A 57,671-nucleotide genomic window follows, 5' to 3' on the forward strand; every position below is an offset into this window, starting at 1 on the left:
TTTGATTCCGCTAAGCACTGCTCAAATAAGATGACATCAATGTTCATTTTTTCACTAAACCTCATCGCTTTTGTCCCACAGCCTCTTTTTCTTATTATCATTTGTGTCTGGAACAGGATCAAATCCACCTGGGTGGAATGGGTGACATTTTAACACTCGTTTAACCGATAAATATAATCCTTTAATAACACCAAAACGTTCAAAAGCAGTAAGGCTATAGTGTGAACAACTTGGATGAAATCGACAAGTCGGTCCAAGCATTGGTGAAATGAACTTTTGATACAATTTAATCGGCCAAGTAAATAAAAACTTCATGATTAAACACTCTGTTCATCACGTTTATCATATGAGATTGACGCAACAGCATCATGGAGATGAATTGATTCTTCATTAATACATTTTACAAAGAAACGTTCAACTTCATCAATTTCATATAGATCACTTGCTACTAAACGAACCATGTCTTCAACAAAACGTGGATTTTCATATGCTTGTTCTGTTACCATTTTTTCATCAGGGCGTTTCAATACAGGGTGAATTCGTGCACTTGCATTCGATTCAGCCGCTTCTAGTAAGATAAACTTCCAATCAAGCTTGTCTTCATCAAAGTCTTCATTTATCAATACTTCCATCTCAATATTACCTCTTTGGTTATGAGCACTATATTCACTTATTTCTTTTGAACAAGGGCATAACGTCGTAATTTTACCTTTAACACCTACGCGAATATCATAACCTTCGTCTTGATCATAATGAACTTTAATCCAAGCATCAGCGTGGTTTAAGCCAGCTTTCTCAGAATAAGGTGCCTTTCGTTCGAAAAACCATGGGAAAGATACAGTTACTTCGGCATCTTTTTGTTCTAAACGTTGACGTAATTCATATACGAATGACTTTAATGTTTTCAAGCTAAGTACAAGGCCGTTTTCATAATAAGTTTGTAACTGTTCGGTAAAACGACTCATATTCGTACCTTTAGAATCTTGTGAAATCGATGATGCAAAGTAAAAAGTACCGATTGTCGTTTGTGTTTCTGGTGTTAAAGAACTGTTAACAATCACAGGGTGTTTAACATTTGAAATCCCAACAGCATCTAGTTCGAACAAGAAATCTTTTCTAGTATTTTGTAAGTCTTTCATTTGTTCTTTTTCAATTGGCTTTGTTTTTGGACCAGGTTCAACTGTCCCAAATAATTTATGTCTTTCCTGTTTATCAGGAAGTTGTTTTTTTACTGTTTCGTTCATACCGAGGACTCCTTTCAAATCTAAAGGGAAGAACAATAGCTACATTTAAATTATACATTATTACATTAAAGCAGTTCAATTTATTAGACTTATTCTAAATAAGGTACAATTGTAACATCAGACGAATAAGTTTGCATATGTTCTGCTATTTCATCAAATAAACCTTGAGCATCTTCTAAACCATACTGATCTGCTTCTACAAGAGGGACGACTTGAACATTTGTCATGAGATCCCCATGGTCTTCGTGATCATTGTATGTTGGCATGATCTTAGCATTTCTTACATTTAGTGATGTTTCATTTGGACTAATTTCTTTAACCAATTCAACTTGTGATATAGCACCTAATTGACGATCTAATCCTCTTTGGCCAGACAAAAAGTTACCTAACGAATAAATAACAAATTGATCTTGTTCATTCGATGAGATCCAATCAATCGGTTGTAATACATGTGGGTGATGGCCAAGAATAACATCTGCACCTTCGCTTGTTAACAATTGGGATAAATAAATTTGTTCTTCGTTTGGTAAAGGCTCATATTCATCTCCAAAATGCATACTTACGACAACGAAATCAACTTCATCACGTATGCTTTGTAAATCATCCGTCATTTGCTGGACATCAATTAAATTAACTAAATAGTCTTGATCATCAGGAATCGGAATACCATTTGTGCCGTAAGTATAAGCTAGAAAACCAACAGAAATTCCGTTGCGATGAAGAATTCGTTTTGTATTAGCATCCTCGTGACTTTGATAGCCTCCAACATATTCAATACCAATTTCGTTCAGGTAATCTGTTGCATTATATACTGCTTCAGCACCTCGGTCGATTGTATGGTTATTTGCAATGGAGACAATATCTACTCCAGCGAATTTTAACGCATCACCAACTTCGAAAGGGGAGTTGAACATTGGAAAACCTGAAAGTCCTAACTCTTCACCACCAAGAATTGTTTCTTGGTTCGCAAAAGTTAAATCAGCATTTTCTAAATAAGGTTTAACCGGTTCTAGCATCGGCTTAAAATCAAAGCCATCGTCTGTACGTGCACCGTCATAAACCCGATCATGAATTAATATATCACCAACGGCATTGAGTGTTAGACTTGTTCTCACGCTTTTATCGTTTAATTGCGATTTCTCAATTGGTTCTACTTCAGTTAGTTCAAAATCGTCAAACCCTAAAGTATTTGTAGCTGTCACAACAATAGCAAGTAAAAATGTAGATATTATAACAATAACTGCAACTCTTAGTTTCAACTAATCACCCTTAAGTTATCTATTAGAACCAAGTAATTTTCGGCTCTGTTTTATCTTTAATACGTTTAATATTATCTGTATGGCGATAAATGACAAACGCCGCTAAAAATATTGTAACAATGATTAAACCTAAATCTTGCATAATTAAAGTTGTAACGACTGCTGTAACACCTGTTAAGATTGATGCTAAAGAGACATACTTGAAAAGTTTTAAAAAGATAAAAAATGATAGGACTAAAATGACAAATAATAACGGGCTAACGCCTAATAATACACCACCAGAAGTAGCTACTGCTTTTCCACCTTTAAATTTAGCAAATAAAGGATATATATGACCAATTACTGCAAAAGCACCCACAATTAAAGGTTCAATGCCTGGAGCTAATAAAACGACGATTAAAACAGGAGCTGTTCCTTTTAATATATCTAAGATCGTAACAACTAAACCTGCTTTTGTACCTAATACACGAAAAGTATTAGTAGCACCTAAGTTTCCACTACCGTGTTCTCTTACATCAATTTTATAAAATAATTTGCCAATAATTAATGCAGATGGAAGCGAGCCAAATAAATAAGCAATGATTGCATAAATTATATATTCCATATGATTCCCCTTTTCTATAAATGAATATAGTTTATTTTATCAAATGTCTAGACAATTAAGAAGTTTATATTAGATATATGTTGAAAATTAAACCGACAATCTACATTCAAAGTTGAGAATTAACGTCAAACACGCTATTCTTATAATACGAGATTATTTAAACTTAGGAGAGATGTTATGCAAAATCCAACACAAGATACAATGAGAGAGTTACTAGAGAATGCTAAATCAATTGCAGTCGTTGGCCTATCTGACAAAGAAGATCGAACATCATTCCAAATCGCCAAAGCCATGCAACAAGAAGGGTACAAAATCATTCCAGTTAATCCAACTGTTGATGAAGTTTTAGGCGAAAAAAGTTATAATACGCTTGCAGAGGTTGAGGAGAGCATTGATATTATTAATGTTTTTAGACGTCCTGAACATTTAGTGGAAGTTGCTGAAGATGCACTAAATACAAATTGCAAAGTATTCTGGGCGCAGCAAGGGATTGTTAATGAAGAAGCAGATGAACTGTTGAAGGAAAACGAATTTACAGTCATAATGGATTCATGTATTAAAGTTGTCCATGCAGTAACAGTCGGAAAATAATTTCTACAAAATCTCTGCTAACAAGCAGGGATTTCTCTTGTCTTAACGAATTGTATTATTCAGACGAAGCATTTATAGAGAAAGGGGTCTATTATATTGACTCAATCAAACGAACTTTACAACGATGATTCCATACAAGTACTAGAAGGGCTAGACGCCGTTAGAAAAAGACCAGGAATGTATATTGGTAGCACAGACCATAGAGGCTTACACCACTTAGTCTTTGAGATCGTGGACAATTCAGTTGACGAAGCGTTAGCTGGTTTTGGGCAATCCATCAAAGTCACTATACATAAAGACAATTCCATTTCTGTTAGCGATGAAGGTAGAGGTATGCCTACAGGTATGCATAAAATGGGGAAACCAACACCTGAAGTCATTTTTACAATACTCCACGCGGGAGGTAAATTTGGACAAGGTGGTTATAAAACAAGTGGTGGTTTACACGGAGTTGGCGCATCAGTTGTGAATGCTCTTTCTGAATGGTTAACTGTAACGATTTATCGAGATGGCAAAAAACATGAGTTAAGGTTTGAAGGTGGTGGAAAACCGGTCACTGACTTGCAAGTTGTTGGTAACACACGAAAGACTGGTACAACAATTCACTTTAAACCTGATGAAGAAATGTTTTCTTCAACTCAGTATAACTTTGAGACTTTATCTGAACGTTTAAGAGAAGCAGCCTTTTTATTGAAAGGTATTGAACTTGTTTTAAAGGATGACCGTGAAGGTGTTGAAGAATCATATTTATACCCAGACGGTTTACAATCGTTTGTTGGCTATCTAAACGAAGAAAAAGACGAACTTCACCCTGTCGTTTCTTTCGAAGGAGAGTTTAAAGGGATCGAAGTTGACTTCGCTATGCAGTTCAACGACGGTTATTCAGAGAATATTTTATCTTTTGTTAACAACGTTAGAACACGTGATGGTGGAACACACGAATCAGGTGCTAAAACAGCGATTACACGTGCTTTTAACGAGTACGCGAGAAAAATGCAATTCTTAAAAGAGAAAGATAAAAATCTTGATGGTAACGACATTCGTGAAGGTCTAACAGCCATTATCTCAACACGCATTCCAGAACAATTGTTGCAGTTTGAGGGGCAAACTAAAAGTAAGCTCGGTACACCTGAAGCAAGAAGTGCTGTAGACAGTGTTGTCGCAGAAAAACTCGCTTATTTCCTTGAGGAGAACCCTGATGCATCAAAAATGTTAATTAAAAAAGCCGTTAGAGCACGTGATGCTAGAGAAGCAGCAAGGAAAGCAAGGGAAGAAGCACGAAATGGTAAAAAACGTAAACGTCGTGATTCTTTACTAAGCGGAAAGTTAACACCAGCACAATCAAAGAATGCATCTAAAAATGAGTTATTTCTAGTTGAGGGTGACTCAGCAGGTGGTTCTGCCAAGCAAGGACGCGATCGTCGCTTTCAAGCTGTTCTACCTTTAAGAGGTAAAGTAATCAATACTGAGAAAGCGAAAATTGATGATATCTTTAAAAACGAAGAGATCGCTACCATTATTCATACAATTAACGCTGGAGTAGGGCCAGACTTCAATATAGAGGATTCTCAATACGATAAGATTATCATTATGACGGACGCCGACACAGATGGTGCGCACATTCAAGTATTGTTATTAACTTTCTTTTACCGTTATATGAAACCGTTAATTGAGCAAGGGAAAATCTATATTGCTTTACCGCCGTTGTTCAAAGTTTCAAAAGGAAAAGGGAAAAGTTATAAAGAGGCTTATGCATGGGAAGAAAATGAGATGGATCAGTTGCTAAAAGAATTTAAAAATGGTTATACGATACAACGGTATAAAGGTTTGGGTGAAATGGATGCAGAACAGTTGTGGGAGACAACGATGGACCCTGAATCAAGAACTTTAATTAGAGTAACAATCGACGATGTCGCCAGAGCTGAAAGACGTGTTGCGACATTAATGGGAGATAAAGTAGAACCGAGACGTAAGTGGATCGAATCTAATGTTGCGTTCGGAATGGAAGAAGATGACACAATACTCGATAACGATAGATTGCTTAGCTAGGAGTGAATAAGTTTGGCTGAAGAAGCGAAGTATTTAGACTTGCCATTAGAAGAAGTAATAGGTGACCGTTTTGGTCGCTATAGTAAATATATTATTCAAGACCGTGCCTTACCTGATGTAAGGGACGGTTTGAAGCCGGTGCAACGACGCATTCTTTACGCGATGCATCAAGAGAGAAATACTCACGACAAACCATTTCGTAAATCGGCTAAAACAGTCGGTACCGTTATTGGTAACTACCATCCGCACGGTGACTCATCTGTTTATGAAGCGTTAGTCCGCATGAGCCAAGCTTGGAAGGTAAAAGAAGAGCTTGTACAAATGCACGGAAATAACGGTAGTATTGATGGAGACCCACCTGCTGCAATGCGTTATACAGAAGCAAGGTTATCTGGAATTTCTTCAGAGTTATTACGAGACATTGATAAGGACACAGTTGATTTCATCCCTAACTTCGATGACACTGATTATGAACCAACAGTTCTTCCAGCTAAATTTCCGAACCTACTAGTTAATGGGTCGACTGGTATATCTTCAGGTTACGCAACGGATATACCGCCGCATAATTTAGCTGAAGTAATTGATGCTGTCGTTTATAAAATCGAACACCCTAACGCTTCTTTAGATAAGTTGATGGAGAAACTGCCAGGGCCGGACTTTCCAACTGGCGGCATTATCCAAGGTGAAGATGGGATCCGTAAAGCTTATGAAACAGGTAAAGGGAAAATTATTCTTCGTGGCTTAGCCGAAATCGAACCACTTCGAGGAGGCAAAGAGCAAATTGTCATCACTGAATTGCCTTATGATGTCAACAAAGCGAATTTAGTTAAGAAAATGGATGAATTACGCCTTGAACGTAAAGTAGAGGGGATTTCTGAGGTTCGTGATGAGTCGGATCGAACAGGTTTAAGAATTGTCATAGAATTAAAGAAAGAAGTAGATAGTCAAGGTGTACTAAACTATATTTATAAAAATACTGATTTGCAAATTTCTTTCCATTTCAATATGGTAGCCATTTCCGATAAAACACCAACAATAATGACGTTACCAGGAATTTTAGATGCCTATCTTAACCACCAACGTGAAGTTGTTAAAAGGCAGTCAGAACATGACTTAAGAAAAGCAAAAGACCGTGCCCATATCGTTGAAGGTTTAATTTATGCCGTATCCATTTTAGACGATGTAATCGCCACGATCCGTAGCGCACAAGATAAGAAAGATGCCAAAAACAAGCTACAAGAGCAATATAACTTCACAGAAGCTCAAGCAGAAGCCATTGTCATGTTACAGCTATATCGCCTAACGAATACGGATGTTACGGAACTTGAAAAAGAAGCAGCACAGCTTCGTGAGCGAATTGCATACTTAGAAGAAATCTTAGGTAATGAAGCTAAACTATTAAATGTCATTAAACAAGATTTAAAACGTGTAAAAAAAGCTTATAAGAGTGACAGATTAACGAAAATAGAATCAGAAGTTGAAGACTTGAAGATTAACCTTGAGGTGATGGTGCCTTCTGAAGATATCGTCGTCTCAGTAACGAAAGACGGTTACATTAAACGGACAAGTTTACGTTCATTTAGTGCTTCTAACGTAGAGGACTTACAGAAGAAGGAGCAAGACTATTTACTCCATTTATATGAAGTCAATACAACTGACACCTTACTTCTCTTTACAAACAAAGGGAAATACTTATACCTTCCAATTCATGAGTTACCTGAGATTAGGTGGAAGGATATGGGGCAACATATTGCCAGTCTTGTTTCTGTCGGCAAAGATGAAAAAGTGATTAAAGCGATTCCAGTTCGAGACTTTGAACAAGAACAATATGTCATGTCGATTACGAAAAACGGTATGATTAAAAAATCGAACTTAGCTGACTATAAAGTACAACGTTATAACCGACCAATAGTCGGAATGAAGTTAAAAGGTGACGATGAAGTTGTAAATGTTCACATAACCGATGGACACCAAGAGGTCTTCTTAATATCTAATAGTGGTTATGGTTTGTGGTACCATGAATCAGAAGTTAACCCAATTGGTATTAAAGCGGGCGGAGTTAAATCGATGAACTTAAAAGACGAGGAATATATCGTCAACGGAGAAGTGTTTGCTGAATTATCAAATCCGAATTTATTTGTTGTAACACACCGTGGTGCTTGTAAACGGATGAATATTTCTCAATTTGAACAAGGAGCACGAGCCAAACGAGGTTTAGTAATGTTAAAAGAATTGAAACGAAACCCGCACCGAATTGCTGGATTCCATGTTGTTGGAGAAGATGAAACAGTCGTTTTAGAAACTGAAAAAGAAGAAACACATTCAGTATTACCATTTGAATTTAAAGAACAGTCACGACAAAATAATGGATCATTTGTTGTAGACAGTGATCATCAAGGTAAAGTAACGGATACTTATGTCGAAGCACAATACACCAAATATTTTCCTGATGATGAACAATAATGATTAACACCGAAGAGGGGCATAGAAGAAGCTCCTCTTCGTTTTTTATGTAATCATACTTCTAATAACGACAAATTCTGAAAATTTTGTTTGATACTTTTCTTAATTGTGTTAAAATATTGACAAAAGGTAGGAGTTTTATGTCACATTTAAAAGATAAGATTATTCAATCATCATTAGTTTTATTCTCCGAAAATGGTTTTCACGGTGTATCAGTTAAAGATATTGTAGAATATTGCGATACATCAAAAGGAGGCTTTTACCATTACTTTAACTCCAAAGACGAACTTCTTTATGTCATTCACGATTTGTTTATTTCATATGTATTAAATGAAGCCAATCGTGCTAAAAAAAGACAACAACGTCCCATGTATCAACTCCATGAAATTTTGCACTCATTCGTTCGTGTATTTGATTTATACAATGAACACATCTCAGTTTTCTATCAAGAGAATAAATATTTAAAAGCAGAATACGAGGAAAAAATAAAATCAAAACGCGACCAATTTAAACAAATCGTCATCGAAGTAATTGAGGAAGGACAGAAAAACGGTGAGATTCGTAAGGAATTACCGACGATTATTACTGGCATGTCTATACTCGGTATGGTGAACTGGACTTACAAATGGTATAAGCGAGACGGAGAGTTATCGATTGATGACATTGCAGAGGTTTACATAGACATCTTGTTTAAAGGTGTTTTAACTGACCAAGCGATCGAAGAATATCACCAGTCAACTTTGCACAACTAAATAGTTTATTTGTCACACGCTTTTAGTAAAGCTTTTTTATTTACTCCATCACAGACCAACCAGTCGGTCTAAAAATAAAAGGGGGAGTTTTAAATGAACTTCACACTAAGTGAAGAACAAGAAATGACAAGAAAGATGGTTAGAGATTTTGCAGAAGGGAAAATCCAACCACGTGCAGTTGACATCGATGTAAAGGCAGAATTTCCAGAAGATATTTTCAAAGAAATGGGTGAACTTGGCCTTTTAGGTATTCCTTACCCAGAAGAATATGGCGGTTCTGGCGGCGATACAGTCACTTACGCACTTGCAGTAGAAGAAATCGGTCGCGTTTGTGGGAGTACTGGCTTAAGCTACGCCGCTTCAGTATCCTTAGGTTCTTCACCGATCTATCAATTCGGAACTGAAGAACAGAAACAGGAGTTTTTAATTCCATTAGCACAAGGGAAAGCTTTAGGTTCATTCGGATTAACTGAACCGAACGCTGGTTCTGATGCAGGTGGCACTAAAACGACAGCTAAAACTGATGGGGATGACTTCATCATTAATGGTGAGAAATGTTTCATCACCAATGCATCTTATGCTAAACAAATTATTGTAACCGCTATCACTGGTAAAGACGATCGTGGTAAAAACATTATTTCTGCTATTGTTGTACCAACTGATACAAAAGGTGTGACGATTACAGATAACTACGACAAAATGGGAGTTCGTGGTTCTAATACAGCAGAAATCGTATTAGAAGATGTGAGAGTACCGAAAGCTAACTTAATTGGTGACCCAGATGCAGGTTTTAAACAATTTTTACAAACTCTAGATGGTGGAAGAATTTCAATTGGCGCATTAGGTGTTGGTATTGCTCAAGCATCACTTGACCGTGCTTTAGCTTATGCGAAAGAACGTAAGCAGTTTGGCCAGTCGATTTCGAACTTCCAAGCAATTCAGTTCAAATTAGCTGATATGGCAATGGAAGTAGAAATGTCACGTAACATAGTACTAAAGGCAGCTTGGTTAAAAGACCAAGGGAAAGTATTTACAAAAGAAGCTGCTATGGCGAAATTATACGCTACAGAAACAGCTTTTCGTTCAGCAAACCAAGCAATCCAAATACTTGGAGGCTATGGTTATATGCGTGAATACGAAGTGGAGCGTTACTTACGTGATGCTAAATTACTTGAAATTGGAGAGGGTACTTCTGAGATTCAAAGGTTAGTTATAGCTAGACAATTAGGATGTTAATTTAATAGAGGGGGACGTTTGTATGCCATTAATGAATTTAACTGTCGGTCAGTTGTTAGATGAAAAGGCAAAGAAACACCCAGAGCATGAGGCAGCTGTGTATCCTGAGAAAGGAATTCGTTGGACTTATGAACAGTTCAATGAAAATGTTAACGATGCAGCAAAGGGCTTGATGGCTTTAGGCATTGAAAAAGGGGACCACGTAGCAATTTGGTCTGACAATAAGCCTGAGTGGTTAACTAGTCAGTTTGCCACTGGAAAGATGGGGGCAGTTTTAGTCACTGTCAACACAAGCTATCAAGCAGCAGAACTCGAATATCTATTAAAACAATCAGATTCTAGTACACTAATTTTAGCCGAATCTTATAAAGGTACATCTTACATCGATATTTTGAAAGAATTATGCCCTGAACTTGAGCATTGTGAAAAAGGTGAACTTCAATCTGAACGTTTACCTCATTTAAAAAATGTTATCGTTCTGAGCGATCAAGAGTATAACGGTTGTTATTCATGGAATGACATGATCGAACTCGGTGTAAATAGAGTATCAGATCAACAACTACAAGAACGTTCTAATTCTTTAGACAGTCATGAAGTGATTAACATGCAATATACATCTGGGACGACAGGATTCCCTAAAGGGGTTATGCTGTCACACCACAACATTGTCAATAACGGTAAACAAATTGCAGAATGTATGCAATTCACTGAAGAAGACCGATTATGTATTCCAGTACCATTCTTCCATTGTTTCGGGTGTGTTTTAGGAACGATGGCTGCCGTATCTAAAGGGGCAACAATGGTCATTGTAGAACAATTCGACGCTGAAAAAGTGTTAGAAGCTGTCTCTCAAGAGAAATGTACAGCATTACATGGTGTGCCAACGATGTTTATAGCAGAATTGAATCACCCTAAGTTCGACCAATATGACTTGTCACATTTAAGAACTGGGATTATGGCAGGTTCAAACTGCCCAATCGAAGTGATGAAAGATGTAATGAACAAAATGGGCGCATCTGAAATTACGATTACTTACGGGCAAACAGAATCGTCACCGGCGATCACTCAAACGAAAACAGATGACCCAATCGATCGTCGTGTCAGCACAGTAGGAAAACGTCACCCAAATGTCGAAATAAAAGTAGTAGACCCATCAACGAATGAAGAAGTTGCCTCTAACGAACCTGGCGAACTTTGTACAAGAGGTTATCACGTGATGAAAGGTTACTACAACAACGAAGAAGAAACGAAAAACGCTATTGATGAAGACGGTTGGTTACACACAGGAGATATAGCCATTATTGATGACGAGGGTTATGTTCAAATTACTGGAAGAATTAAAGATATGGTCATTCGTGGTGGTGAAAACATTTATCCACGAGAAATTGAAGAATTTTTATACCAACACCCTGACATTTTAGACGTTCAAGTCGTTGGTGTACCTGATGCGAAATACGGTGAAGAACTAATGGCTTGGGTGATTGCTAAAGAGGACTCTACCTTAACTGAAGAGAACTTAAGAGAGTTTTGTAAAGGTAACATTGCCTATCACAAAATTCCGAAGTACATCCAGTTCACAAAAGAGTACCCAATGACCGCTAGTGGCAAAGTACAAAAGTATAAACTACGTCAAGAAGCAGAACAATTACTAGCAAAACATTAAAGGTAAAGGTGATAACATGCAACAGAATGAACAACTACCAGAAACTTATCAAATCGAAAGTCTTATTACAGATCATGAACAAGTAGTCGATGCAAAAGTGATTACAATACCTCACCCAGAAAAAGGGGAATTAATTGTAGCTTGGGTCATTGCTAATGACAGTGCATTAACTAAAGAAGAGATAGTTAAATATTGTGATCGCTCTAATGACATTAGTACACCTAACTACGTTTTGTTTACTGATGAATTCCCAACAACACCTAGCGGCAAGATCCAAAAAATAAGACTAAAAGAAAAGGCACTAGAATTAATAAATGAATAAGAGAGGTGCTTCAAATGTTCAACAAAGTCTTAATTGCTAACCGTGGGGAAATTGCTTCACGAGTTATTCGTACGTGTAAAAGCCTTGGTGTTAAAACAGTTGCTGTATACTCTGAGGCAGATCAAGAAGCCCCTTTTGTATCTGAAGCAGATGAAAGTTACTTAATTGGTGGACCTAAAGTTAATGAAAGCTATTTAAACATAGATGCAATTGTTAATGTCGCTAAAGAAACTAACTCAGAAGCGGTACATCCAGGTTACGGATTACTAAGTGAAAACACAGACTTTGCTAAAAGGCTTGAAGATGAAAACATTGTATTTATCGGGCCTGATTCTAATGCGATCAACCAAATGGGGAGTAAATTAACTGCACGTCAAACGATGGAAAAAGCAGGTGTTCCTATTATTCCAGGAACAAATGATCCAGTAGAGTCAGTCGAAGATGCTAAACAAATTGCAAGTGACATTGGTTATCCCGTAATGGTGAAGGCATCCCACGGCGGTGGCGGAATTGGTATGGAAATTGTTCATAATGATACGGAACTTGAAAAAGCATTCGAAAGCAACGCTCGTCGTGCAGAACAATTTTTCGGAAATGGAACGATGTTTATCGAAAAAGTAATAGAAGATGCTCACCATATCGAAATCCAAGTGCTAGCTGATCACTACGGGGAGACTGTACACCTTTTCGACCGTGAATGTTCAATTCAAAGAAGGCATCAAAAAGTAATCGAAGAAGCGCCTTCACCTCTTTTGTCAGAAGAGACGCGACAAGAAATGGGTGAAGCAGGTGTAAGAGCTGCCAAAGCAATCAATTATAAAAACGCTGGAACGATTGAGTTTCTAGTTGATGAAGAGCAAAACTTTTATTTTCTAGAAATGAACACACGCCTTCAAGTCGAACATCCCGTAACAGAACAAATTACAGGGGTCGACCTTGTTGAAGAGCAACTTAAAATTGCTCACGGAGAAAAACTATCATTCTCTCAAGAAGATTTACAGATTAACGGGCATGCCATTGAAGCAAGAATCTATGCTGAAGACCCGAAGACATTTTTCCCATCACCTGGTCAAATAACAGCATTTAATCCACCAGTTGGGACTAACATCAGACACGACATTGGCGTTAACAGTCAATATAAAGTAACACCTTATTATGATCCAATGGTTGCTAAGTTAATTGCATTCGGTAATTCTCGTGCTGAAACTATTGATCACTTAAAAGATGCTCTAATGGATTACGAAGTAGTAGGTATCAAAACAAACATTCCATTTTTAATTGATGTAACCCAATCACCTGCATTCCAAAAAGGTGATACGAGAACATCGTTTATCCAAGAATTTATGATTAAACAATAGGAGGAAGTTAAAATGACAGAAGTAAAAGCAAATATGGCAGGAAACGTATGGAAAGTATTAGTGAGCGAAGGTGACACAATTGACTCAAGTCAAGATGTTGTCATTTTAGAATCGATGAAAATGGAGATTCCAATCGCTGCTGAAGTAAGTGGTACGGTTAAGGAATTAAAAGTTAAAGAAGAAGATTTCGTTAATGAAGGCGACGTTATTGCCATTATCGAATAAACAGTATGACTATAAAGGAGTACTGACTATATGAATCTTTCAAAACAAGTACAAATTAAAGAAGTCGGCCCTAGAGACGGCTTACAAAATGAAAAGAAAGAGATCGCAACAGAAGATAAAATCGAATGGATTAACCGAATGTCAGAAAGCGGACTTTCATATATCGAGATCACCTCATTTGTTCATCCGAAATGGATTCCTCAATTAAAAGATGCAGTTGAGGTAGCAAAATCGATTGAACGAAAAGATGGGGTCACGTATGCTGCTTTAGTGCCGAATATGAAAGGGCTAGAGCGTGCAATTGAAGCAGATGTTGATGAAGTATCGATTTTCATGTCTGCTAGTGAATCGCACAATAAAAACAATATTAACAAATCAATTTCTGAAACTTATCCTATTTTAAGAGAGGTTGTCGATGAGGCTAAAAAGGCCGGTAAGTCTGTACGAGGTTACGTTTCTACCGTATTCGGTTGCCCATATGAAGGGAACGTCGATGAACACCAAGCAATCGATGTGTGTGACAATCTATTTAATATGGGCATCGATGAGTTATCGATTGGAGATACGATCGGGGTAGCTAACCCAGTTCAAGTCGAACGTGTGTTAAGTGAGTTTGAAAAACATTTCTCAAAAGACAAAATCGCTTTACATTTTCATGATACGCGCGGTATGGCTTTAGCTAATACTGTTGTAGCACTTCAGCTCGGCTATCATATTTTTGATAGTGCATTAGGTGGTTTAGGTGGATGCCCATATGCGAAAGGGGCTTCTGGAAATGTTGCAACAGACGACTTAGCCCATATGCTTCAGCAAATGGGCCTTGAACAATCGATTGACCTAAATAAACTTCAAGAAGCGGCTCAATTTATAGAATCAAAACTAGATCAACCTTTACCGAGTAAACAAATGGGTATTTCAAGAAGGTTGTAAGAAGGACGTGGTGATTTGAGCACTGTACAGTTTGAGATGATTGATGATTATATTGGCAAGTTAACATTAAATAGGCCTGAAGCGGCTAATGCTTTTTCTAAACAGTTAATGCATGACTTTAACGAACAACTTGATTCAATAGAAAAGCACGAAACATTAAGAGCATTAATTATTACAGCCAATGGGGAAAAAGCCTTTTGTGCAGGAGCTGACTTAAAAGAAAGGCGCACAATGACACAAGACCAAGTCGTTGACGCAGTCGGGCAAATCAGCTCACTTGTCACACGTGTAGCAAACTTAAAAGTTCCAACGATTGCAGCTATTAATGGTGCTACATTCGGAGGTGGCTTAGAGCTAACATTAGGTTGTGACATCCGCATCGCGAGCACGAACGCCAAAATGGGACTAACTGAAACGTCATTAGCGATTATTCCTGGAGCTGGCGGTACACAACGTTTAGCACGCTTAATCGGTTTAGCTAAAGCAAAGTATTATATTTTAACTGCTAAACGTTTTGATAGTTATGAAGGAGAACGAATTGGTTTAATTGAAAAAGTCGTCGAACTTTCTGAACTACAAGACGAAGCTTTACAGATTGCTAGTCAAATAGCTTCAAATGGACCTGTTGGGGTTCAAATGGCTAAACAAGCGATTGATGAAGGTTTAGACCATGACATTGAGACTGGCTTGAAATTAGAAAGAGAAAAGTACTTAAATACAATTCCTACTAAAGATCGCTTAGAAGCATTAGAAGCTTTTAAAGAGAAACGAAAGCCGATCTTTACTGGTAAGTAGAAAGGGTGACCATAACATGGCATTTGAAGAACAGCACCAAGCGATTCGCGATCGAATAGAAAAAGGTGGTGCAGAAAAGTACCACGAAAAGAATGCTGAAAAAGGTAAAATGTTCGTTCGTGACCGTTTAAAGATGTTATTAGATGAAGGTTTAAACATAGAAGATGCATTTTTTGCAAACTGTGTAGATGAATCGTTACCAGCAGACGGTGTCGTCACAGGACTAGGGAAAATTAACGGTGAGACTGTCGCGATTATGGCGAACGATTCCACTGTAAAAGCTGGTTCTTGGGGCGCACTTACTGTTGAAAAGATTATTCGAATTCAAGAAACAGCAATGAAACTCGAAGTGCCAATGCTGTATTTAGTTGACTCAGCTGGTGCACGTATTACAGATCAAATTGATATGTTCCCGAACCGTCGTGGTGCAGGGCGTATCTTCTATAATCAAGTAAAAATGTCAGGCCGAGTACCACAAGTTTGTTTATTGTTTGGTCCATCTGCAGCTGGTGGCGCCTACATACCAGCTTTTTGTGACATCGTAGTAATGGTTGATGGCAACGCGTCGATGTACTTAGGTTCACCGCGTATGGCTGAGAAAGTAATCGGTGAAAAAGTGTCACTTGAAGAAATGGGCGGTGCGCAAATGCATTGTTCCGTATCAGGTGTAGGAGATGTTTTAGTTAAAAGTGAGCAAGAAGCAATTGAATATGCTCAAAAGTATTTAACTTACTTCCCACAAAACTTTAGAACTCAACCACCTGAAAAGGAAACGATCAATCCTGGTCAATTTGATAAAACAATTAGCGACTTAATTCCAGAAAATCAAAATGCTCCGTTTGATATGTATGAGTTAATCAATCGTTTGATTGATAACGATAGTTTCTGTGAAATTAAGCGAGAGTTTGCAAAAGAATTGATTACTGGATTAGCGAGAATTGATGGTAAATCAGTTGGGATCATTGCGAACCAACCACGTATGAAGGGTGGAGTCTTGTTCCATGACTCAGCGGATAAAGCAGCTAAGTTTATTCAACTGTGTGATGCGTTTAACATTCCGCTTGTCTTCTTAGCTGACATTCCAGGCTTCATGATTGGAACGAAGGTTGAACGTGCTGGTATTATTCGTCATGGGGCGAAAATGATTTCAGCTATGAGTGAAGTAACCGTACCGAAGATTTGTGTCGTCGTAAGAAAGGCTTATGGCGCGGGACTATATGCGATGGCAGGACCAGCTTTCGATCCAGACGTAACGATTGCACTTCCAACAGCACAAATTGCTGTTATGGGACCTGAAGCTGCCGTTAACGCTGTATACGCTAATAAAATTGCTGAGCTACCGGAAGAAGAGCGCCCAGCATTTATTAAAGAAAAACAAGAAGAATATAAAGAAAACATTGATATTTACAGACTGGCTTCTGAAATGATTGTTGATGATATCGTGCAGCCAAATGACTTAAGAGATGTACTGACACAAAGACTCGATATTTATCAATCTAAAAACTTAACATTTACTGAACGTAAACACGGTGTTTATCCAGTATAAAGACTTCAACACAGCATGGCTTAGCAATTCTTACTAAGCCATGCTGTTTTATTTACTAATTTAGACTAGTGCGTTAATTAGTTTAATATATTCATAATATGTAAACTTGAGATTGGAGGATTAATATGTCATATGATGCGATCGTTATTGGTGCAGGGCTTTCTGGCCTAGTTACCACGGCTGAAATTGCTAATAGTGGTAAAACAGTTTTATTACTTGACCAAGAACCCGAAAGCTCATTCGGCGGACAAGCTTGGTGGTCTTTTGGTGGGCTATTTTTAGTAGATTCACCTGAACAGCGCAAAATGGGGATTAAAGATTCAATAGAATTAGCCGAACAAGATTGGTTCGGCTCCGCTGGCTTTGACAGAGAAGATGAAGATTACTGGGGAAAGCAATGGGCAAAAGCTTACTTACAATTTGCAGCTAACGAAAAGAGAGACTGGTTAAGGCGACTAGGCATTAGTTTGTTCCCTGTCGTTGGATGGGCAGAAAGAGGCGGATACTTAGCGGAAGGTCACGGCAACTCGGTTCCTCGATTTCATATCGTTTGGGGGACTGGACCTGGCATTGTAGAACCTTTTGAAAAGCTAGTGAAAAAGTTCATCTCCGGTGGCATGGTGACATACAAACCACGGCATCAAGTTGATCAATTAATAATCAACGACCAAGTCGCAACCGGAGTTAAAGGCTCCATATTAAAAGATGATCATGTTAAACGTGGTGAGAAAAGCTCTCGAGAAGTCGTGGGTGACTTTGAATATGAAGCAGAACATATCGTAGTTGCTAGTGGTGGCGTAGGGGCCAACTTCGACCTAATCCGAAAAAATTGGCCAAAACGGTTAGGCAATCCACCTAAAAATATGATTTCAGGTGTTCCTGATTACGTCGATGGACGCATGATTACTATCGCTGAAGAATCAGGGGCAAACATCGCAAATAAAGATCGTATGTGGCATTACACTGAAGGAATTAAAAACTGGAGCCCAGTATGGTCCAATCACGGTATTCGTATATTACCTGGACCATCATCCATATGGTTAGATGCAGAAGGTAATCGCTTCCCAGCTCCGAACTTTCCTGGTTTTGATACACTTGGAACGCTTGAGTCGATTATGAAAACGGGTTATGATTATTCATGGTTTATTTTAACGCAAAAAATTATTGAAAAAGAATTTGCTCTTTCGGGATCTGAACAAAATCCTGATTTAACTGGAAAAAGTATTAAACAGCTGTTAAAACGAGTGTTACCAGGAGCACCAGGACCTGTTGAAGCTTTCAAATCTAAAGGTGAAGACTTTATCGTAGCTGATCAATTATCTGATTTAGTTAGTGAAATGAATGAATTAACAGGAGAACAACTCCTTGATGAAGAACATATACGTAACCAGATTGAAGCTCGTGACCGCGAAATAAACAACAAATTCACTAAAGACTTACAAATTACTGCTCTTAGAGGTTCGCGATTTTACAAAGGGGATAAGTTGATCCGCACAGCTAAACCACACCAAATTTTAGATGAGAGAAATGGACCATTAATTGCTGTACGATTAAACATACTAAGTAGAAAGACGCTTGGTGGCCTGCAAACTGACTTATCAGGTACCGTGTTAGGCCAAAACGGTGAACCGATAAAAGGATTATACGCAGTAGGAGAAGTATCTGGATTTGGTGGCGGTGGGATTCACGGTTACCGTGCATTAGAAGGAACATTTTTAGGTGGCTGTTTATTCACAGGAAAAACAGTCGGAAGAACAATCGGTAGTTACAGTTAACTATAACTATATTATGTAAACCTAATAAAAACCTACGATAGAATGGATAGAGGACCATGGTTCATTTACTCATTATATTAGGCTTTGTATTGATTTCTTTCTTTATTATTCTTTCACAAACAATACTTAAAGCTAAACATGATTACAATTTTATGCTCTTTAATAGCTTGTTTTACATTAGTTTAATGACCGCGGTCATTGGGCTGCTAGGCATCATCTTAAATATTGGTGTCATTAACTTTCACTTATTATTTGGTGTTAGCGTGATTGTTTTTGTTGGTTCAGTATTAAGTATGTTCACTTCAGTTTTTTTCTACAAATAGAGAGGAGTTATCATTTTGGGCTCTCGTATTATGCACTTAGTCATAGCAAATCGCATTTTGGAAAATATCGTCGTTACTGATCGTACAGCTTTTTTACTCGGAGGAATAGCCCCTGATGCTGTATCACCGAAAGAAAAATCACATTTCTATAGTGGCGAACATCATAACTATACTAGAATTATTGATTATGAAGCGTTTTATAGTAAATATAAATCATTATTCGATGATGACTATATTAAAGGATACTACACTCATCTCATTGCTGACGATCTATGGTTACAAGGGTTTTATTTACCATGGTTAAAAAATCGTATGGAAGCAGATGAACAATTATATAAATCATATCATCGAGATTTTTGGTTATTAAATGCAAAATTAGTAGAATACTATGGTTATCAGGAGGAACTAGTCCATTCATTGGATTCAAACCTTACGCAAATAATCGATCTAGAGGAAGTGAAACAACACGACGTTGTAGATTTCACAAACTATGTATTAGATGATTTAGAATTTGACAGACAAAATATCGATGAAAAGCTTGAAGTCTTTACATTACAACAAATCGTCGGCTATATTGAAACATCAGTTGAACAAGCTCTTTATAGGCTGAGTCAACACAAGATCATTACAGTTTAGTTTTTGATAAAGGAGGTAAGCCCGTGAGCACCTTGTTAATCATAATATTGTTATCATACGATGATTTTAACTTTGATCCCATAAGTAATGATGAATATGATGAGAAGTCAAAAATTGAATTACTAGAAGACCCTAGTTTAAAAGAAAATGCCTTGTTGCCTTTACCACCAAATATAGTAGAAGAACCTTTTGAAAATGAACTAATACCTTTACCAGAAGAAACGCCGGTTCCAGATTTTTTAGATCAACAGAATTAATTGATCATGTAACAGGGGAGGTTTGCTGCTACTCATTACTATAGCTGTTACGGTTAATAAGTTCCGCGACTTAAAGGAACGTGTGGACGAGTTAGAGAACAAATTTGAGGAATTTAAAAACCATTATCACGATAAGCATTAGAAAAGACGCTTGGAAATCCAAGCGTCTTATTTTTAGTTTTGTACTTTACCAATATCACGAATTTGATCAACGACCTGTGGGTTTTCTAACGCTGATAAGTCACCTGCGTCTTTATTTAAATAAGCTGACTTAATAGCACGGCGCATCACTTTAGCATTACGTGTTTTCGGTAGATCTTCAACAATATGCACAGTTCTTGGTGCTATTGCTTTTCCTAGACGATTTATAGCATGATCAATTAGCTCGTTCTTCAAAGCTTCCTCATTATTTGGAACATCTTTCGTCACAACAAATGCAATTGGCTTTTCACCTTTAACTTCATCAGGAATGCCAATTACACCAGCTTCCACAACCGAATCATGTTCAACAAAGATCGATTCAATCTCAGCTGGCCCTAAACGTTTTCCAGCTACGTTTAACGTATCATCAGAGCGGCCAGTGATCATATAGAAACCTTCATCATCATGCACAACCCAATCTCCATGAACCCACGTATTTTTAAATCGGCTCCAATATGTGTTCTCATAACGCTCCTTTTCTTTGTAGAACCCGTTTGTCATACCGACCCACGGCTGTTTTATAACTAATTCTCCAACTTCGTTTTCAACACGGTTTCCATCTTCGTCATAAACGTCAACATCCATCCCTGGTAACGCAGCATTAAAGCCAACTGGCGCAATTGGTTTGACTAATACGTTACCAAAAATACCGCCTGAAATTTCTGTACCACCTGAATAGTTGAAGATTGGAATCTCTTTACGACATACTTTTTCAAACAGCCACATCCAAGGCTCTTCATTCCAAGGTTCACCTGTTGAACCGATCAGCTTTAATGATGATAAGTCATGTTGCGTTACATATGACTCATCTAACGTCATTAACGTGCGAATTAATGTTGGTGCGATTCCTAAATGGGTGACTTGATGCTTCTCTACAATTTCCCAAATACGATTAGGTTTAGGGAAGGTAGGAGTACCTTCAAACATTAAAATCGTCGCACCGTTTAATAGTCCACCGTATACTAAGAAAGGTCCCATCATCCAACCCATGTCAGTATACCAAAACAGCGTATCACCTGGAGATACGTCCATTGTAATTCCTGCGTCAAAAGCAGACTTTAATGGGAAGCCATTATGAGTATGAAGCGCACCTTTAGGCTTACCAGTCGTACCTGACGTATAAATAATCATATAAGGATCATTGCCATTTGTTTTCACTGATTTGAATTCTGCATTTGTAGATACTAACTCAGACCACGCGACGTCTTTCGTTTCATCCCATGTAACATCAGCTCCTAAATGCTCAACCATAAACACTTTTTCTACTGATGGTGATTCATTAACAGCGATCGTCGCTTCATTTTTTAAATTAACAGCTTTACCACCACGGTTGAAACCATCCGCTGTAATTAAATATTTAGCTTCAGCAGCGTTCATACGTGTTGAAATTGCTTCTGATTTATAACCAGAGAAAGCAGGAGAGAAGACTGCGCCAATTTTAGAGATCGCTAGCATTGCAATAGTCGTCTCTGGAATCATCGGCATATAAATTGTAAAAATGTCACCTTGTTTAGCACCATGATTAATTAAACCATTCGCTACACGGTTCACTTCTTCATCTAACTGTTTAAACGTGTATGTTACCGTATCACCAGCGTCACTTTCCCATATAAGAGCGTTTTGATCTTTGAATTCTGGGTTTAGTGCCCATTTCTCAACAGCATTATAAGCCACATTTAATTGGCCATTAACAAACCATTCAGGGTACATCACGCCATTAGATAAATCTAACGTTTGATCATAGTCTTTAAACCAATTAATATCTAACTCCTTAATCGATTCATGCCAAAATTCAGCAATGTCATGAACACTATAATTATGAAACTCATTATAATTGTCAAAACCTAAACGGTTCATAAATTGGTAAAGTCGTGTTTGTTTTAAAGCGTTTTCATCAGGAAACCAAACTGCTTTCGTCATATAAGGGATCACTCCGATTCAAATAGATTAATTTGCTAGAAATTTTTAATATCTACAGTTAATTATAACGTAGAACATAAGGAGTGAGAAGGTGATACATGTAATCGGTTACAAGAAAAGAGTATTAAAAACGCAAATCAGGATAACATACAGATATATAGATTAATAGGAGTAACATAGATCTGCACATAAGAATAACTAGAATAGAAATAAGAACAAATTACATCGGTAAATGCAAAAAATAATTTTCTCATAACGATATGTAACTTAATAAATAATGATTAAGTTTGCAGCAAGACAAACAAAGACAGACAAGCTAAAAACACTGTCATATCAACGTTTAGAGTAGGATTAATGAAACCTGATGCTACTCTTTAAACCAATCATTAACTTGGTATAATCGATGTTATGTAAACCTAAATATAATTTTAATATGGGTAAATCATGATTAATACGTCTTTAAAGTATATTTATCATTAAACCCTCCATAATTATGTTTCTATTTTTATAGACATTCCTCTAACAAATCCTCACATATGTATAAGTTCTTTAATTATAAATGATTTGTCTTATTATTTAATCATAGAACTCCATATGTGGTTTTTCTGCTTTATAAAAATCCACTCTGTCTTTTAAAGTTCCGGTATGAAATTCGAGCTTATGACCATCAGGATCTGTAAAATAAATTGATTTTTTATCTTTTTTGTTTCTTTCACGACCAGGTAAAATATTAACATTCAATCTTTTTAATTTGTTATAGAAAAGATCAAAGTCTGTTTCATCAATTGAAAATGCAATATGCGTATATGACTCGTGTATTTCATGACGCGGTATATTTTTTTCTACATTAAGAGCAATCCAAATCCCGTTCATGTCAAAATAAGCAGTATTTTTTCCTTTAACTAATAACTTTGCATCCAATACTTCTTTATAAAAATTAATTGATTTCTCTAAATCAGACACAGAAAATAATAAATGATTGATTCCTTTTATTCTCACCCAAATCTCCTCCAAATGACCAAGCTGTTCGTTCGTAACCTTATTTAAAACCTCCCCTCCCTTCTCTTTTATTGTAATTACTAATAAATGTTACACCTATTATTCAACACTTGCTATTGGTTTTTTACTAAGAGTGATAAAACTGGCTATAAGTAAACCAGTAATGATGATTAAGGTTAAAGTACCTAAAACATTAGAGATTTCAAATATATTAAATTGAAAGTTCACTACAAAAGCAATAAATATCGCTAAGATTACCAATCCTCTTCTTTTACTTTTCCTATAGAAAGACATAAAAATAGATAAAGATATAACTGAACCAATAAAAACCGCAATTAATACCATAATGTATAAAAACAACTCTTCAGTCATACATTCACTCTCCTTAATCTAATACTTTGTGTATTATACCATTTTTTGTGAATTTTAAAATCCCATTAACTAAACTTTCAAAACATAAAAACAATTACCTATTCCTTACATATTACATATTACTAAAGCCTTTACTAATCATAATGATTAAGAACATAAAATAAGAAAGAAGGATATACCATGTCAAAAGAAATGAATTACGGTGATGATTATAAGTTCATACCAGCAACTTCGATTGGAAGTGGTGTTGGTAAAGAATTATTGACTGACCTTTTCCAACATACGATTCAAGTTGTAAATGTCTTTTTTTATGGGGACCCTGACAGCAACGAATTCGTGTTAATTGATGCTGGTATGCCAAGGTCTGCCGATGATATTAAAGCTGTTGCTGCAGAGCGATTTGGAGAAGATGCACGTCCGAAAGCGATCATTTTAACGCATGGTCACTTTGATCATGTTGGCGCAATCATTGAGTTAATTGAACATTGGGATGTTCCGGTTTACGCTCATGAGATGGAAAGACCTTTTTTAACAGGAGAAACAGATTATCCTGAACCTGATTCAACTGTTGAAGGCGGTTTAGTTGCTAAAATGTCTCCTATTTTCCCAAATGAAGCGATCGACATTAGCAATCACCTCGAGCCACTCCCTTCTGACGGAAGTGTTCCTCATATGCCAGGATTCAGGTGGGTTCACACACCTGGGCATACACCTGGACATGTTTCATTATTCCGTGAAGAAGACGGTACATTAATTGTTGGTGATGCATTTGTGACAGTAAGACAAGACTCGTTGTATAAAGTATTTACCCAAGAAAAAGAAATTAGTGGACCTCCTCGCTACTTAACGACAGATTGGCAGCAAGCTTGGGATTCAGTTAAAAAATTAGCTGAGTTAAAACCAACCCTAGCTGCTACGGGGCATGGAGTTCCTTTATACGGTGATGAGCTAACTGAAGATTTAAACGATCTTGTACAAAACTTTGAAGAAGTCGCTATTCCTGACGAAGGAAAATACATCTAAAATGCACATAACCCCCTTTGGCCACATCTGCACCAAAGGGGGTTACTTTTAAAAATCGTATTGGTCCTCTTTCTTCTGCTTAATATCCTGATAAGTCTCGGTTAACACAACCGTGTCTTCTACTAATCGATCAATCCTTGCTAACACGTCGTGATTGACGATTTCTTTCCTATGGAAGTCAACTTCTTCAATAAATACATAAGTCTGTACGATTTGTGCTTTCATATAGCCTAAAATCGACTTTAAATGTTGTTCTAGAATAAGATAATGTTTTGCTGACCCAGCAGTTGCAAGCATACCAACTACTTTATCTCGGAATGCATCAACTGGCAGTAGGTCGAAAATGTTTTTTAACGTTGCTGGAATTGATGCTTGGAAGATTGGTGTTCCAATAATGATTGCATCAGCATTCATTATCGTTTCTGTTACATATTTAGTGTCACCGTCATAATCTAAATAATTTCGTCCATCACTAAATTGAACTTGATAATCTGCTAAGTCGATTAGCGTTACTTCGGCTTCAGGGTATTGTCTTTTTAACGACTCCATCGTGTAATCCATTGCGGTTCTCGTTTTAGAACCAACAATCGATCCGGATAATCCGACAATTATCATCCCTCTTCCCTCCTCTACTTACGTGTATGCTTCTTAATCTCTGGTAGTATTTCAGACCCGATTAGGTCAATGTTACGTTTTAATTGGTCAAACGGCATGCCACCAAAGTCCATTTGGGCAATATAACGTTGATGACCAAACAATTCGTGCTGATATAAAATTTTCTCAATAATTTGTTGTGGACTACCAATATTCATCACGTTGTGTGGATCAACACCTTGAGCAAAGTTTTGCTTCGGAAATCCTTGTCCATTTGTCTTTTTCATACCTTCATTAATATGAGGATACAATTCTTTAAGTGCTTGTTGTGATGTTTCAGCTGCATAGAAAAAGCCAGCTGTAGCAATCGGTAATTGTTCTGGGTCGTAACCGTTCATGCTAGCCGCTTCACGATAAGCATCAACTGTTCGCTTGAATACAGTTGCCGGACCGCCTAAATGCGCCATGAACATCGGAACGCCAGCATAACCTGCTTTTACAGCACTCGTTGGCGAACCACCTACCGCACGCCAAATAGGCATCCAACCATCTTTTGGACGCGGTAATACGTGGGCATCTTTAAGCGGAGCGCGGTGCTTGCCACTCCAATTAACGACCTCTTCTTCATTAATTTTACGTAATAACTCAAACTTCTCTTCATATAGCTCTTCATAATCTCTTAAGTTATAGCCTAACAATTCAAAGTTCCCAACACGAGATGCTCGTCCAGCTACAATCTCTGCACGACCTTTTGAAATCAAATCAATTGTTGCGAAATCTTCATATACACGCACTGGGTCCAACGTGCTAATAATCGTCGATGAACTTGCAATTTTTATTTTCTCAGTTGCTTGTGCAATTGCACTTAATACAACTGAATGAGCTTGTGTTGTAAAATAATCTTGGTGACTTTCTCCAACACTAAAGAAATCGATACCAGCTTGTTCTGCTAATTGTGATAGTTCTATAATTTCATGTATCCGTTGTTCTGCTGGTATACGCTCTCCTGTATTTGGGTTTGGCAAATGATCGCCTAACGTATATAATCCAAACTCTAGACCGTTATCAGGGTTAATACGGTATTTTTCCATGATGATCAGTCCTTCCATCCTTTTGTTTCTCTTTATTTTATCTTACAATAATATTATCTATTAAAACTATCGCAAATGAAAGTACGCACTTTTTTGAACCATAGTATACTAAAAGATACTGTAAAGGAGTTTTACAAAATGGAAGAACGTCACCCAGAATTATGTCGAGTTGAGGATGCATTAAGTATTCTCGTTGGTAAATGGAAACCGATCATATTGTTACACTTATTACAAGAAGATACACACCGCTTCAATGAACTGAAACGAAAATTACCTGGCATTACACAGAAGATGCTAACGAAACAACTTCGCGAATTAGAAGAGGAAGACATTGTCGAACGTACGGTCTATCCTCAGGTCCCACCTAAAGTGGAGTACGCCATTAGTGAATATGGTCGTAGCTTAGAACCGATTCTTGAAGCTATGCATGAATGGGGCCAAAATCATACTCTACGAAAAAACCAAAAAAACAAGGATGAAAGTTAAAGCTCATCCTTGTTTATTCTAACTCCTCATTTAAGTAATTTAATAAATCCGTTAACTCTTCATACCTTTCATCACTAATGACATCATAATAAAGAAAGTCGGGTTTATAATCTTGCTTCAACCTTTCATTCAACGCTTGAATGTCTTGCTCAACATCTCCAATTGACTTAATATAACGTTCTTGAATCGTTAAATTTGAATAACTATGATCAAACTTGACTTGGTCATTTAATATTTGACCTGTGAATTTTGGGTGTAACTTATTTTTATCTTCTAAAAATAGTGTGTGATCACTAACAATCTCATCGTGACTATATACCCTTAAAGTTAAATCAAGCGTATCATTAATGACTAATTCTGCTCTTCTTTGTCCGAGTGTTGCAACAATATAAACATTGCTATCAGATAAATGAAAATCTCGTTCAATAAAATAATCTTTAAACTGTTGCAATGCCTCTTGCACCTTTTCAAACTTCGCTTGGCGATAATATTTTGAATCAGCTAATCTTTGATTAACCTTATGATAGTGCTTATAAGCTTTCTTTAAATTACGCTCTAGCTCTGACAACTCTAAATCAATATGCACCATTTCTTTCGCATGATCAAAAAATCCCATTCTCACATCCCCCCTACTTCATAATTACGCCTATGTTTTATCGTATATTCTTGTCTTATAACGATTTTATAAACTATTAATCTATTAGAAGTTGAAGGAATTGAAATAGAAACGAAAAGAGAGCAAAAATAATAGGTTATATATATTAGAAAGACTACTCCCTTCCTCATATACTATAGTAATAGTTTTGGGGGAGGTTTTATTATGCGATATTGTCGTTTTTGCTTACCTGGATACCGTTACTGTGGACCAGGTTGTAGTGGTCCAGGCAAACCTGTCAATAAGGTTGACCGAGCCTGCCGTCAACATGATGAATGCTATTATACAGGGATTAACAGAAAAAAGTGTGATCAAACATTCATTCGTGAACTAGACCGTTTATCAAGCAGATGCACACGCGAAGCTCGACACGCTCGTACCATTCGCAACGTTATGAAAATACGGCAATTGTTTTACTGGTAAAAAAACAAAAGGCTGCATATAAACAGCCTTTTGTTTGTATATACTATTTTCCGTCTACAACTTCTTTCAAGATTTCGAATGATCGGATTTGTTTTTCTCGGTCATAAATATACGTAATTGCCATGATTTCATCAACATCGAACTGTTCTTGGAAACTTGTTAATTGGCGTTTGACGGTTTCTTTACTACCAATTAGTGAAGCACTCGTCATCGAATCAACGATTTGTTTTTCTGATGCTTTGTAATAGTCTTCAATGTTGTCGATTGGTGGGTTTAATGGCGTTTGCGTCCCTCTTACAACGTTTAAGAAAAATTGTTCTAACGTCGTTTTCTCGCGGATCGCCTCTTCATCTGATTCTGCTGCAATAACATTTAAACAAACCATCATATATGGCCCGTCTAAATACTCTGATGGCTCAAACTGATCACGGTAGATTTTAATAGCCTCTGCCATGTGACGAGGAGCAAAGTGTGCTGCAAATGCATATGGCAATCCTAATTTCGCTGCTAGCCGAGCAGAATCTGTTGAAGAACCTAAAATATAGACAGGGATATTCGAATCAACGCCTGGATAAGCCTTCACAAACCCTTGTTTCTCAAGCGGTCCGAAATACTTTAAAATCTCTTGCACATCATTTGGGAAGTCATGAACAGAATCATGTTTAGAACGTCTAATAGCACTTGCTGTTAGTTGATCAGTACCAGGTGCTCGTCCTAACCCAAGGTCTAGTCGATTAGGATAAATCGTCTCCATCGTTCCAAACTGTTCAGAAACTATTAATGGTGAATGATTTGGAAGCATCACACCACCTGATCCGACACGGATGTTCTTTGTATGTTCTAACGTATGTTTCATTAACATCGTTGTCGCAGAGCTGACTAATGTTGATGTATTGTGGTGTTCTGCAATCCAATACCTTTCATATCCTAGTTCTTCAGTTGCTTGAGCTAATTCAACCATCGCATCAATCGCTTCTTTAGCCCCTTCACCTTTTCTAATGGGAACTAAATTTAATACAGATAACGGAATATTTATATTACTCATATTCAAAAGTCCTTTCATTGTTGGAATGTTCATTACAATCGTATCAGCTTGTTCATCAACTTTAAATTAATTTGCTTTTGTACAATAATATTATCCTTCATTACACCATTTTTAATAGAAACGCTTTAATTGATCAACTTGTCTTATCTCACTTAAGTAGAACTTTCATAGAATAATACAGGGTTATAATTAAGGGGGGACTTAAATGACATTAAGAATTATGAAACTACACATTGAGGCTGAAACAAGTGTAAACACCGAACCTAATTCAACTAAATTCTTCTATATTACTGATGCTGAAACAGCACCGGACTCTACTTTATCAATTGATGCTGCTGATTTCTTTGATGATACTGGTACAGCAGTAACAGAACTACCTGAGTTAGAAGAACACAATAGTTATTATAATGTTTACATTAACGGTGTTTTACAAATGGATGATATTTCTGTTTATACACCTGGAGAAACGCAGACTGGTTCATTAGATATTAATGTACCTGACGAAGGTGAATCAATTTTAGAAGGTGTACCAGTAGTATTAGAGGTTGTTAACTTCACACCAACTTCCGATACAGATATAGCAACATAAAAAGAAATAGAGGGATCCTATTTTATTAAGTAGTTCCGATACTGTGGAGAAACAATACAATTAACACATCAAACAGCATATTAATTGGTATGCTGTTTTTCATTGGTATAGCAACATTTATTGATAAATAGCAAGCTAAATAACAACCTAAATATCATTACGACAATAGCTATTGTCGCTTTGCGAATTGAGGTGCGATTTGCTATACTAATCCGACTTAAAATTCAAGAAAAACGTTGTCACATCAATAAAAAATAGAGTGCTAAAACCGTTGCGATTTTGCACTCTATTTCGCTTGTTATTTTGTATTTTCTCCACCAAAACGGAACTACTTACTATTTTATGGGCCCTCTATTTCTTATTGATAGAGGGCAATATACTGTAAAATTATAGGCGCTCCCTCTATTGGGGCATCATTAGTATTTAATGTTAGCCTCCCTTCTACAACATTGTAAGTATTAGGAGGTTGTAACACACCGTTAATATATAAATTTATTATTGAAAATTTATTCGGGTTCAAAATGCCACAATTGCCATACTCGGTTAATTCATCACTATTCGTATATACTTTTCGCACTCCGTCGGAACGAGTATTATACTGATAAGTCTTACCTTTCATAGGTTCTTTACTCACCTTTAACCTTAAAATTAAGTCAATGGTTGTCGTTTGCCAATCGTATACTTGCTTAGTTGATATAACTTGCCGCTTCTTTGACCGTTTTTTCACCCGATTCACCTTCCTCTACTACTATTAACTTATGCAAAACTTTAAAAGGTGTTTGGCCATTCAACGAGGTAGAAACACTGTGCGATTTAATTATTTTCCCTTCATAACACTTATTAAACCAAACAAAAGACTGAAACTAACCATAATATATTAAAGCATTTAATAGAAAGGAGGGCGTAATCACAATGAGCAGAGAAATTTGCTCCATTATAGAAAACAATGGAACAGTTAATTGTTATTTGACCGACCAATTTGGGATACCCTTACCTGTTAATGAAGGAATTGAATGTGCCGAAGTTGATCCTAATAGGCGTCGTGATGTCAATGTAACATTACCGTCTGGGGAAGTCACGACGCTTCAAGAAGTCACACTGTTTAAACGAGGCTTTATTGTAATCGAAGCTTTTGATAACGAAGCTAGGCGTAGCCTTTACAACGGTTAATATAGAGCCAGACACTCCACCTACACAAGTAACAATCACCGCAACAACAACAGTAGACGGTGAAGACTTAGGGGAAACAATAGTACTGACTGTAGGTTGTGAGGACCGAAATTGTGCAATTACAATTGAAGCACCAGCACTTATTACGTGTGAAGGGGAAATTACGGGTACCGTAACGTGTGACGGTATAGCAGTTGAAGATGCTGTAGTAGAATTTAATAATTTTCCTATCGTCGGTGAATTTAACCCAAATCCAGCTACAACCGATGGATCAGGGAATTATTCCACCACACTAACAGTTCCCGAATCAACCCCACTTATATCAACTGTTATTATGGCTACAACGACGGTTAATGGTGAAACAATTACAGCAATGGTTAGTCTTCATATAGAGTGTCCGTTAGAGGAATGCCCATGCAAATATAGAATTGGAATTCAAGGTAACGCAGCGCCAGCAACTGTTAATGTAACCCAACAAAGTACGCCGACAACTTTCCAAGGGACAATCAATGTTACTGCTATTCAATGCTTTACGGCGAGTGCTATGTGTAATCCAGCTATAAACAACTTTAATATTTCTTTCGGATCAGGCGGAAATACGATTAATTTTGTGATGGGTAGAAGGATCAACATAGCGTGTGATGGCAACAACTTCGCTAGAGTTCACGGTGTCGCTAATGCGACTGGCAATGTATTTAATGGTATTTTTGATGTATTAATAGAACTGCAAATTAGTCCTTCCAACATTGGAACGTGGACGATTATTGCTTCTGACTTACACGGCAATACTTTCTCAACAACTTTTTCCGCTATAGTAAGCCCAGCGACGTTCATTGGCGACTGTTCAGATGTCCCATAATAAAGACTCCAATCAATTGAGATTGGTGTCTTTATTTACTCAGATTCTTCATCATTATACTCTTCATTAACGACAAATGTCATCGTCGCTTCGTATTCTATACCGTCCTGCTCAAATTCTGCTCTGATTAAATAGTAGTCCGCATCCGCTGTTTCCCAAGCAATTTTGCCATTCAAATCTGTAACTAGCTGCAAGTCTTTAGACGTGCTTCGTTGGATTACAGCGACTTCTTCGTCTTCTACTGGCTCTCCATCAAACATTAATTGTGCAGTTACATAATCACCTGACTGAACGGTTAAAGGGTTAAACAGTGGTACGATCTCCCCTCTGTTACTCACTTGTGGTTCATCAAATCCTGTTAGTTGATTCATCTCACTTAACGTCGGATTTTCTTTCGCACCAATAAAAGATTTAGCCGTCCTCACTGTAGCCTTTTCCTGTTCTCCGTACTTAAAATCTCCTTTTGCAATAACTGTATATAACCCTTCTTCTTCTACAGTAAACGAACCGTTATAAAAGTTATTTAATCCGGCACGGTCATCATCTACTTCTGAAACTTCACCCATATAGTAAAATTCATCTGTCACATTCACCTCTTCGTTAGAAGGGGTTTTGACAACAATTTTAGAATCTTGAATTCCCCAATTACGGTCAATTCGATAACTCGTATGTTGATCAGAGTGATTGCCTAAATATAAACTAACATATGCATTCTGACTTGTTTCAACCATTGGGTTATTGGATTCAATCCAACCATTGTGCGCAAAAGTTGTAATGGATGACAATAATATTAAAAGAAATGCTACACTTACTGACATGAACTTTTTACTCATCAGTGACACCTCACAAAATCAATCTCACTTTGTAGCGTTCCAAAAATGATTGATAATATCCTGAAATATACTTCTTGTATTCATAATGTGACCGTTCTTACAAACACTAAAGCGTAATGAATACATGAGGAGGCATTATTATGAACGAAGGACATGAAGACATTATAACGGTTTACGATGAAGAAGGTTTAGAGAAGGAATTTTCAGTTGCTGGTATGTTTGACATGCATGAACAATCATACGCTTTATTAAAAGATGAAAATGAAGTGTTTGTCATGCGTGTCGAAGAAGAAGGTGACGATCAATATTTAGTAAAGATTACAGACCCAGATGAAAGAGCATCCATTTTAGAAGCGTATGAGATCGCAACTGAAGCAGAGTTTGGTGAGGAGTCCTAACTCAATATGAGCAAAAAAATCGTTGAAGCGATCCCAAATGACATAAGGGAGAAATACTACAATGAAATTGATGGGTTAAAGTTTACTAAAAATTTTCGCTCGATGACGGCTGAAGAATGGTACATCTTCTTACCTTCTTATGCAGAACCAAACACCAAAGGAGCAGCAGGTAAAACTATAATACATTACAACATATTTGATAATAAAGAAGTTTTTATTAATACGACGATCATTTTTGAAGATCCGGCATTATTTGATCCTAGTATTCATCCTTTCGTTTACTTATTATGTGATGAAATTGTCAATCAGCTTGTAGGGTATGCTGATACGTTGTTATCCGTTCATGCAGGAGAAAATTCATATAACGCTGAGTATAGAGAGTAGAGAATGGGAACACCCCTTCTCTGCTCTTTTTTAATTTAATTAAACAACTATCGAAACATCTTCATAACTCATATAAATATCACGGTGAGAAAAAGGAGGTTATTTTTATGAGTCAAGATACATTAAGTCAATTTGTTTATGAATTAGAAGAATGGGTATCTGATCTAAATGATAAATGGCAGCGTTTTAAGTTAGAACAAGGTGATGAGCTTAACGAAGAATTATCCAATTATGATCAGAATCTTAATAAATTTGTCGAGGCAGTGAGGAATTATCAAGAACGTCAAGAAATGTTGTCTCATGACATAGCACAGGAATTACAGAGTGAAGCAGCTTATTTATTCCATCGTTGGAACGAATTATTCAAGTCAGATCATAAGGGTAAGGAGCAAAGTAATGATCATAATCGTTTTGTACCAATCGGAGGGCATGAGCTTCCTCCACTCCCTTATGCTTATGATGCACTTGAACCTTATATTGATGAACGTATTATGAGACTTCATCACGATAAGCACCACCAAAGTTATGTAGATGGATTAAATAAGGCAGAAAGAGAAATGCAAAAGGCAAGACAAACAGGTGACTTCGACCTGATTAAACACTGGGAGCGAGAAGCTGCTTTTAACGGTGCAGGTCATTATTTACACACGATTTTTTGGAACATTATGAGCCCTGAAGGCGGTGGTGAACCAAGTGGTGAATTACTAAATGCCATTAATGAATCGTTTGGTAGTTATGATCAATTTAAGGAACATTTTTCTGAAGCAGCCAAAAATGTAGAAGGTGTCGGTTGGTCAATATTAGTTTGGTCACCACGTTCACATAGGTTGGAGATTTTACAAGCTGAACGACATCAAGACTTATCACAATGGGACGTGATTCCACTACTTGTCCTTGATGTATGGGAACACGCCTATTACTTACAGTATGAAAATGACCGTGACGCATACGTTGATGTATGGTGGAACATTGTAAATTGGGATGAAGTTGAAAGTCGGTTTAACACAGCAAGAGAAGTTAAATGGGAGCAATATTAAGGAGAGGAGATTTTCTTATTCACTCTCTTTTAAAATCTAAGATGCAAAATTAAATCTTTAAAGGTCTACTAATCTTGATTAAAAAGAGAAAAGTGTAACCATTTAAAAGGCTACACTTTTCTCTTTTACTAACTAGACATCGGTACTTGATGTTGGATACGACCTTCTATACGTTCAAAAATATCTTCTAAACTCCGTCCTGTGATCGTTAGTCCATGATTTTTTAACCCGATGATGGCTCTTGCAGGATCTTCTTCACTTCTTATAAGTTCAGCTACTCTTTCTGCTAATTGAATTGTGCCGCATGGATAATTAATTTCCGTTGCTTTTACACCATCTGCCCATGCATGAATGTGGACGATTGCTCCTACATCTGGATGCTCCTTATAAATCATCCAATGCTCAATAGCATCAACAGACGCCCGCTTCGGTGTTACATTTGGTGGAACGCTAATTTCCATAGCACTCTTCTCTTCATTAAACCCTTTAATGTATAACATATCTTGCCCAATAACCTTCATGTCTGCTTTATTAATACCACTGGCACTCATCCAAAAACTAGTTTCATCTTCTCGGCAACTAAGGTTACCATAACTAAGACCGCCTATGCCATAAAGTTTCTTTAACTGCCTTAAGTCGCGTTTAGTTAAGTATTTTTCAATTGGAAAAGGGGCTGGCAAAAGGTTCATACGGTCTAACTTTTTGCCTGACTGTGATAACTTGTCAGTACGTTCATTTCCATTCCAAAGCTCCTCTTTCAAATCATCACTAAACTCATTGTTAATAACGAGTTGCGAAGAAGCAACTGGCTCTAACCTTTCGAATACTTTACTAAAGAATTCATCCTCTTCACCCTCATAAGGTATGTTGTAAAAACCTTGTTCAGGTGTAACAAAATAAACTTTCGTTTGACTTTCATGATGTACTATATACATTAAGTGATTCGCTAATGATCTAATTAAATATGGATAAGCCTTTTGAAAAGTATTCATCATTTTATGGTTTTGTTCAATAATTGAAATAACGAATGTTGCTTGTGCATGCCTACGAAAAGCTCGTGGTTTGTCTGGGTCTAATACATTAAAAACAACACTCAAGTCTTCATCAGGTTCAGAACAATACTTATAACCTTTCTCTATAAACTTTTCCTTTAGCCCGTTTGTAAACCAAGTTAGAAACTGACTTTGCTTTGCACCCGTTACGATAAAATTACTCATTTAAAAACCTCCTCGTTAGTCTCTTAAGTTAGTTAGGTTCAAATACAACTTTCACTGCAGAACGATTTCCTTTCTTAGTAGCGGTTTCTAAAGCTTGTCTATATTCTTCTAAAGGGAAATGATGCGTCACAAGTGGTGATAAGTCGACTTTTCCTTGCTGCATAAGATCGATGGCAATATCAAACGTCCTTCGATTTTTACCTTTATAAAACTCACGACTATAGGCAAAGCAACCTTTAACTTTTAACTCGTTCATCCAAACTGTTGTCCAATCAATCCTTTCCATTATGCCTGCTAAACCTATTAAAACGACTTGTCCCCCACTTTTAGTAAACCTTAAAGCATCGTGAACACTTTGTTTTCGGCCTACACATTCATAAATTATGTCAGCTCCCCCTTCGATGACTTCTGAACCATAGATCGGGTTTAACACTTTAGCTTCGAGTGAGTCTGATAACTCCTCAACATACGTTGAGTGATTAAAATTGACGACTTTATTAGCACCATAATGGTAAGACAAATCTCTTTGAAGATTATGTTTTACTAACGCGATGACATTACATTTTATGTCCAATGCTCGAATAGCCGCGATCACCGCTATTCCTATGACACCTCCACCGATAATGAGTACAGTATCATCGTCTTTAGGTGGGTTTCTCATCACACTATGAAGAGCACAACTAAACGGTTCGACCATCACGCCATTTAAATCGCTAACTTCATTTGGTAGTCTAAACACCTGACTTTTATGCGCCACAACATGAGTTGACCAACCTCCACCTGTATCTCGACAGGCGCCGATTAACAAACCAGGAGAGACGTCCCCTTCTGTTTTATGTATACATAAACTAAAATTACCCTTCTTACATTGAGGGCATTTATTTTGTATGCCCCTCGGCTCACATGACAAGACTGGATCAATTACTACGCGATCTCCAACTTCAACATCAGTGACACCTTCTCCAATTTGCTCAATTTCCCCTACAATTTCATGCCCAATTGTGAAAGGAAAGGAAGCGAATGGTGATGTAGCAGGACTATCGTTCAACAATATTAAATTAAGGTCACTACCACATATCCCACTATACTTCACCTTAATCTTTACCCACTGTTCATTTGGCAATGTTGCATTATGATCTTCTACAAACTTTAGACAAGATAATCTAGAGTTCCAATAAATTGAAGACTTAAACTTCCCCCCAACTTTACTCATGACATATCGCGGTAAATTATAATTAAATTGTAATGCACCCATAACCAATCACCTTTTATTTATTGACTTTATGGTTATTTTGACCAACTTAACCCAAAATTACTCACTATTGATTAATTTTTCCATAAAACCTTCGTCAGTTTGTAGACTTTGATTTCCTCTCTTGTTCTTTTAACGCTTCTTCGTAATCAAACTCAACTAAAGCAACAACCATTTTCTCAAATTCTTGGTAAATCCCTTTTATAAGCTTAACCATACAGCCACCGTCCTAATGTATATATTTGCCATTATTATTTGTAGAATATGGTTGTAATTATGTATGTCACGAAAAGAATTTATATTTTTTCTATTTTTATCCATAATAAATAGTGTTAATAAAATGAGGTTAATTTTGGAGATGAGGTGTAATAATGTTTTACGCACTACTAAAAAATATTGCTAGGCTCATCATTCCTTTACGCTTTAAAGTCAACGTAACAGGAAAAGTAAATATTAATTTAGACGAACCTTTAATCATTGCTTCTAATCACGCAAGCGCCTATGATCCACTAATACTCGCCTGTATTATCGATCAGGAACTACACTTCTTAGCTAAAAAAGAACTTTTTAGAAACCGAATACTAACCTGGTTTTTAACTAACATGAAAGCTATTCCTGTCGACCGTCACAGTGGAAATACCATTGTACCTGTGAGGAAATGCTTAAAAGTATTAGGTGAAAATGGAGTGCTTGGCATTTTCCCAGAAGGAACACGTTGTAAGGAAGGAGAAACAATAGAACCTAAAAAAGGGGTTGCCTTCTTTTCTTATAAAACTACAACACCGGTGTTACCTATTTACATAAGTTATTATAAACAAGGCATACGTCCAATTGTTGATGTTCAAATCGGTAGCCTAATCCAACCAGAATTACAGCAACACCTGAACTACACTGCTTATACAAACTTCGTCATGAATAAAATTACAACCCTTAAAAATCGCAGTCTTTATACTAGAGGCCTTACAGAAGACCAACACGAGCGAAACGAAAAAAATAGTGTAGGTAAATCTATAACAAAGACTTGATTTAAAATTCATATTTATAGGTGATGATTAACTAATGTATCATTTTATCGTTAATACCAATTCAGGAAGTGGCCGAGGATTCAAACGATGGGTACAAATAGAGTCGATTCTTTTAGAACGAAAGATTGTTTATGATGTTAGCTTTACTAAAAAGCCCAATCACGCAACACAACTTGTTCATGATTTAGCTCATGACAGTCCCAATGTTAGTGCGATCATAATAGTTGGTGGTGATGGCACTGTACATGAAGCTATTAATGGATTACAGAATTCAAATGTACCTTTAGGGATTATCCCAGCCGGTTCTGGAAATGACTTTTGTAGAGGGATGGGGATTCCACTTAATTGTGTCGAAGCACTGGAGCGTATATTAAAAAACGAAAAAAAACTTATAGATGTCGGACATATTAATAATAAAGTCTTCGCCACTATTGCTGGCATTGGCTTTGATGGGAAAATTGCAGCAGAAACTAGTCGATCAAAGTTAAAGAAACTCTGCAATGTGATCAAAATTGGAAGTATACCTTACATCTTAGCCATGTTAAAAGTGATGTTAAGCTACAAACCAACTGATGTAAACCTTCGTATTGATTCGAAAGCATCATCACACGAAAATGTTTGGTTAATTGCCATTGCTAACACACCTTTTTATGCAGGTGGTATGAAAATATGTCCAGAAGCAAGAAACAACGATGACCTCTTTGAAGTGTGCATTGTTAAAGGGATTTCTAGATGGAAATTGCTAAGGATTTTTCCATCTGTCTTTAAAGGCCAACATATTAATCACCCTGCCGTGAGAACTTATCAAGGTAAGAACTTAATCATATCATCAAATAATCCAATGATTGCACACGGGGATGGGGAAATCGTTGGTGAAACACCATTTAACATTAAAATACTCCCATCATCAATCTATGTTCTATCATAAATGAGCAATGGATCTAATAAGAAACACTCCAAAAGTTTTTAAGCTCTTGGAGTGTATTCATAATTAATTAACTTTAAATTGATTAGCTGCTTGTTGTAATTCTTCAGCCATGTGTGACAATGCATCTGTTGCTGATGTTACTTCTTCGACACTCGCTGTTTGTTCTTCCGCAGCACTTGCCACTTCTTCAGCAAGGCTTGAAGCATTTTCAGTTTGTGTTGAAACGTTCTCCATAGAATTAACAAGTTTATGACTTCTTTCATCGATCTGTTTAATCGATTCTGACACTTCTTCCATTCGTTGTGAAACGAGAGTTACTGCTTGTGCAATGTCTTCAAACGAATGACCTGCTTTATTGACAAGTTCTTTTCCTTCATCTACGTTTACTACGCCGTTTTCCATTGATTGAACAGCATGTTGCGTTTCATTTTGAATCTCAGTAATAATGCTTGAAATTTGGCCAGTCGATTCAGTGGATTGCTCAGCTAACTTTCGCACTTCATCGGCAACAACGGCAAACCCTTTACCATGTTCACCAGCACGCGCAGCCTCAATTGCTGCATTTAAAGCAAGTAAATTCGTTTGTTCAGAAATGTCGTTAATAATATCTAAAATCTTCTCGACTTCTTTAGATCGTTGATTCAAGCTTTGAATAATATCACGAGTTGATTCTGTATTTTTACTAATTTCATCCATTTGGCTAACGGCTTGTTTAACGACTTGTTCACCACTCACCGCTTGCTTAGATGTCGACTCAGATGATTCATTGACGCGTTCTGCCCTAGATGAGATCTCTTCAATATCTTTAGAAATGTCAGATACATACTCCGTTGATTCTTGTACTTGTTCAACTTGCCCTTCATTTCCTTCAGATACTTGTTGGATTGATTGAGCAATTTGTTCTGCTGCTCTCGTCGTTTCATCTGCATTTGCGTTTAACTGTTGTGATGAAGCGGCTACTTGTTCTGACGACTCAACCACTTTCTTAATTAAACCATGCATTTGATCTAACATTTGATTGTATTGCTCTGCAAGACTTCCGAATTCATCTTGACTATTCACTTCAATTGGTTGTGTCAGATCACCATTGGCTACATTTTGTAACCCTGTATGAATTGTTTTAATTTGCCTATTCATGTATCGAACGAAGAAGAAGACAACAATTAGACCGACAACTACTGAAACAAAACCAATTAACAGCATCGTCTGTGCAGTGTCTTGTCTCAATAGTGTTGCTAGTTTAGACATTTGAAAGTCAATCGCTGCAACACCAATCACTTCACCTTGGTCATCGTTTAATGTCGTTGCAAGCGTTATAATCGATTGATTTGTTGCAGCATCTAAATAAGGCTCTGTCCATATAACTTCACCTTCATTCGCAAGAGCTTGTGAATACCAATCACGTTCTGTTGCATCATAGCCTGATAAATCAGCTTCAGGAATATCATGCAAATATAGTGAACCATCAGGAGTTCCGAAATATAAATTTAATATATAATCATAACCTTCGGCGTAATCCGTTAAGTATTCTTCATAAAATGCAGTCATGTCAGGATCATTAGTAGAAGGCACATTATCATAATTAACATCCGAATTTGGTATATCAAACGATGTATATTGGAGTTCTTCTTCCTGACTATATGTATTTAAAAGCACTTCATATTCCTCAAACACTTCAGCCGCCGCTGAACTCTCTCTTTCTAATTCAGCCTTAGGTATGACGACACGTTCTAACACAGATGATTGGCTGTACGAGACAAAAACGACTGTAACTAGTGGAACCACTAATAATACGAGCATAATGACAGCCAACTTTAACCTTATTGATTTCATAATATATTCCCCCTCAATCATGTAGCTTAATAATTATATCGGCTTACACAACCAAGAGTTTAGAATTTTCTAATACTTGCCCTCCTATTATTTCCTCTCTTGTATTTCCCAGGCAAGCGCACAATACGACGACATCAAACAAAAAGACGCTATTCTTTCGACAAAAATCACTAAAAACTAGTGACATATTTAAGACTAAAAGACTAATAGAATATAACGAGCTTCAAAAAACATTCACAAAAAGGAGGAATATGATGCTTAAGTCGATTACAGCTGCCAGTGATAGGCTTGTTCAACGTTACTTACCTGATGCGTTTCTATTTGCTATTATTTTAACGATTATTGTATTTGTTCTTGGATTAGTCTTTACAGGTAGCTCACCGGTTAACATGGTTGAATACTGGGGGCATGGTTTTTGGGATCTACTAGCATTTGCGATGCAGATGTCCTTAATTGTTATTACTGGGTACATTTTAGCTAACACACCTTTCATAAAAGGAATCCTATCTAAAATTAGTAATATGGCTAATTCGCCTGGTCAAGCAATCGTTCTAGTAACTGTTGTAGCATCAATCGCCTGTTTAATAAACTATGGGTTCGGTCTAGTTGTTGGTGCTTTACTTGCCATACACGTTGCCAAACGGATCCCTTCTATTGACTATCGAATTTTAATTGCGGCGGCTTACAGTGGTTTTCTACTTTGGCACGGCGGTTTTTCAGGATCTGTACCTTTAACAATTGCAACTGAAGGTCACTTTTTAGAAGATTTAGTAGGCGTGATCCCGATTACGGAGACATTGTTTAGTGAACTCAACTTATTTATCGTATTTATTTTATTAATCACTTTACCAATTCTAAACTGGTTTTTACTAAAAGCTCGAGATGGTAACTCTAGCATTGATCCAGAACTGCTAAAAACGCATACACAAGTTGTTGAAGAGCAAAAGTTGGAGAAGAAAGATTTAACACCTGCAGAACGACTTGAACATAGCAAAGTTATATCCATGATCATCGGTATACTCGGTTTAGCCTTTATCATCTATCACTTTGCGACAAGTGGATTTGATTTAAATATCAATATAGTAAACTTCATCTTCCTGTTCTTAGGGATCCTACTTCATAAGACACCTCGTAAATTTTTAAATAGTGTGTCTGATGCTGTTAAGAACGCTGGCGGGATTATTATTCAATTCCCGTTTTATGCAGGGATTATGGGGATGATGGTAGCTTCAGGACTGTCTGAGCAAATGTCCACGATGTTTGTTAACATTTCAAATGAAGTTACTCTGCCGTTATTCGCCTTTATTAGTGCAGGGATTGTTAACTTTTTCGTCCCTTCTGGTGGCGGACAGTGGGCGGTTCAAGCTCCAATTATGATCCCAGCCGCACTAGAGATTGGAGTCGACACAGCCAAAACAGCGATGGCTGTTGCTTGGGGAGATGCTTGGACCAATATGATCCAACCATTCTGGGCATTACCATTACTCGCGATTGCTGGACTTAAAGTTAAAGATATTATGGGTTTCTGTTTAATCATACTCGTATGGAGCTTCATACCGATTGCCATTGGCTTACTATTATTTTAAATAAATCAAGTCCCACTATGTGTTCATCACCTGGTGGGACTTTTTTTATAAAGATTAGCAATCGATATACCAATTACAATTAGAACAGTACCAATCATTATGTTAGCCGTTAACGGTTCATTTAATAATAACCAACCGAAAAACAAACCAAACACCGGTACGAGTAACGTCGAAATTGTTGCCGTTACCATGTCGATCACACTCAATAATATAAACCAAACAGTAAAACAAAGCGCAGATGCTAATACGCCAGTAAATAAAACATAGTATACACTCTCCAAGTTCCATACTATTGCCTGGTCAGATTCTGTGATCAAAGCCACAATGGTAATTGCTAAAGCGCCAAAAGCCATCTGATAACCGTTAACTTGTAGCTGTGACATCCCCTTTAAAAATAAACGATAGTATATGTTCGATAACCCCCATGAAATGGCAGCAACGACGATTAACATTTCACCCAAAACCGTTGCAGCACTTTGAGCTAACCATAAATCCCATCCTAATATGGTTAATAAACCTATTAACCCAACTGCTAAACCAACAACTTGTGGTTTAATTAATCGATCTTTCAAAATAAACATAGCTAACAAACTGCTCCAAATAGGCATTGAGTATAAAAGAATAGAAGATTTCCCCGCTTCTACAAACTTAAGCCCATACATAACGAGTAAAAAGACGATCGCTGTTTGAAGTAGACCTACTATAAATAAATGCTTCCAATACTTTCGTTCTGGCAATCCAACTTTGAAGAATAGCAATATACCAAACATCGTAACAGCACCAACACCGAAACGAAAAGCCGAAAACGTAAAAGGCCCCATATATTGAAGTGCTTCTTTCATTAAAGTCCAAGCATATCCCCATATAATTGTAATACTTAAGATAAGCAGTATAACAACCCATCTGTTTTGTTTTATGTAATTCATCATACGCATTTGTCGTTCATCCACTGTGAAAATCAACCACCTATTTTTCCATTTCTCTTATTCTATCATTTGCCTAAGCAAATAAAAACTCAACCCGCAAATTGGGCTGAGTTCTATTAGAATAATGTATCGAAAATTTGAATCGCAATTGGTCCCATTAAAACGATGAATAGTAACGGGAATATACAAAACACCATCGGTAATAACATTTTAACCGGTGTTTTCATTGCTTGTTCACGTGCTCGCTGAAGTTGTTGTTCACGAATCCGCTCAGTTTGAACTCGAATTACTTTCGACATTCCAACCCCGAGACGATCTGCTTGAACGAGTGAGCGAATCACATTTTGAAATTGATCAGACGGAACGCGATCGCGCAAGTCCGATAACGCAATTTCTCGTGAGTTTCCTAGTTTCATATCTTCAAGTGCCACTTGGAATTCATCAGCAAGCGGGCCTGTAACCTTTTCACAAGATTGAACCATAGCTGAGTCTAACCCCATACCAGCTTCAACTGATAAGTTCAACATATCAAAATAATCAGGCATCATCTTTTCAATTTGTTTAAGTCGATTTTTCCGTCTCGTGTTCAAGTTAGCCATTGGATAAATGAAACCAATTAAGCCAGCAGCACCACTTATTAACAACACTTGACTTAACGACTCAGTAGAAGGAAACAGTAAAAGAAAAACAACTAAAAATAACCCAAGTCCTACAGTAAACTGTATTAACCTAAAATCTACTGCTGTTAAATTTTTCGGGTTACCCGATTCTTGTAACTTTTGCTCAAGCGTTTTAATTGAATGGCCTGACATTTTACCTTTCATGAGTGTCCTTGCTTGAGTCAACCCTTTTTGGACGAACTGGCTGTTTGCTAATTGTCGCTTTCCTTCACCTTCACCCTCTAGTTGCTCACCTGGTCTACTAGACAACCGGTCAGCTCTTTGTTCTATGTTAATCTCCCTTTTCATAAAGAAATGAAGAATGCCTGCTACAACTAACGTCAAAAATACAAACGTCGAAATAAAAAATATAAACTGTGTCATCGTCTACACCTCAACTTGGACGATTTTATTAATTAGTAGCCACCCAATAACAAAGAATAGCCCTCCAAAAATAATTAACATCCAACCGAATATATTCGTAAATAACGGTTCAAAAAATCCAGGGTGAATAACATTAATCACTAACGCTAACCCAATTGGTAAAAGAGAGATAATCCAAGATGAAATTCTTCCTTGTGCTGTTAACGTACGTACTTCATCTTTTACGCGCAATCGCCCTTGGATCGTATCTCTTAATGTCTCTAGTAAAACTGCTAGATTTCCACCAGACTGCCTTTGAATTAATAAAGCTGACACGACCATTTCTAAATCTTTGTTCGGAAGTCGTTTAAGTAAATGACTAAACGCTTCTTCATAAGAACCACCTAAGTTAATCTCTTTAATCGTTAGTTCGAACTCTGGTCCAATAGGGTCTGGCATCTCTTTTGCCACAACTTGCATCGATTGCATAAAACTAAAGCCCGCTCGCATCGAGTTAGACATTGTGCCCAACGCATTAGCGAGTTGGGTAACACTTCGATTAAGACGTTTCTTAGTTTTTATTTTCAAGTAAAGGCGTGGTAGATAGAACCATGTTAACAAGATCGATAATAATGCGATCCAAATATTTAACCACGCCATTAAAATGAAGAACGTAAAAAGAACAAACATGACTCGAACGACATAAAACTCTTGTAATTTTAAGGATATGCCAGCGACAACTAAACGTTCCTCCCACTGGTTACTTATAGGTTTCCAAGGTATTTGATTTCCTAACCATGAAACCCAGCGCATCATCGTACTTTGCTCTTTCTTTTCACTCTTCTCTTCTACTTCCTCTTCTTCGCTCGTCATATTATCTAATCGACGGTCAATGTTTATTTTATGACGAAAAGCCCATAAAAACGCAGATCTAAAAATGATAAAGAAGAATATAAACGAAAAAACTAAAGCGAATAACATCGATAAACTCATAACTACCACTCCCCACGGAACAAGCTAGGTGGTAGATTTATACCGTTTTGTTCAAGTCGATCTATAATTTGCGGGCGAATACCAGTCGGTTGAAAGTGCCCTTCAATCTTCCCACTTGGGCTAACACCCGTCTGTTTAAACACGAATATATCTTGCATAACAATTGTATTCTCTTCCATACCTAACACTTCTGATATGTGAGTTATTTTGCGCGTCCCGTCCTTCATACGTGACTGATGGATAATTAAGTCAATCGCCCCTGCAACTTGTTCACGAATCGCTTTAATAGGAAGATCCATTCCAGCCATCAACACCATCGTCTCTAAACGCGCTAACATGTCACGCGGACTATTGGCGTGTCCTGTTCCTAACGATCCATCGTGACCTGTGTTCATCGCCTGAAGCATGTCCAACGCTTCCGCACTACGTACCTCACCAACGACAATTCGGTCTGGTCTCATACGTAACGAGTTTCTAACAAGGTCACGGATCGTAATCTCACCTTTTCCTTCAATATTTGGTGGGCGAGATTCTAATGGAATAATGTGATCTTGGTGTAACTTTAATTCTGCCGCATCCTCGATTGTTATAATTCGGTCTGTATTTTGAATAAATGATGATAAGACATTTAATGTTGTTGTTTTACCTGAGCCTGTCCCACCACTAACAAAAACATTTAAATAAGATTGAACACACGCTTTTAAGAAATCAGCCATCTCTTGATTGAAAGTCCCGAACCTCAATAAGTCGTCTACCTTAAACGGTTCCTTAGAAAACTTACGAATCGTTAACGTTGGTCCATTCAACGCAAGAGGCGGTATAATCGCATTTACACGCGAACCATCTGAAAGTCTTGCATCGACCATCGGATTACTTTCGTCGATTCGTCGTCCTAAAGGGTTTACAATTCGTTCAATGACATTGGCGACGTGGCGATTATCTTTAAACGTATGATTTGTTCTCGTAATCTTACCGTTACGCTCTACGTAAATCTCGGAGGGGCCATTAACCATAACTTCAGTTACTGTTTCATCATGAATAAACGGCGTAATGGGTCCTAATCCGATTAAATCATTTGAAACAGAAGAAGTGACATCTTTTTTCGCTTCAAAAGTTAGTCGGTCGCCTTCTTCTTCTAAAAAAGGTTCTGCTAACTCTTCAATTGTTTCTTTTAATTCATCTTGTGAAAGGTCTTGGTATTGCTTTAACTCTTCAATTAAATAATCACGTAACCGCGTTTCGATTACTTCTTGGTGTGTTTTCGGGCGTTTTTCTATCGGTATATTGAATACTTTCTCCTCGTCTCCAGCCTGTGTTTGATTCATTCGTTTCATTAATGACATGTAAAACCTCTCCCCATTTCATTAATTAAGCATTGACTGCCTTTTTAAATAACACACCTTTTTTCTTGATTGGTTGATCTTCGTCTATTTTTCCTGCTAGTTTTAAGATGGCTTTTGCGGCTGGAGCTCTAGGTGTTGATGCGACTAGAGGAATTCCTTCATTGACTGAAGTCACGACATTTTTCTCATCATTTGGAATCTCAGCAAACGTTGACTGGCCTAAGACATTTGTTACTGTTTCAACCTTCATTCCTTTGATCTTCTTTGATTTGCGGTTAACGATCACTTTTAAAGGCTTCTTAATATGGATCGACTCCATCGTTTCTAAGTAAAGCTTACAGTTCTTTAGTGTTGGTAAGTCCATTGAAGTCACTAAAATAACTTCATCAGACTGCTCTAACGCAACGATATCTGTTTCAATTAACGTTGGAGGTGTATCGATAATAATCCAATCGTATACACTTTTTAACGCTTCAATGGCTCTTTCAATATCATCACCAGTGACAGCCTCCGCAAATTCTGGTCTAATAGGTGAAGCTAATAGGTCAACCCCGGATTCATGCGATGTCATATAGCTCTTTATATCCGAATGACTACTAGCTTCCTTCGTCCACTCATAAATCGTTTTCTTCGGTTTTAAATCTAAAAATAAATCCACATCACCAAACTGAAGATCAAGGTCAATCATTGCAACACTATTACTCTGTTTCGCTAAGGAAACTGCTAGATTCGTACTAACCGTTGTTTTACCGACACCGCCTTTAGTACTACAAATCGTAACAACTTTTCCTTGTTTCTCTTCATGATTTTGCCATGGTGAGGACTGGTTTCTTTTCACTGTTGGAAGTTCAGATAATCCTTTTAAGACATCGACGTAAGAGTACGGTTTATCGATTACATCGATCGCTCCAGAACGAATCACTCTCTTTACATCAACTTGATGTTCTGGCATGCATAGAACCGTTGAGACATTTTCATATTGAAAACTAATCTCTTCACATAACTCATATAAATCACGGTCATCATTTTCATAGATTAATACAATCATGTCTTCTTCTGGTTCAATTGCTGACTTAAGCTCATGAACAGATTCGAACCATTGTAGGCTATGACCTAATTCCTGTGCAGCACGTTGTACACTTAACGTTTGGTTTAACTGATTTGTAATCCCTAGTATTTTCATTTAGCGAAACACCCCTTCGTGCAGGTCGTCTTCGTGAACATGTGTACGGTCTGGCTCAATACTGTCATCATCTTGATCACGTAACATTAAGTAAAGATCCCATTTCGTCGCAAACCCTAGTGACAAACCTTCATAAGGCTCTACTTCTAACGTCACCTGTTGGTAATTCGCAGCCTCTTCAGCGCTATGAGTGGCATGGCCAATCGCAAGCACACGCACTTTTTGTAATAAAAGTGTTGCCGCATCGTGCTGATCACCCTCAACTTCTTCAGGTGTATCAATAACCGTTACAAGATCGACAAAATCTCCAGGTTCAATAAAACCGGAAACACCTTCTACATAATTAACCTCTATAGACATCGCACGCTTTCCTTCTTCGATTGGCAACATCTCTTGGCGATGCACTTCATCCTCTTCACTAGAAGCATCCATTACCTCTTCACTTTCTTCTTCCTCTTCTTCTACATCAGTTTCTTGCTCCTCAACATTGACCTGCTGATCATTCACCGTGTCATCTTGTTGACTAAAGACTGCAATATAAAGCGTAATTGAAGCTAAAAAACCAAAAACAACAGCCCAAATCCAAATACGTCTTGACTTCATTGCTCTCCCCCTACTCCATATAAACGAAGATGACTAGACTAACTGTTGTGAGATTTATATTTTTATATAATCGATATAATTTAGTCCGACGCAGGATCGACTAGACGGACGACGTTAACATTGGCATCTTCAGAACAACCTTCAATACCACCACATAGAATGTCTTCGATTTCGTCGCCGGAGGTGTATGTTTCTAAGAATTTACCTATAATTGCATGTTTTAAATCTTCATCTTCTCCCAGAACATCCTCTTCGACACCTTCCCCAACTTCATCATCAACTGCTACTAGCCAGAATGCTGCAAATCCAGTGATTTCAATACCCGTTTTTCCATTAAGATCGTCCTCATTAATGCAATGATCCCCCCGGTCTGTTTCTTCATCATCGTCTGTAATAACACAAACAGTTGGTACAAGTATTACTCTCTCACAATCTAAGGTTGCAGTATTATAATTATGGCATGCATCATCTTCATCTGTACTTAACCAGTCCTGTAAAGTATTTCTCCAATGACCAACGCTATTTCCATTTTCAGTAGGTATTTCATCACCTATTGTTACTTCATAATGAGAATATACTAAACTATCCTTAAGACTATCGCCATAATCTAGGAACCCAAAGTTTCCACCAACACTACTTGGACAATCACTATCTGAACCTGAAGAAACCCGCTTTAAGCAGATATTGTCCTCAGTGTTTAACTCATAATCACTAACGAACATAGGAGACACATTCTTCCCAGTATTTAAAAATGAAAATATCGCTTTGGAAGACGCAAACACATCCGCATCGCTGAAATCTAAAACATTAGCAAGTGTTAGGTCTTTATTTCGAATAACTTCCCCTAACACATAATCATCTGTTACCGTTAAAGCCACATTGTAATCAGAACCACTAACTTCTGAAACGTACCTCTTATCGCCTTCTACAGAAGTTTCTTCATCAAAACTGAGCGCAACGCCATCATCTGGAAAACCGTTTTGTTCAGATACATATCTGAATTCACCGACAACATCACCCTCCTCTTCAAAAGATTCATAAGCCGCAGCTAAAACCGCAGCGTCCATCGTTTTTTGCAATTTACTACGTTCTGCATACAATAAACCACCGTCTATGACTAAAGCGGCAAAACCGAGTAATACCACTAAAGACAATGCAACAAGAACTAAGATTCCACCATCTTCACTCTTCGACCTGACTTTAAGCATTTCTAATAATCTACCCATATGATCATTCCACCCTCATCACAGTTTCGGAAGTCAATTCTAACGAGTCTTCCATAAGTGCATTTTGCATTAAGGCTGTTAAAGGCGTTATAAAGCTTACCTCATAACTTATCGTTACAGTTGCATACTCTCCAGAATCCCTCTCTACTTCAGGTGTCAATTCAATGTGATCTTCACTAATACCTACACCTACCGCAGCACCAATTGTTTTTTCAATGATATAGTCATTGTCTGCACCTAAGCTCGCAATTCGCGCACCTTCACGACTCGCGTGCTCTAATGCTAGATTCATATATAAAACTCTGCCAAAATCCATAATGCCAAACAATAAAATTGCGAGCAGTGTAAAGGTCAGTGCGAACTCGACAAGCCCTTGCCCTTTTTGGGATTTAATCATAGTTAGATGCCTCCCCAAAACATCACGATAAACGTACCCAATACTATTGGTACGCCGTATGGGATAGAAATATGTTTTTTCCTAGGTTCAGTCGCTAGTTGTTGTTTATAAATTAATTTGAAGTAAATTCTTTTAAAGAAAGGAAATAACGTTCTGTTTTTTAACATTAAAAATATAGAAATGATTCCACCTATTAAAGCTGTAAGCAAAAATGCGTAAAAAACAAATTGTGCTCCCATCAAAGCACCGATCGCCGCCATTAGTTTAACGTCACCAGCACCAATACCACCTAGCAGAAACGGGATTAATAAAATTGTAAAACCTACTAAAAGTCCTATTAAACTAAAAGTTAAACCTTCTAATCCGTTAATGTATGTATGATAGCCAATTCCAAGCAACATAGCCGGAAAAGTGATTATATTTAATATCTTGCGTGAAAGTATATCCGTAATAAGTGTTATTGTTAAAACTAATATTAAAAATGAATGTATTAACACAATCTCACCCCTAAAAAGAAAGAATGATGATTCCGTGTTAACGGAATCATCAACCACTAATTATTCTTCTGGAAGTTCACTCTCGTCTCCACCAAGTTCCCCAAAAATATCACCGAACAGAGCTTGTAACTCTGAACCAACTAGAGTTAGAGTTACGATAGCCACAACCGAAACCAACCCAATAATCAAGCCATACTCCACCATACCTTGTCCTTCTTCTTCTACTAGTAATGCTTTGAACTTTTCTAACATCTTAAATTCCTCCCCCAAATTTTATATATAAAAGATCGATTGTATTCTATGATTGACTTAATACTTATGTAATTATAGGAATCGATCCTTCATAACTAACTCCAATCTTTTTAAAGAACGTATTGTTCTTTATATTGAACTTACGTTTAGTATAGACGTAATTCTACATTTTGAAAACTCGTAAAAAAGCTTACACATTCGTTAAATCAGTTAAAATCTGTTCTCTATAAAGAATATTAATGCTTTCCTTAAATTTTCGAACTATTTCTCCTTTTTCTTCTATTATTCTCTCAAATTACAAAAAACTTATATTTCACTAATAGTTAAATAGTATGATTTTTAAGATTGGAGAAGAACTGAAACATCATACTTTAGTCCTTTGAGCAATAAAAAATCACTACTCCTATACAGGAATAGTGATCATAATTTATTCTTGCTCTATTAATTCCGCTGTCACAATATATCGTTCTGGTGCGGATCCTACGAAATCAAATGGATAACATGTGACAAGTGTTAAAGTTGCTTCTTCTGTCGGTACGATGACCGTTCGATCGTCTTCATCAACGATTCTTGTTTCCGTCAACTCATATACAAAAAGACCTGCTTCTGTTTCTACTTCAATTAAGTCACCTTTTTCTAATTCACCTAACCCGACAAAAACGGTATCACGATGTCCAGCTAGCACGCTGTTATCAGAGGTGCCAGGTAGTACGCTTTGCTCAAAATGACCGACACCGCGTGATAGTTCTTCTTCTCCAGACCCGTGTATAATCGGCAATTCATAATCTAATTTAGAAATAGTTAATTTCCCAAAAACATCACCATTATTTGGGACATTATTATATAAGCTTTGAGTGTTTTTCTCTCCCTCATCTTCAACTTTGGCTTCTTCAGTTTGTTCACCTAACTGCTCGACTACAAGTTGATCTTCAGTCGAAGTCGTTCGTTCTTGTTGCAATTGTTCCCATTCATCTAACGATTCGTTAACTTTTGCATCACCGTTAATAATGTGCATGACTGAAAAGCCTACTAAAAAAAATGAGAGAAAGAAGATGACACTGGCTACCCATAAGGAAACCTTCTTTCTCATCTACTTTCACCTCATATTAATTAATATTATGCAGTTGTAAATGGTCGTAACTTAAATAACAAATAACCACCAGAAGCTAATAGCAGTGCAATGCTTATCGCTAATAAGTTATACCATGGTGTTGATGTTTCAGGTAATTCGCCACCATCAACAGTTGATGCTACAGCAGTTGTCTCTTCTTGTTCTTCATCTGCTTCATCACCGTCTCCAGATGTATCAGGCAATTGCTTTTCATCTTCTTCAGACGCGTCATCGTCGTCACGTTGTTCTTCGTCTGAGCTATCGCCATCTTCACGGTCACCGTCATCCGTTCCATTATCTAAATCTTCGTCTTGATCTCCATCTTCTTCATTTCCATCATCATCTTGACCGTTTTCTTCATCTTCGTCTGAACCGTTTCCGTTCTCACCGTCTTCACCATTATCATTGTCTTCTTCTTCGCTTCCATCATCATCTTGGCCATTTTCGTCTTCTTCATTTCCGTTATCGTCGCCATTATCTGACCCGTTCTCATCACCATTTTCATCTTCATCAGATCCATTTTCATCGCCATTCTCATCTTCATCGTCGGATCCGTTTTCATCACCGTTTTCGCCATTGTCTTCCTCACCATTACCAGGCTCTTCTTCCTCTTCTGTTATATCGAACTTAAAGTTTTTAGATTTAGCTACATTACGCGTGAATGTATCGTCCTTACTTAACAACAATTTATAAACGCCACCTTGGTTAGGCGTTTCATCAGGATATCCACCTAATAATTCATAAAGGTTGTAGCCTGAGAAATCTCCCCCATCTGACACTACAATACCTGCATCGGGACTCGTGCCTAAGTCTTCTTTTTCACTAGGAGAAGTTACCCTTACGTAGTATTTCCCCGGTTGTAACTGGTGCCCCTTTACGTAAATATCTTTAAAATCATCAAACTGAGGTTCATGTCCTGGCTTTTCATCACCGGCATCATCTGTTAATTGTACAGTTCCCGTGTTACCTTGACCGCCATCCCCATGATTCCCTGCAAAAGTTCCAATACTAAAACTAAATGAAATACATAATACTGATAACGCAATGATCATCCATTTCAACGGTTTGGATTTAATCATCGTATCTCACCCTCTCACCCAATTGTTTTAGTTCTGTTCTTTATATAGAACCAACTTTAGTATATGTTCTCATGCAATCTTTTCAAAACACTAAAATGGGTGAGATAAGTCTAAATACAGGTGTTTCATTCGTTATAAAGCACTAAAGCTACACATTTCTTATATTTACTAACGCTTGCTTCTGTTTACGTTCTTAATAAAGAACAAACAACACACCTTTACTCTATTCACATAAAAATATCCCCTCTGATAACCCAGAGAGGATACTAATTAACCTGTTATTCAATTATAAACAGTTGCGTCCAGTAACTGTTCTGTTCGCCACCTTGTGCATAGCCGACACCTAAATGTGTGACGTTTTCATTTAATATGTTGGCTCGATGGCCATCACTGTTCATCCAACCTCCCACAACTTCCTCTGCTGTCTTTTGCCCTGCAGCAATGTTTTCGGCTGAGCCGTTGTTTTCAATCTCATAATGCTCAATCATTTCATAAGGTGCCCCGTAAGTTGGTGACTCATGTGCGACGTAATTTTGATCGCGCATATCTTCTGATTTGATGCGAGCAACTTCAGCTAATTTCTCGTGTGGTGCTAATCGACTGAGGCCATTTTCTTCTCGTATTTCATTAACCATATCAAAAACTAATTGTTCCATTTCATTAGGATCTTGTTCTATTGGATGATCAATAAAATATATCGTCCAGTAATGGCCATATTGACCGCCACTAACATAACCAATTCCAACATGGGTAAAGTCTTGGTCATATAGGTATGTTGTGAAATTGCCGTCATTTAATTGTTCGAATACACGTTCAGGGTCTTGAACACCGGCTGATAAACTTGCTGCTAGTGAGTAATATGGAACATCATGTGACTTAATTATGTCACTTGCACTACCATAGTTAGGTGATTCCATATCGAAATACCCGTGATCTCGCATGTCGGCTGATTTCTGTTCAGCAGCTTCACTTAAATGAGACAGTTGGTCGAACTCATTCATGCTTTGTAATTGACGCTCTTCATTCATAATATTAAATAACTGCTCAACCAATTGCTCATCTGAAATGGATTCATCTACTTCATGATTTTCTGACTCACTTATAACAGTATCATCATCCGATTCATCGTGTGATTGATTAACATGTGAATCATCAAAGTCGACGAGTAACTCAATTGGTTGCTTTTCTAATGGATGCTGGTTAATTGATTCATTTGCGCTTGCTTGCATCATCGTTGGCTGCCTGTCCAGTAAATTAGGAAATGCATAAAAAATTAGTAACCCGAACACAATTGTTAACAAAAACACTCCAATAATAGGTTTCTTCACCTTGTTTATCCTCCCACCAAGCAACATGATTTATTTTATTTGTCAGTAACTCAACTATTTTATGTATATTTTATTCCCAATAATTCACGATAAGAATGTGTGTATTCAAAAAGGAGTGATGATTATGGAACATTCAGAAGAAATGGAAGACTTTTTCCACGATGCATTACTGCATTACAAAGAAGGTACGAATGCCTTTAAAGACAAACTACCCAAAATAACTCAAGGCTACTTTGACTTTACTGAAGCTGCTTTTGCAGATGGGACCATTGACAAAAAACATAAACAGCTTATGGCACTAAGTGTTAGCATTTATGCGCAAGATGAATATTGTATCATCTATCATATGAAAGGTGCCGTTGAAAATGGTGCCTCTGAAGATGAAGTGCTAGAAGCGATTGGGGTTAGCGCTGCTTTAGGTGGTGGTGCAGCATTTGCTCAAGGTGTAACACTAGCAAAGGACGCCTATGAGTATTACTCAAGTAACAAATAAGTTAACAATCCCTCACAATTTGTGAGGGATTTTAATTATGTAAGTTATACTCTTGATTGATCTTGGAATTCAATCTGCTTATGGGACCCATCACAAAATGGCTTATTACTTGAAGCACCACAACGGCATAAAGAGAATGCTGGCTTCGTTTCGTATTCATTACCTTCAGCATCTAATAACGTTACATCACCTTTAACTAAAATCGAACCATTATCTCTAACTTGAATGATTGGCTTTTGTTCGCTCATTATTCATGCTCCCCCTTATATGTAATCTTAATTAATCATATCACGGTTTTGAACTTTTTTAAATATTAATTAAGTTTACATAATATTGTTATGGTAATCTAATTAATATTTCTGAAAATAACATTGTCTCATACACTATATTATAGTAAATTTAATTATAGAATTTAATAAAGGGAGATTTGTATGAGTAAAGACAATAAAACGAAGTATAAAAAGCCGTTTTCTATTGGTTTGACGATTTTAGGAGCAATTTATATTTTTCTTTATTTAATACCAATGCACTCGGTTGAACCTAAAGCATTCTTTGAAAATGACCGCCCAATGGTCATCGCCCACCAAGGTGGTGAACATTTAAAGCCTTCATCAACGATGGCTGCGTTTGAAAATGCGGTTGAGCTCGGTGTTGATGTGCTTGAGACAGATCTACATATTTCAAAAGATGGGTACTTAATTAATATACACGATCCATCTGTTGATCGAACGACAGATGGTACTGGTGATGTAGCAGACTTAACTTTAGAGGAACTTAAACAACTTGATGCTGGTCATTACTTTGAAGATGAACAAGGTAATCACCCTTATCGTGGACAAGGGCTCGAACTCATTACTGTTGAAGAAATGTTTGAAGCATTTCCAGACGAGCGCTTCATTATAGAAATTAAGGATACGAACCCAAGTGAGCGAAATGATGAAATAATCGAGCGGCTAATCATGTTAATTGATCGTTTCGACATGCAAGAACAAGTATTAATTGCTTCTTTTGATCAAGACATTATTGAATCTTTTCAACAACAAGATCCACATGATTTAGCTGTTGCTGGTGGTAGAAGCGAAATTCGTAATTTTGTCGTCACCCATAAAATTTTCTTAAGAAACTTATACAATCCAAGTGTTGATGCTGTACTAATTCCGACAAATGAGAGTGGTTTTGATTTAACGACGAATGATGTTATTAGTGGTGCAGATCGACTGGGCTTACATGTATCTTATTGGACAATCAATGATCGAGATGAAATGAAAAGGTTACTTGAAGCTGGTGCAGATGGCATTATTACTGATCGACCAGATTTGACTTTAGAGGTGTTAGATGAACTAGGTTATTAATAAGAAGCGGGAGCGATGCAATCATCACTCCCGCTTCTTTATTATTCGATTGATTCAAAAAATTCCTTACTTAACTCGACTGTATAGCCGCTTCCACCTAAGTCTTCTACATTTTCAATCATTAAACTTAGTACCATATTGGGATTTGCTTGATCATAAGAAACGAAAATACCATTTTGCGCACCATCTTCATCATCATGGCTTGCTTTAAGTTCAGCAGTTCCTGTCTTTCCTGCCATCTCTCTTCCTTCAATGTCAATGTCTGTTGCTGTTCCTTCTGCGACAACATTTCTTAACGTATCTTGTAAAATACCATTTTCTTCATCTTCAACGATCGACTCGAACCAAACGTCCTCTGATTCATCTAATAGTAAACGAGGTTCCATATAAACACCGTCATTTGCTACACCAGCATATAGTGCGGCTAAATGCGTATTGTTAATTAACACTTCACCTTGGCCGAACGATGAATCTGCAATTTGCCCTTCTGAACCAAAACTACCAGAGTTTGAAATTTGTGAAGTCGTAACTGGATAAGCGAAAGGTAAAGACTCGCCAAACCCTAAAGTTTCTAAACCGTCTTTAAACGCTTCTCCTCCAATGTCTAAACCTAACATCGCGAAATAAATGTTGTCAGAGTACTTCATCGCAACGTCTAAGTCAACCTCTGTATGTTGGTCGTTAACACGTGTGACATGGTAATCATCCCAACTATCTTTCTGCCATTGCAGACCTTCAATTTCTTTGACTTCATCAGGGTCTAAAACTCCCGTTTGGAACCCAACAACTGACGTGAATAACTTCATAGTTGAGCCTGGTGAATAAGTTGAAGAGAAACGATTAATCGTCGGTAAATTCTCATCACTCATTAACTCTTCATATTGTGAATTTGTCATTCCTAAGACGAACTGATTTGGGTCAAACGTAGGGAAACTTAATATACTTAAGACATCTCCTGAAGCTGGATCCATAACCGTTGCTGTTCCTGCATCACCATCAACTATTCGGAAAAGCTGTTCTTGCATTTCCATATCAATTGTTAATTGAACATCTTCTCCATCTTGGGCTTCTTGTTCAGCGACTGTGTAAGTTGAACCATCTTGTTTATTAATGTAAATTTCTGCCCCGTTTTGACCTCTTAATTTTGATTCATATAATTGTTCTAATCCGCGCTTACCAACACGATCAGATGATGTATACCCTTCACCTTCTAATTGTTCCAACTCTTCAGCTGAGATTGGTGCAATATATCCCGTTAAGTGAGCAGCTGCTTCTGCAAAAGGATATACACGATCTTCAATAACTCGTGTTGTAACTCCACTAATAGCCGTCGATTCTGACACCATCTCATCATCAGTTAATTGAATATTTCTAATAGGTACAAAGTGCTCTGGTTGTACCCAGCTTTGATTTATTTTGTTTTCGATATATTCTTCAGTTAACTTTAAAGAGTCAGCCAAAGTGCTTAAGTCAGACTCATCGAAATTTTGTGGCGTAATGCCGACTTCATAAACCTCACCAACCGTTGCTAAAGCAAGTTCATTACGGTCGAGTATATCGCCACGTTTTGCTGTCAATGTGCGGTAACTTACCTCTTCTTCTTTCTCAAGGTTTGGTAGGATAAACTCAGGATGCCATTCTACTAACCAGCGTTCATCAAATTCTTCGTCATTGTCTTCACTTTCTATTGTTAAGTTTTCCAACGTTACATCTAAATCATACTCAACAGTACCAGCCAATGTGTCAAATGACACTTCAAGTGGTAAAGTATAGGTTTCTAATTCTTCTAACTCGTCGACCTCTTCCTCATCTAAGTCTTCTCTTAAAATTTGAAATGATAGGTTGTTGATCCTTAACGCATCATATAAATGTTCGTATCGTTCTACGAAGTCTTCATGAGAAAACGTTTCACGACTTT

60 protein-coding genes (1 of these 60 running past the window's edge) are annotated in these 57,671 nt (G+C 37.3%); 29 read left to right on the top strand and 31 right to left on the bottom strand.

The window, feature by feature from the left end; genetic code table 11:
- Nucleotides 1-54 precede the first annotated feature (54 nt).
- The 4 genes from yidD to plsY all read right to left on the bottom strand — a co-directional run bounded on the left by yidD (nt 55) and on the right by plsY (nt 3,107).
- On the bottom strand, nt 55-315 hold the full coding sequence (yidD, locus tag AHA02nite_RS04000) for a membrane protein insertion efficiency factor YidD (RefSeq protein WP_146814630.1): 261 nt from the start codon (nt 313-315) through the stop codon (nt 55-57).
- Nucleotides 316-317: 2 nt separating this feature from the next.
- Nucleotides 318-1,244 carry a GTP cyclohydrolase FolE2 gene (folE2, locus tag AHA02nite_RS04005; RefSeq protein WP_146814632.1) on the bottom strand — a complete coding sequence of 309 codons (927 nt, stop codon included), beginning with the start codon at nt 1,242-1,244 and terminating at the stop codon, nt 318-320.
- 89 nt (nt 1,245-1,333) lie between these two features.
- Nucleotides 1,334-2,503, bottom strand: coding sequence for a CapA family protein (locus AHA02nite_RS04010; protein WP_146814634.1), 1,170 nt, complete (start codon nt 2,501-2,503; stop codon nt 1,334-1,336).
- Between the two features lie 22 nt (nt 2,504-2,525).
- Nucleotides 2,526-3,107, bottom strand: coding sequence for a glycerol-3-phosphate 1-O-acyltransferase PlsY (gene plsY / locus AHA02nite_RS04015; protein ID WP_146814636.1), 582 nt, complete (start codon nt 3,105-3,107; stop codon nt 2,526-2,528).
- A 177-nt stretch (nt 3,108-3,284) separates the two neighbouring features.
- Between plsY and AHA02nite_RS04020 the strand changes: the two genes are divergently transcribed.
- The 15 genes from AHA02nite_RS04020 to AHA02nite_RS04090 all read left to right on the top strand — a co-directional run bounded on the left by AHA02nite_RS04020 (nt 3,285) and on the right by AHA02nite_RS04090 (nt 20,028).
- Entirely contained in the window at nt 3,285-3,698 is a 414-nt protein-coding gene (locus tag AHA02nite_RS04020; RefSeq protein WP_146814638.1) for a CoA-binding protein, read from the top strand.
- A gap of 96 nt (nt 3,699-3,794) precedes the next feature.
- Nucleotides 3,795-5,747 carry a DNA topoisomerase IV subunit B gene (parE, locus tag AHA02nite_RS04025; RefSeq protein ID WP_146814640.1) on the top strand — a complete coding sequence of 651 codons (1,953 nt, stop codon included), beginning with the start codon at nt 3,795-3,797 and terminating at the stop codon, nt 5,745-5,747.
- Between the two features lie 12 nt (nt 5,748-5,759).
- Entirely contained in the window at nt 5,760-8,210 is a 2,451-nt protein-coding gene (gene parC, locus AHA02nite_RS04030) for a DNA topoisomerase IV subunit A (RefSeq protein ID WP_146814642.1), read from the top strand.
- A gap of 140 nt (nt 8,211-8,350) precedes the next feature.
- Complete coding sequence (locus tag AHA02nite_RS04035; protein WP_146814644.1) at nt 8,351-8,962, top strand: TetR/AcrR family transcriptional regulator; 612 nt, start codon at nt 8,351-8,353, stop codon at nt 8,960-8,962.
- A gap of 93 nt (nt 8,963-9,055) precedes the next feature.
- Nucleotides 9,056-10,198: an acyl-CoA dehydrogenase family protein gene (locus AHA02nite_RS04040; protein WP_146814646.1), complete on the top strand. Its 1,143-nt coding sequence runs from the start codon at nt 9,056-9,058 to the stop codon at nt 10,196-10,198.
- Between the two features lie 22 nt (nt 10,199-10,220).
- On the top strand, nt 10,221-11,861 hold the full coding sequence (locus AHA02nite_RS04045) for an AMP-binding protein (RefSeq protein WP_146814648.1): 1,641 nt from the start codon (nt 10,221-10,223) through the stop codon (nt 11,859-11,861).
- Between the two features lie 16 nt (nt 11,862-11,877).
- A complete protein-coding gene (locus AHA02nite_RS04050) occupies nt 11,878-12,183 on the top strand; it encodes an AMP-binding enzyme (protein WP_146814649.1) in 306 nt (101 codons plus the stop codon).
- 14 nt (nt 12,184-12,197) lie between these two features.
- The gene (locus AHA02nite_RS04055) at nt 12,198-13,541 is read left to right on the top strand and encodes an acetyl-CoA carboxylase biotin carboxylase subunit (RefSeq protein WP_146814651.1); all 1,344 of its coding nucleotides are present in this window, start codon (nt 12,198-12,200) and stop codon (nt 13,539-13,541) included.
- Between the two features lie 12 nt (nt 13,542-13,553).
- On the top strand, nt 13,554-13,766 hold the full coding sequence (locus AHA02nite_RS04060) for an acetyl-CoA carboxylase biotin carboxyl carrier protein subunit (RefSeq protein WP_146814653.1): 213 nt from the start codon (nt 13,554-13,556) through the stop codon (nt 13,764-13,766).
- Nucleotides 13,767-13,796: 30 nt separating this feature from the next.
- Nucleotides 13,797-14,696, top strand: coding sequence for a hydroxymethylglutaryl-CoA lyase (locus AHA02nite_RS04065; protein ID WP_146814655.1), 900 nt, complete (start codon nt 13,797-13,799; stop codon nt 14,694-14,696).
- 15 nt (nt 14,697-14,711) lie between these two features.
- The gene (locus AHA02nite_RS04070) at nt 14,712-15,491 is read left to right on the top strand and encodes an enoyl-CoA hydratase-related protein (RefSeq protein WP_146814657.1); all 780 of its coding nucleotides are present in this window, start codon (nt 14,712-14,714) and stop codon (nt 15,489-15,491) included.
- Between the two features lie 16 nt (nt 15,492-15,507).
- Nucleotides 15,508-17,037, top strand: coding sequence for an acyl-CoA carboxylase subunit beta (locus AHA02nite_RS04075; RefSeq protein WP_146814659.1), 1,530 nt, complete (start codon nt 15,508-15,510; stop codon nt 17,035-17,037).
- A 125-nt stretch (nt 17,038-17,162) separates the two neighbouring features.
- A complete protein-coding gene (locus AHA02nite_RS04080) occupies nt 17,163-18,812 on the top strand; it encodes an FAD-binding dehydrogenase (protein ID WP_146814661.1) in 1,650 nt (549 codons plus the stop codon).
- Between the two features lie 338 nt (nt 18,813-19,150).
- A complete protein-coding gene (locus tag AHA02nite_RS04085; RefSeq protein WP_146814663.1) occupies nt 19,151-19,771 on the top strand; it encodes a zinc dependent phospholipase C family protein in 621 nt (206 codons plus the stop codon).
- A gap of 23 nt (nt 19,772-19,794) precedes the next feature.
- A complete protein-coding gene (locus AHA02nite_RS04090; protein WP_146814664.1) occupies nt 19,795-20,028 on the top strand; it encodes a hypothetical protein in 234 nt (77 codons plus the stop codon).
- A 174-nt stretch (nt 20,029-20,202) separates the two neighbouring features.
- Here the strand turns inward: AHA02nite_RS04090 and AHA02nite_RS04095 are convergent, their stop codons facing one another.
- From AHA02nite_RS04095 to AHA02nite_RS04105, 3 genes are all read right to left on the bottom strand, one after another.
- Nucleotides 20,203-22,149, bottom strand: coding sequence for an AMP-binding protein (locus AHA02nite_RS04095; protein WP_146814666.1), 1,947 nt, complete (start codon nt 22,147-22,149; stop codon nt 20,203-20,205).
- Nucleotides 22,150-22,725: 576 nt separating this feature from the next.
- On the bottom strand, nt 22,726-23,148 hold the full coding sequence (fosM, locus tag AHA02nite_RS04100; protein WP_146815105.1) for a FosM family fosfomycin resistance protein: 423 nt from the start codon (nt 23,146-23,148) through the stop codon (nt 22,726-22,728).
- 99 nt (nt 23,149-23,247) lie between these two features.
- Nucleotides 23,248-23,520 carry a hypothetical protein gene (locus tag AHA02nite_RS04105; RefSeq protein WP_146814668.1) on the bottom strand — a complete coding sequence of 91 codons (273 nt, stop codon included), beginning with the start codon at nt 23,518-23,520 and terminating at the stop codon, nt 23,248-23,250.
- A 180-nt stretch (nt 23,521-23,700) separates the two neighbouring features.
- On the opposite strand from AHA02nite_RS04105, the gene AHA02nite_RS04110 reads away from it, so the two are divergent.
- A complete protein-coding gene (locus tag AHA02nite_RS04110; protein ID WP_146814670.1) occupies nt 23,701-24,543 on the top strand; it encodes an MBL fold metallo-hydrolase in 843 nt (280 codons plus the stop codon).
- A 48-nt stretch (nt 24,544-24,591) separates the two neighbouring features.
- On the opposite strand, the gene AHA02nite_RS04115 is transcribed toward AHA02nite_RS04110, so the two are convergent.
- Nucleotides 24,592-25,158 carry an NADPH-dependent FMN reductase gene (locus AHA02nite_RS04115; RefSeq protein WP_146814672.1) on the bottom strand — a complete coding sequence of 189 codons (567 nt, stop codon included), beginning with the start codon at nt 25,156-25,158 and terminating at the stop codon, nt 24,592-24,594.
- Nucleotides 25,159-25,172: 14 nt separating this feature from the next.
- A complete protein-coding gene (locus tag AHA02nite_RS04120; RefSeq protein ID WP_146814674.1) occupies nt 25,173-26,228 on the bottom strand; it encodes an LLM class flavin-dependent oxidoreductase in 1,056 nt (351 codons plus the stop codon).
- Between the two features lie 138 nt (nt 26,229-26,366).
- On the opposite strand from AHA02nite_RS04120, the gene AHA02nite_RS04125 reads away from it, so the two are divergent.
- Complete coding sequence (locus tag AHA02nite_RS04125; RefSeq protein WP_146814676.1) at nt 26,367-26,714, top strand: winged helix-turn-helix transcriptional regulator; 348 nt, start codon at nt 26,367-26,369, stop codon at nt 26,712-26,714.
- Between the two features lie 13 nt (nt 26,715-26,727).
- Here AHA02nite_RS04125 and AHA02nite_RS04130 read toward each other — a convergent pair whose 3' ends face one another.
- Nucleotides 26,728-27,330, bottom strand: a complete 603-nt coding sequence (locus tag AHA02nite_RS04130) for a hypothetical protein (RefSeq protein ID WP_146814678.1) — start codon at nt 27,328-27,330, stop codon at nt 26,728-26,730.
- Between the two features lie 204 nt (nt 27,331-27,534).
- Here AHA02nite_RS04130 and AHA02nite_RS04135 point away from each other — a divergent pair, with 204 nt between their 5' ends.
- Entirely contained in the window at nt 27,535-27,792 is a 258-nt protein-coding gene (locus AHA02nite_RS04135) for a phospholipase (RefSeq protein WP_146814680.1), read from the top strand.
- Between the two features lie 43 nt (nt 27,793-27,835).
- Here the strand turns inward: AHA02nite_RS04135 and AHA02nite_RS04140 are convergent, their stop codons facing one another.
- A complete protein-coding gene (locus AHA02nite_RS04140; protein WP_146815107.1) occupies nt 27,836-28,837 on the bottom strand; it encodes an LLM class flavin-dependent oxidoreductase in 1,002 nt (333 codons plus the stop codon).
- Nucleotides 28,838-29,042: 205 nt separating this feature from the next.
- Between AHA02nite_RS04140 and AHA02nite_RS04145 the strand changes: the two genes are divergently transcribed.
- Nucleotides 29,043-29,426, top strand: coding sequence for a DUF4183 domain-containing protein (locus tag AHA02nite_RS04145; RefSeq protein ID WP_146814682.1), 384 nt, complete (start codon nt 29,043-29,045; stop codon nt 29,424-29,426).
- A gap of 358 nt (nt 29,427-29,784) precedes the next feature.
- Here AHA02nite_RS04145 and AHA02nite_RS04150 read toward each other — a convergent pair whose 3' ends face one another.
- Nucleotides 29,785-30,153, bottom strand: coding sequence for a DUF4183 domain-containing protein (locus AHA02nite_RS04150; RefSeq protein WP_146814683.1), 369 nt, complete (start codon nt 30,151-30,153; stop codon nt 29,785-29,787).
- Between the two features lie 185 nt (nt 30,154-30,338).
- Here AHA02nite_RS04150 and AHA02nite_RS04155 point away from each other — a divergent pair, with 185 nt between their 5' ends.
- Both AHA02nite_RS04155 and AHA02nite_RS04160 read left to right on the top strand, forming a co-directional pair.
- Nucleotides 30,339-30,596 (top strand): hypothetical protein, encoded by a 258-nt coding sequence (locus AHA02nite_RS04155; RefSeq protein WP_146814685.1) that lies wholly within the window; start codon nt 30,339-30,341, stop codon nt 30,594-30,596.
- Nucleotides 30,559-31,455 carry a hypothetical protein gene (locus tag AHA02nite_RS04160; protein ID WP_246118809.1) on the top strand — a complete coding sequence of 299 codons (897 nt, stop codon included), beginning with the start codon at nt 30,559-30,561 and terminating at the stop codon, nt 31,453-31,455. Before AHA02nite_RS04155 ends, AHA02nite_RS04160 begins: the two co-directional genes overlap by 38 nt.
- Nucleotides 31,456-31,490: 35 nt before the next feature.
- Here AHA02nite_RS04160 and AHA02nite_RS04165 read toward each other — a convergent pair whose 3' ends face one another.
- Complete coding sequence (locus tag AHA02nite_RS04165; protein WP_146814687.1) at nt 31,491-32,288, bottom strand: DUF4198 domain-containing protein; 798 nt, start codon at nt 32,286-32,288, stop codon at nt 31,491-31,493.
- A gap of 140 nt (nt 32,289-32,428) precedes the next feature.
- On the opposite strand from AHA02nite_RS04165, the gene AHA02nite_RS04170 reads away from it, so the two are divergent.
- The 3 genes from AHA02nite_RS04170 (at nt 32,429) to AHA02nite_RS04180 (ending at nt 34,107) form a co-directional block, all read left to right on the top strand.
- A complete protein-coding gene (locus tag AHA02nite_RS04170; protein ID WP_146814689.1) occupies nt 32,429-32,686 on the top strand; it encodes a DUF1292 domain-containing protein in 258 nt (85 codons plus the stop codon).
- Nucleotides 32,687-32,692: 6 nt separating this feature from the next.
- Nucleotides 32,693-33,070, top strand: a complete 378-nt coding sequence (locus tag AHA02nite_RS04175; protein ID WP_146814691.1) for a hypothetical protein — start codon at nt 32,693-32,695, stop codon at nt 33,068-33,070.
- A gap of 107 nt (nt 33,071-33,177) precedes the next feature.
- Nucleotides 33,178-34,107, top strand: coding sequence for a superoxide dismutase (locus AHA02nite_RS04180; protein WP_146814693.1), 930 nt, complete (start codon nt 33,178-33,180; stop codon nt 34,105-34,107).
- Between the two features lie 128 nt (nt 34,108-34,235).
- Here AHA02nite_RS04180 and AHA02nite_RS04185 read toward each other — a convergent pair whose 3' ends face one another.
- The gene (locus AHA02nite_RS04185) at nt 34,236-35,324 is read right to left on the bottom strand and encodes a class II aldolase/adducin family protein (RefSeq protein WP_146814695.1); all 1,089 of its coding nucleotides are present in this window, start codon (nt 35,322-35,324) and stop codon (nt 34,236-34,238) included.
- A 28-nt stretch (nt 35,325-35,352) separates the two neighbouring features.
- A complete protein-coding gene (locus AHA02nite_RS04190; RefSeq protein ID WP_146814697.1) occupies nt 35,353-36,579 on the bottom strand; it encodes a zinc-dependent alcohol dehydrogenase in 1,227 nt (408 codons plus the stop codon).
- A 368-nt stretch (nt 36,580-36,947) separates the two neighbouring features.
- Between AHA02nite_RS04190 and AHA02nite_RS04195 the strand changes: the two genes are divergently transcribed.
- Together AHA02nite_RS04195 and AHA02nite_RS04200 are read left to right on the top strand one after the other, a co-directional pair.
- Nucleotides 36,948-37,601, top strand: a complete 654-nt coding sequence (locus tag AHA02nite_RS04195; RefSeq protein ID WP_146814698.1) for a lysophospholipid acyltransferase family protein — start codon at nt 36,948-36,950, stop codon at nt 37,599-37,601.
- 34 nt (nt 37,602-37,635) lie between these two features.
- Nucleotides 37,636-38,529, top strand: a complete 894-nt coding sequence (locus AHA02nite_RS04200) for a diacylglycerol/lipid kinase family protein (protein ID WP_146814700.1) — start codon at nt 37,636-37,638, stop codon at nt 38,527-38,529.
- A 63-nt stretch (nt 38,530-38,592) separates the two neighbouring features.
- Here AHA02nite_RS04200 and AHA02nite_RS04205 read toward each other — a convergent pair whose 3' ends face one another.
- Nucleotides 38,593-40,362, bottom strand: a complete 1,770-nt coding sequence (locus AHA02nite_RS04205; RefSeq protein WP_170235965.1) for a methyl-accepting chemotaxis protein — start codon at nt 40,360-40,362, stop codon at nt 38,593-38,595.
- 254 nt (nt 40,363-40,616) lie between these two features.
- On the opposite strand from AHA02nite_RS04205, the gene AHA02nite_RS04210 reads away from it, so the two are divergent.
- The gene (locus tag AHA02nite_RS04210; protein WP_146814704.1) at nt 40,617-41,948 is read left to right on the top strand and encodes a short-chain fatty acid transporter; all 1,332 of its coding nucleotides are present in this window, start codon (nt 40,617-40,619) and stop codon (nt 41,946-41,948) included.
- Nucleotides 41,949-41,974: 26 nt separating this feature from the next.
- Here the strand turns inward: AHA02nite_RS04210 and AHA02nite_RS04215 are convergent, their stop codons facing one another.
- The 13 genes from AHA02nite_RS04215 to AHA02nite_RS04275 all read right to left on the bottom strand — a co-directional run bounded on the left by AHA02nite_RS04215 (nt 41,975) and on the right by AHA02nite_RS04275 (nt 53,908).
- Nucleotides 41,975-42,898, bottom strand: coding sequence for a DMT family transporter (locus tag AHA02nite_RS04215; RefSeq protein ID WP_246118810.1), 924 nt, complete (start codon nt 42,896-42,898; stop codon nt 41,975-41,977).
- Nucleotides 42,899-42,990: 92 nt separating this feature from the next.
- A complete protein-coding gene (locus tag AHA02nite_RS04220) occupies nt 42,991-43,917 on the bottom strand; it encodes a type II secretion system F family protein (RefSeq protein WP_146814706.1) in 927 nt (308 codons plus the stop codon).
- A gap of 3 nt (nt 43,918-43,920) precedes the next feature.
- Entirely contained in the window at nt 43,921-44,889 is a 969-nt protein-coding gene (locus tag AHA02nite_RS04225) for a type II secretion system F family protein (protein ID WP_146814708.1), read from the bottom strand.
- A 2-nt stretch (nt 44,890-44,891) separates the two neighbouring features.
- Nucleotides 44,892-46,232 carry a CpaF family protein gene (locus AHA02nite_RS04230; protein WP_146814710.1) on the bottom strand — a complete coding sequence of 447 codons (1,341 nt, stop codon included), beginning with the start codon at nt 46,230-46,232 and terminating at the stop codon, nt 44,892-44,894.
- A gap of 25 nt (nt 46,233-46,257) precedes the next feature.
- Nucleotides 46,258-47,415 (bottom strand): AAA family ATPase, encoded by a 1,158-nt coding sequence (locus tag AHA02nite_RS04235; protein WP_146814712.1) that lies wholly within the window; start codon nt 47,413-47,415, stop codon nt 46,258-46,260.
- Nucleotides 47,416-48,018, bottom strand: coding sequence for a Flp pilus assembly protein CpaB (gene cpaB, locus AHA02nite_RS04240; protein ID WP_146814714.1), 603 nt, complete (start codon nt 48,016-48,018; stop codon nt 47,416-47,418).
- 80 nt (nt 48,019-48,098) lie between these two features.
- The gene (locus AHA02nite_RS04245; RefSeq protein ID WP_146814716.1) at nt 48,099-49,244 is read right to left on the bottom strand and encodes a Tad domain-containing protein; all 1,146 of its coding nucleotides are present in this window, start codon (nt 49,242-49,244) and stop codon (nt 48,099-48,101) included.
- A gap of 4 nt (nt 49,245-49,248) precedes the next feature.
- Nucleotides 49,249-49,641, bottom strand: a complete 393-nt coding sequence (locus AHA02nite_RS04250; RefSeq protein ID WP_146814718.1) for a TadE/TadG family type IV pilus assembly protein — start codon at nt 49,639-49,641, stop codon at nt 49,249-49,251.
- A 2-nt stretch (nt 49,642-49,643) separates the two neighbouring features.
- Nucleotides 49,644-50,138 carry an A24 family peptidase gene (locus AHA02nite_RS04255; protein WP_146814720.1) on the bottom strand — a complete coding sequence of 165 codons (495 nt, stop codon included), beginning with the start codon at nt 50,136-50,138 and terminating at the stop codon, nt 49,644-49,646.
- Nucleotides 50,139-50,198: 60 nt separating this feature from the next.
- Complete coding sequence (locus AHA02nite_RS04260) at nt 50,199-50,390, bottom strand: Flp family type IVb pilin (RefSeq protein WP_146814722.1); 192 nt, start codon at nt 50,388-50,390, stop codon at nt 50,199-50,201.
- Nucleotides 50,391-50,817: 427 nt separating this feature from the next.
- Entirely contained in the window at nt 50,818-51,480 is a 663-nt protein-coding gene (locus AHA02nite_RS04265) for a class D sortase (RefSeq protein WP_246118811.1), read from the bottom strand.
- Nucleotides 51,481-51,506: 26 nt separating this feature from the next.
- Complete coding sequence (locus AHA02nite_RS04270) at nt 51,507-52,580, bottom strand: ICP22 family protein (protein WP_146814723.1); 1,074 nt, start codon at nt 52,578-52,580, stop codon at nt 51,507-51,509.
- Between the two features lie 278 nt (nt 52,581-52,858).
- Entirely contained in the window at nt 52,859-53,908 is a 1,050-nt protein-coding gene (locus AHA02nite_RS04275; RefSeq protein ID WP_170235966.1) for a CAP domain-containing protein, read from the bottom strand.
- 124 nt (nt 53,909-54,032) lie between these two features.
- Between AHA02nite_RS04275 and AHA02nite_RS04280 the strand changes: the two genes are divergently transcribed.
- Entirely contained in the window at nt 54,033-54,401 is a 369-nt protein-coding gene (locus tag AHA02nite_RS04280) for a carboxymuconolactone decarboxylase family protein (protein ID WP_146814727.1), read from the top strand.
- A 44-nt stretch (nt 54,402-54,445) separates the two neighbouring features.
- On the opposite strand, the gene AHA02nite_RS04285 is transcribed toward AHA02nite_RS04280, so the two are convergent.
- Nucleotides 54,446-54,649, bottom strand: a complete 204-nt coding sequence (locus AHA02nite_RS04285) for a CDGSH iron-sulfur domain-containing protein (protein ID WP_146814730.1) — start codon at nt 54,647-54,649, stop codon at nt 54,446-54,448.
- Nucleotides 54,650-54,832: 183 nt separating this feature from the next.
- Between AHA02nite_RS04285 and AHA02nite_RS04290 the strand changes: the two genes are divergently transcribed.
- Nucleotides 54,833-55,753, top strand: a complete 921-nt coding sequence (locus AHA02nite_RS04290; RefSeq protein ID WP_146814732.1) for a glycerophosphodiester phosphodiesterase — start codon at nt 54,833-54,835, stop codon at nt 55,751-55,753.
- Nucleotides 55,754-55,794: 41 nt separating this feature from the next.
- Here AHA02nite_RS04290 and AHA02nite_RS04295 read toward each other — a convergent pair whose 3' ends face one another.
- On the bottom strand, nt 55,795-57,671 hold the 3' portion of the coding sequence (locus AHA02nite_RS04295; protein ID WP_146814734.1) for a penicillin-binding transpeptidase domain-containing protein. It continues 166 nt past the right edge of the window; 1,877 of the gene's 2,043 nt are visible here — the last part of the coding sequence; the start codon falls outside the window, past its right edge; its stop codon occupies nt 55,795-55,797.

The organism is Alkalibacillus haloalkaliphilus, assembly GCF_007991275.1.
In the GTDB taxonomy this organism is placed as follows: Bacteria; Bacillota; Bacilli; order Bacillales; family Alkalibacillaceae; genus Alkalibacillus; species Alkalibacillus haloalkaliphilus.

Excerpts from the sequence above, each read along its gene's own strand:
- yidD (WP_146814630.1), bottom strand. The coding sequence starts at position 315 with ATGAAGTTTTTATTTACTTGGCCGATTAAATTGTATCAAAAGTTCATT.
- folE2 (WP_146814632.1), bottom strand. The coding sequence starts at position 1,244 with ATGAACGAAACAGTAAAAAAACAACTTCCTGATAAACAGGAAAGACAT.
- plsY (WP_146814636.1), bottom strand. The coding sequence starts at position 3,107 with ATGGAATATATAATTTATGCAATCATTGCTTATTTATTTGGCTCGCTT.
- AHA02nite_RS04020 (WP_146814638.1), top strand. The coding sequence starts at position 3,285 with ATGCAAAATCCAACACAAGATACAATGAGAGAGTTACTAGAGAATGCT.
- AHA02nite_RS04035 (WP_146814644.1), top strand. The coding sequence starts at position 8,351 with ATGTCACATTTAAAAGATAAGATTATTCAATCATCATTAGTTTTATTC.
- AHA02nite_RS04040 (WP_146814646.1), top strand. The coding sequence starts at position 9,056 with ATGAACTTCACACTAAGTGAAGAACAAGAAATGACAAGAAAGATGGTT.
- AHA02nite_RS04045 (WP_146814648.1), top strand. The coding sequence starts at position 10,221 with ATGCCATTAATGAATTTAACTGTCGGTCAGTTGTTAGATGAAAAGGCA.
- AHA02nite_RS04050 (WP_146814649.1), top strand. The coding sequence starts at position 11,878 with ATGCAACAGAATGAACAACTACCAGAAACTTATCAAATCGAAAGTCTT.
- AHA02nite_RS04055 (WP_146814651.1), top strand. The coding sequence starts at position 12,198 with ATGTTCAACAAAGTCTTAATTGCTAACCGTGGGGAAATTGCTTCACGA.
- AHA02nite_RS04060 (WP_146814653.1), top strand. The coding sequence starts at position 13,554 with ATGACAGAAGTAAAAGCAAATATGGCAGGAAACGTATGGAAAGTATTA.
- AHA02nite_RS04065 (WP_146814655.1), top strand. The coding sequence starts at position 13,797 with ATGAATCTTTCAAAACAAGTACAAATTAAAGAAGTCGGCCCTAGAGAC.
- AHA02nite_RS04075 (WP_146814659.1), top strand. The coding sequence starts at position 15,508 with ATGGCATTTGAAGAACAGCACCAAGCGATTCGCGATCGAATAGAAAAA.
- AHA02nite_RS04080 (WP_146814661.1), top strand. The coding sequence starts at position 17,163 with ATGTCATATGATGCGATCGTTATTGGTGCAGGGCTTTCTGGCCTAGTT.
- AHA02nite_RS04095 (WP_146814666.1), bottom strand. The coding sequence starts at position 22,149 with ATGACGAAAGCAGTTTGGTTTCCTGATGAAAACGCTTTAAAACAAACA.
- AHA02nite_RS04105 (WP_146814668.1), bottom strand. The coding sequence starts at position 23,520 with ATGACTGAAGAGTTGTTTTTATACATTATGGTATTAATTGCGGTTTTT.
- AHA02nite_RS04110 (WP_146814670.1), top strand. The coding sequence starts at position 23,701 with ATGTCAAAAGAAATGAATTACGGTGATGATTATAAGTTCATACCAGCA.
- AHA02nite_RS04115 (WP_146814672.1), bottom strand. The coding sequence starts at position 25,158 with ATGATAATTGTCGGATTATCCGGATCGATTGTTGGTTCTAAAACGAGA.
- AHA02nite_RS04120 (WP_146814674.1), bottom strand. The coding sequence starts at position 26,228 with ATGGAAAAATACCGTATTAACCCTGATAACGGTCTAGAGTTTGGATTA.
- AHA02nite_RS04125 (WP_146814676.1), top strand. The coding sequence starts at position 26,367 with ATGGAAGAACGTCACCCAGAATTATGTCGAGTTGAGGATGCATTAAGT.
- AHA02nite_RS04130 (WP_146814678.1), bottom strand. The coding sequence starts at position 27,330 with ATGGGATTTTTTGATCATGCGAAAGAAATGGTGCATATTGATTTAGAG.
- AHA02nite_RS04135 (WP_146814680.1), top strand. The coding sequence starts at position 27,535 with ATGCGATATTGTCGTTTTTGCTTACCTGGATACCGTTACTGTGGACCA.
- AHA02nite_RS04140 (WP_146815107.1), bottom strand. The coding sequence starts at position 28,837 with ATGAGTAATATAAATATTCCGTTATCTGTATTAAATTTAGTTCCCATT.
- AHA02nite_RS04145 (WP_146814682.1), top strand. The coding sequence starts at position 29,043 with ATGACATTAAGAATTATGAAACTACACATTGAGGCTGAAACAAGTGTA.
- AHA02nite_RS04155 (WP_146814685.1), top strand. The coding sequence starts at position 30,339 with ATGAGCAGAGAAATTTGCTCCATTATAGAAAACAATGGAACAGTTAAT.
- AHA02nite_RS04165 (WP_146814687.1), bottom strand. The coding sequence starts at position 32,288 with ATGAGTAAAAAGTTCATGTCAGTAAGTGTAGCATTTCTTTTAATATTA.
- AHA02nite_RS04170 (WP_146814689.1), top strand. The coding sequence starts at position 32,429 with ATGAACGAAGGACATGAAGACATTATAACGGTTTACGATGAAGAAGGT.
- AHA02nite_RS04175 (WP_146814691.1), top strand. The coding sequence starts at position 32,693 with ATGAGCAAAAAAATCGTTGAAGCGATCCCAAATGACATAAGGGAGAAA.
- AHA02nite_RS04180 (WP_146814693.1), top strand. The coding sequence starts at position 33,178 with ATGAGTCAAGATACATTAAGTCAATTTGTTTATGAATTAGAAGAATGG.
- AHA02nite_RS04185 (WP_146814695.1), bottom strand. The coding sequence starts at position 35,324 with ATGAGTAATTTTATCGTAACGGGTGCAAAGCAAAGTCAGTTTCTAACT.
- AHA02nite_RS04190 (WP_146814697.1), bottom strand. The coding sequence starts at position 36,579 with ATGGGTGCATTACAATTTAATTATAATTTACCGCGATATGTCATGAGT.
- AHA02nite_RS04195 (WP_146814698.1), top strand. The coding sequence starts at position 36,948 with ATGTTTTACGCACTACTAAAAAATATTGCTAGGCTCATCATTCCTTTA.
- AHA02nite_RS04200 (WP_146814700.1), top strand. The coding sequence starts at position 37,636 with ATGTATCATTTTATCGTTAATACCAATTCAGGAAGTGGCCGAGGATTC.
- AHA02nite_RS04205 (WP_170235965.1), bottom strand. The coding sequence starts at position 40,362 with ATGAAATCAATAAGGTTAAAGTTGGCTGTCATTATGCTCGTATTATTA.
- AHA02nite_RS04210 (WP_146814704.1), top strand. The coding sequence starts at position 40,617 with ATGCTTAAGTCGATTACAGCTGCCAGTGATAGGCTTGTTCAACGTTAC.
- AHA02nite_RS04220 (WP_146814706.1), bottom strand. The coding sequence starts at position 43,917 with ATGACACAGTTTATATTTTTTATTTCGACGTTTGTATTTTTGACGTTA.
- AHA02nite_RS04225 (WP_146814708.1), bottom strand. The coding sequence starts at position 44,889 with ATGAGTTTATCGATGTTATTCGCTTTAGTTTTTTCGTTTATATTCTTC.
- AHA02nite_RS04230 (WP_146814710.1), bottom strand. The coding sequence starts at position 46,232 with ATGTCATTAATGAAACGAATGAATCAAACACAGGCTGGAGACGAGGAG.
- AHA02nite_RS04235 (WP_146814712.1), bottom strand. The coding sequence starts at position 47,415 with ATGAAAATACTAGGGATTACAAATCAGTTAAACCAAACGTTAAGTGTA.
- cpaB (WP_146814714.1), bottom strand. The coding sequence starts at position 48,018 with ATGAAGTCAAGACGTATTTGGATTTGGGCTGTTGTTTTTGGTTTTTTA.
- AHA02nite_RS04245 (WP_146814716.1), bottom strand. The coding sequence starts at position 49,244 with ATGGGTAGATTATTAGAAATGCTTAAAGTCAGGTCGAAGAGTGAAGAT.
- AHA02nite_RS04250 (WP_146814718.1), bottom strand. The coding sequence starts at position 49,641 with ATGATTAAATCCCAAAAAGGGCAAGGGCTTGTCGAGTTCGCACTGACC.
- AHA02nite_RS04260 (WP_146814722.1), bottom strand. The coding sequence starts at position 50,390 with ATGTTAGAAAAGTTCAAAGCATTACTAGTAGAAGAAGAAGGACAAGGT.
- AHA02nite_RS04265 (WP_246118811.1), bottom strand. The coding sequence starts at position 51,480 with ATGAGAAAGAAGGTTTCCTTATGGGTAGCCAGTGTCATCTTCTTTCTC.
- AHA02nite_RS04270 (WP_146814723.1), bottom strand. The coding sequence starts at position 52,580 with ATGATTAAATCCAAACCGTTGAAATGGATGATCATTGCGTTATCAGTA.
- AHA02nite_RS04280 (WP_146814727.1), top strand. The coding sequence starts at position 54,033 with ATGGAACATTCAGAAGAAATGGAAGACTTTTTCCACGATGCATTACTG.
- AHA02nite_RS04285 (WP_146814730.1), bottom strand. The coding sequence starts at position 54,649 with ATGAGCGAACAAAAGCCAATCATTCAAGTTAGAGATAATGGTTCGATT.
- AHA02nite_RS04290 (WP_146814732.1), top strand. The coding sequence starts at position 54,833 with ATGAGTAAAGACAATAAAACGAAGTATAAAAAGCCGTTTTCTATTGGT.